The sequence below is a fragment of the Stutzerimonas frequens genome (genome assembly GCF_024448335.1).
Classification (GTDB): Bacteria; Pseudomonadota; Gammaproteobacteria; order Pseudomonadales; family Pseudomonadaceae; genus Stutzerimonas; species Stutzerimonas frequens.
In genome coordinates this window covers 1-57671 of record NZ_JAMOHM010000003.1, presented here as the reverse complement: position 1 = coordinate 57671, position 57671 = coordinate 1, and the positions used below count along the sequence as shown (strand labels likewise).

48 protein-coding genes and 1 tRNA gene (1 of these 49 running past the window's edge) are annotated in these 57671 nt (G+C 65.1%); 30 read left to right on the top strand and 19 right to left on the bottom strand.

Features of this window, described 5'->3' with window-relative positions; genetic code table 11:
• Both NAO55_RS05260 and NAO55_RS05255 read right to left on the bottom strand, forming a co-directional pair.
• Positions 1-265, bottom strand: the 5' portion of a protein-coding gene (locus NAO55_RS05260; RefSeq protein ID WP_017245025.1) for a DUF1652 domain-containing protein. 8 nt of this gene lie to the left of the window's left edge; only the first 265 of its 273 coding nucleotides appear in the window; it begins with the start codon at positions 263-265; its stop codon lies beyond the left edge, outside the window.
• A gap of 261 nt (positions 266-526) precedes the next feature.
• Positions 527-616: transfer RNA gene (locus tag NAO55_RS05255), tRNA-Ser, on the bottom strand.
• A 128-nt stretch (positions 617-744) separates the two neighbouring features.
• Between NAO55_RS05255 and NAO55_RS05250 the strand changes: the two genes are divergently transcribed.
• The gene (locus NAO55_RS05250; protein ID WP_011913132.1) at positions 745-1413 is read left to right on the top strand and encodes a Bax inhibitor-1/YccA family protein; all 669 of its coding nucleotides are present in this window, start codon (positions 745-747) and stop codon (positions 1411-1413) included.
• 99 nt (positions 1414-1512) lie between these two features.
• Here NAO55_RS05250 and NAO55_RS05245 read toward each other — a convergent pair whose 3' ends face one another.
• Positions 1513-2781 (bottom strand): MFS transporter, encoded by a 1269-nt coding sequence (locus NAO55_RS05245; RefSeq protein ID WP_102841192.1) that lies wholly within the window; start codon positions 2779-2781, stop codon positions 1513-1515.
• A 222-nt stretch (positions 2782-3003) separates the two neighbouring features.
• On the opposite strand from NAO55_RS05245, the gene tusD reads away from it, so the two are divergent.
• From tusD to NAO55_RS05215, 6 genes are all read left to right on the top strand, one after another.
• Positions 3004-3396 carry a sulfurtransferase complex subunit TusD gene (gene tusD / locus NAO55_RS05240; protein WP_053527085.1) on the top strand — a complete coding sequence of 131 codons (393 nt, stop codon included), beginning with the start codon at positions 3004-3006 and terminating at the stop codon, positions 3394-3396.
• Complete coding sequence (tusC, locus tag NAO55_RS05235) at positions 3396-3755, top strand: sulfurtransferase complex subunit TusC (protein WP_102841193.1); 360 nt, start codon at positions 3396-3398, stop codon at positions 3753-3755. The genes tusD and tusC overlap by 1 nt, the downstream gene beginning before the upstream one ends.
• Entirely contained in the window at positions 3755-4057 is a 303-nt protein-coding gene (gene tusB / locus NAO55_RS05230) for a sulfurtransferase complex subunit TusB (RefSeq protein ID WP_102841194.1), read from the top strand. The genes tusC and tusB overlap by 1 nt, the downstream gene beginning before the upstream one ends.
• Positions 4054-4386, top strand: coding sequence for a TusE/DsrC/DsvC family sulfur relay protein (locus NAO55_RS05225; RefSeq protein ID WP_102841195.1), 333 nt, complete (start codon positions 4054-4056; stop codon positions 4384-4386). Before tusB ends, NAO55_RS05225 begins: the two co-directional genes overlap by 4 nt.
• On the top strand, positions 4383-5366 hold the full coding sequence (locus NAO55_RS05220; protein ID WP_102841196.1) for a glycosyl transferase family protein: 984 nt from the start codon (positions 4383-4385) through the stop codon (positions 5364-5366). The genes NAO55_RS05225 and NAO55_RS05220 overlap by 4 nt, the downstream gene beginning before the upstream one ends.
• Positions 5367-5450: 84 nt before the next feature.
• Entirely contained in the window at positions 5451-6446 is a 996-nt protein-coding gene (locus NAO55_RS05215) for a glutathione S-transferase family protein (RefSeq protein ID WP_102841197.1), read from the top strand.
• 54 nt (positions 6447-6500) lie between these two features.
• On the opposite strand, the gene nahK is transcribed toward NAO55_RS05215, so the two are convergent.
• The 5 genes from nahK to NAO55_RS05190 form a co-directional block, all read right to left on the bottom strand.
• Positions 6501-9140: a hybrid sensor histidine kinase/response regulator NahK/ErcS' gene (nahK, locus tag NAO55_RS05210; RefSeq protein WP_102841198.1), complete on the bottom strand. Its 2640-nt coding sequence runs from the start codon at positions 9138-9140 to the stop codon at positions 6501-6503.
• Positions 9070-10233 carry a nitric oxide-sensing protein NosP gene (gene nosP / locus NAO55_RS05205; protein WP_102841199.1) on the bottom strand — a complete coding sequence of 388 codons (1164 nt, stop codon included), beginning with the start codon at positions 10231-10233 and terminating at the stop codon, positions 9070-9072. The genes nahK and nosP overlap by 71 nt, the downstream gene beginning before the upstream one ends.
• Before the next feature lie 326 nt (positions 10234-10559).
• Positions 10560-11747, bottom strand: a complete 1188-nt coding sequence (locus NAO55_RS05200; protein ID WP_063543182.1) for a porin — start codon at positions 11745-11747, stop codon at positions 10560-10562.
• 250 nt (positions 11748-11997) lie between these two features.
• Entirely contained in the window at positions 11998-14532 is a 2535-nt protein-coding gene (pqqF, locus tag NAO55_RS05195; RefSeq protein ID WP_102841200.1) for a pyrroloquinoline quinone biosynthesis protein PqqF, read from the bottom strand.
• A gap of 38 nt (positions 14533-14570) precedes the next feature.
• Positions 14571-15518, bottom strand: a complete 948-nt coding sequence (locus NAO55_RS05190) for a MerR family transcriptional regulator (RefSeq protein ID WP_102841201.1) — start codon at positions 15516-15518, stop codon at positions 14571-14573.
• Positions 15519-15612: 94 nt separating this feature from the next.
• Here NAO55_RS05190 and NAO55_RS05185 point away from each other — a divergent pair, with 94 nt between their 5' ends.
• Positions 15613-16059, top strand: a complete 447-nt coding sequence (locus tag NAO55_RS05185) for a thiol-disulfide oxidoreductase DCC family protein (RefSeq protein WP_102841202.1) — start codon at positions 15613-15615, stop codon at positions 16057-16059.
• Here NAO55_RS05185 and NAO55_RS05180 read toward each other — a convergent pair.
• Positions 16056-16265, bottom strand: a complete 210-nt coding sequence (locus tag NAO55_RS05180; protein ID WP_063543673.1) for a hypothetical protein — start codon at positions 16263-16265, stop codon at positions 16056-16058. The genes NAO55_RS05185 and NAO55_RS05180 overlap by 4 nt on opposite strands.
• Positions 16266-16580: 315 nt before the next feature.
• Between NAO55_RS05180 and folE the strand changes: the two genes are divergently transcribed.
• The 7 genes from folE to NAO55_RS05145 all read left to right on the top strand — a co-directional run bounded on the left by folE (position 16581) and on the right by NAO55_RS05145 (position 23100).
• Positions 16581-17138: a GTP cyclohydrolase I FolE gene (gene folE, locus NAO55_RS05175; RefSeq protein ID WP_063543190.1), complete on the top strand. Its 558-nt coding sequence runs from the start codon at positions 16581-16583 to the stop codon at positions 17136-17138.
• Positions 17138-17509, top strand: coding sequence for a dihydroneopterin triphosphate 2'-epimerase (gene folX, locus NAO55_RS05170; protein WP_102841203.1), 372 nt, complete (start codon positions 17138-17140; stop codon positions 17507-17509). The genes folE and folX overlap by 1 nt, the downstream gene beginning before the upstream one ends.
• Before the next feature lie 9 nt (positions 17510-17518).
• A complete protein-coding gene (locus NAO55_RS05165; protein WP_102841204.1) occupies positions 17519-18040 on the top strand; it encodes a chalcone isomerase family protein in 522 nt (173 codons plus the stop codon).
• Positions 18037-19275 carry an MFS transporter gene (locus tag NAO55_RS05160; RefSeq protein WP_102841205.1) on the top strand — a complete coding sequence of 413 codons (1239 nt, stop codon included), beginning with the start codon at positions 18037-18039 and terminating at the stop codon, positions 19273-19275. Before NAO55_RS05165 ends, NAO55_RS05160 begins: the two co-directional genes overlap by 4 nt.
• The gene (locus tag NAO55_RS05155; RefSeq protein ID WP_063543198.1) at positions 19272-19799 is read left to right on the top strand and encodes a DUF3833 domain-containing protein; all 528 of its coding nucleotides are present in this window, start codon (positions 19272-19274) and stop codon (positions 19797-19799) included. The genes NAO55_RS05160 and NAO55_RS05155 overlap by 4 nt, the downstream gene beginning before the upstream one ends.
• Before the next feature lie 76 nt (positions 19800-19875).
• Entirely contained in the window at positions 19876-20316 is a 441-nt protein-coding gene (locus NAO55_RS05150) for a PAS domain-containing protein (protein WP_102841206.1), read from the top strand.
• Positions 20317-20493: 177 nt separating this feature from the next.
• Entirely contained in the window at positions 20494-23100 is a 2607-nt protein-coding gene (locus tag NAO55_RS05145; RefSeq protein WP_102841207.1) for an EAL domain-containing protein, read from the top strand.
• Positions 23101-23154: 54 nt separating this feature from the next.
• On the opposite strand, the gene hemH is transcribed toward NAO55_RS05145, so the two are convergent.
• Complete coding sequence (gene hemH, locus NAO55_RS05140; RefSeq protein WP_102841208.1) at positions 23155-24180, bottom strand: ferrochelatase; 1026 nt, start codon at positions 24178-24180, stop codon at positions 23155-23157.
• Between the two features lie 82 nt (positions 24181-24262).
• Positions 24263-25165, bottom strand: coding sequence for a TIGR01777 family oxidoreductase (locus tag NAO55_RS05135; protein ID WP_102841209.1), 903 nt, complete (start codon positions 25163-25165; stop codon positions 24263-24265).
• 315 nt (positions 25166-25480) lie between these two features.
• Here NAO55_RS05135 and NAO55_RS05130 point away from each other — a divergent pair, with 315 nt between their 5' ends.
• From NAO55_RS05130 to NAO55_RS05090, 9 genes are read left to right on the top strand one after another with little or no spacing between them, the layout of a single operon-like run.
• Complete coding sequence (locus NAO55_RS05130) at positions 25481-26440, top strand: YbgA family protein (RefSeq protein ID WP_102841210.1); 960 nt, start codon at positions 25481-25483, stop codon at positions 26438-26440.
• 2 nt (positions 26441-26442) lie between these two features.
• A complete protein-coding gene (locus NAO55_RS05125) occupies positions 26443-27378 on the top strand; it encodes a MerR family transcriptional regulator (protein ID WP_102841211.1) in 936 nt (311 codons plus the stop codon).
• The gene (gene phrB, locus NAO55_RS05120) at positions 27375-28805 is read left to right on the top strand and encodes a deoxyribodipyrimidine photo-lyase (protein WP_102841212.1); all 1431 of its coding nucleotides are present in this window, start codon (positions 27375-27377) and stop codon (positions 28803-28805) included. Before NAO55_RS05125 ends, phrB begins: the two co-directional genes overlap by 4 nt.
• On the top strand, positions 28802-29230 hold the full coding sequence (locus NAO55_RS05115; protein WP_102841213.1) for a nuclear transport factor 2 family protein: 429 nt from the start codon (positions 28802-28804) through the stop codon (positions 29228-29230). The genes phrB and NAO55_RS05115 overlap by 4 nt, the downstream gene beginning before the upstream one ends.
• Complete coding sequence (locus tag NAO55_RS05110) at positions 29227-29994, top strand: SDR family NAD(P)-dependent oxidoreductase (RefSeq protein ID WP_102841214.1); 768 nt, start codon at positions 29227-29229, stop codon at positions 29992-29994. Before NAO55_RS05115 ends, NAO55_RS05110 begins: the two co-directional genes overlap by 4 nt.
• A gap of 2 nt (positions 29995-29996) precedes the next feature.
• Positions 29997-31244, top strand: coding sequence for an NAD(P)/FAD-dependent oxidoreductase (locus NAO55_RS05105; protein ID WP_102841215.1), 1248 nt, complete (start codon positions 29997-29999; stop codon positions 31242-31244).
• Positions 31241-32056, top strand: a complete 816-nt coding sequence (locus NAO55_RS05100; RefSeq protein ID WP_102841216.1) for a DUF1365 domain-containing protein — start codon at positions 31241-31243, stop codon at positions 32054-32056. Before NAO55_RS05105 ends, NAO55_RS05100 begins: the two co-directional genes overlap by 4 nt.
• Positions 32043-33332 (top strand): SAM-dependent methyltransferase, encoded by a 1290-nt coding sequence (locus NAO55_RS05095; protein WP_102841217.1) that lies wholly within the window; start codon positions 32043-32045, stop codon positions 33330-33332. The genes NAO55_RS05100 and NAO55_RS05095 overlap by 14 nt, the downstream gene beginning before the upstream one ends.
• Positions 33333-33360: 28 nt before the next feature.
• Positions 33361-34857 (top strand): methyl-accepting chemotaxis protein, encoded by a 1497-nt coding sequence (locus NAO55_RS05090; RefSeq protein WP_102841218.1) that lies wholly within the window; start codon positions 33361-33363, stop codon positions 34855-34857.
• 14 nt (positions 34858-34871) lie between these two features.
• Here the strand turns inward: NAO55_RS05090 and NAO55_RS05085 are convergent, their stop codons facing one another.
• Positions 34872-36200 (bottom strand): oxygen-independent coproporphyrinogen III oxidase, encoded by a 1329-nt coding sequence (locus NAO55_RS05085; protein WP_102841219.1) that lies wholly within the window; start codon positions 36198-36200, stop codon positions 34872-34874.
• Positions 36201-36514: 314 nt separating this feature from the next.
• Between NAO55_RS05085 and NAO55_RS05080 the strand changes: the two genes are divergently transcribed.
• The 5 genes from NAO55_RS05080 (at position 36515) to NAO55_RS05060 (ending at position 43269) form a co-directional block, all read left to right on the top strand.
• Complete coding sequence (locus NAO55_RS05080; protein ID WP_102841220.1) at positions 36515-37273, top strand: SIR2 family NAD-dependent protein deacylase; 759 nt, start codon at positions 36515-36517, stop codon at positions 37271-37273.
• A 390-nt stretch (positions 37274-37663) separates the two neighbouring features.
• Complete coding sequence (nirB, locus tag NAO55_RS05075; RefSeq protein WP_102841221.1) at positions 37664-40222, top strand: nitrite reductase large subunit NirB; 2559 nt, start codon at positions 37664-37666, stop codon at positions 40220-40222.
• Positions 40222-40605 carry a nitrite reductase small subunit NirD gene (gene nirD, locus NAO55_RS05070; protein ID WP_102841222.1) on the top strand — a complete coding sequence of 128 codons (384 nt, stop codon included), beginning with the start codon at positions 40222-40224 and terminating at the stop codon, positions 40603-40605. Before nirB ends, nirD begins: the two co-directional genes overlap by 1 nt.
• 69 nt (positions 40606-40674) lie before the next feature.
• Complete coding sequence (locus NAO55_RS05065) at positions 40675-41487, top strand: formate/nitrite transporter family protein (protein ID WP_102841223.1); 813 nt, start codon at positions 40675-40677, stop codon at positions 41485-41487.
• A gap of 60 nt (positions 41488-41547) precedes the next feature.
• Entirely contained in the window at positions 41548-43269 is a 1722-nt protein-coding gene (locus NAO55_RS05060) for a bifunctional protein-serine/threonine kinase/phosphatase (RefSeq protein ID WP_102841224.1), read from the top strand.
• Here the strand turns inward: NAO55_RS05060 and NAO55_RS05055 are convergent.
• The gene (locus NAO55_RS05055) at positions 43266-45230 is read right to left on the bottom strand and encodes a DEAD/DEAH box helicase (protein ID WP_102841225.1); all 1965 of its coding nucleotides are present in this window, start codon (positions 45228-45230) and stop codon (positions 43266-43268) included. The two genes, NAO55_RS05060 and NAO55_RS05055, sit on opposite strands and share 4 nt — an antisense overlap.
• A gap of 207 nt (positions 45231-45437) precedes the next feature.
• Here NAO55_RS05055 and NAO55_RS05050 point away from each other — a divergent pair, with 207 nt between their 5' ends.
• A complete protein-coding gene (locus NAO55_RS05050) occupies positions 45438-48428 on the top strand; it encodes a PAS domain-containing protein (protein ID WP_102841226.1) in 2991 nt (996 codons plus the stop codon).
• Between the two features lie 22 nt (positions 48429-48450).
• Here NAO55_RS05050 and NAO55_RS05045 read toward each other — a convergent pair whose 3' ends face one another.
• From NAO55_RS05045 to NAO55_RS05020, 6 genes are all read right to left on the bottom strand, one after another.
• Positions 48451-50412, bottom strand: a complete 1962-nt coding sequence (locus NAO55_RS05045) for a PhoX family protein (RefSeq protein ID WP_102841227.1) — start codon at positions 50410-50412, stop codon at positions 48451-48453.
• Between the two features lie 28 nt (positions 50413-50440).
• Entirely contained in the window at positions 50441-51271 is an 831-nt protein-coding gene (locus tag NAO55_RS05040; RefSeq protein ID WP_102841228.1) for an energy transducer TonB, read from the bottom strand.
• On the bottom strand, positions 51271-51732 hold the full coding sequence (gene tolR, locus NAO55_RS05035; protein WP_102841229.1) for a protein TolR: 462 nt from the start codon (positions 51730-51732) through the stop codon (positions 51271-51273). The genes NAO55_RS05040 and tolR overlap by 1 nt, the downstream gene beginning before the upstream one ends.
• A gap of 11 nt (positions 51733-51743) precedes the next feature.
• Positions 51744-52457, bottom strand: coding sequence for a protein TolQ (gene tolQ, locus NAO55_RS05030; RefSeq protein ID WP_102841230.1), 714 nt, complete (start codon positions 52455-52457; stop codon positions 51744-51746).
• Between the two features lie 68 nt (positions 52458-52525).
• Positions 52526-54442: a phytase gene (locus NAO55_RS05025; RefSeq protein ID WP_102841231.1), complete on the bottom strand. Its 1917-nt coding sequence runs from the start codon at positions 54440-54442 to the stop codon at positions 52526-52528.
• Positions 54443-54518: 76 nt separating this feature from the next.
• Complete coding sequence (locus NAO55_RS05020; RefSeq protein WP_102841232.1) at positions 54519-57002, bottom strand: TonB-dependent receptor; 2484 nt, start codon at positions 57000-57002, stop codon at positions 54519-54521.
• Between the last annotated feature and the right edge of the window lie 669 nt (positions 57003-57671).

The window sequence follows — 57671 nt, the reverse complement described above, 5'->3', positions numbered from 1 at the left end:
GTCGTTGCGAACGCTTGAGCTTGTTCAGCAACCCGGGGCGGAGCGCGGCAGCATCGGCGTCGATGGCGGCGATCAGACCGGCGATTTCAGCGCGCGATAGCGAGATGCGGCACGGCAGGCCAGTCAGCAACAGGGATTCGCCAGTAGCCTCATCGAGCAACATCACGCGCACCGTGGTTGGCGAGTCCATCCGTGCGTTGAACACCAGCGGTTCGTAATGTTGCTGGACCAGAGCAAAGGCCTCCGGCTGTCTGAATCGTTTCATGGCGACAACTCCTTTTGTCGGGGCGCGGATTCTAGCAGCACCGGCCGCCTCGCAGGCGGCCCGATTGCCAACAGCGCCACAAGCCGGATGTAGATATCACGGGCACGCGGTGGGACAGGCACCAAACGGAACGTCGGGCTCGACGCTGGGGGCCAGGAAAAGTCAGATGCGGATGGGAACAATATGGGAACACTCTCACCCAATTTTCCGCACCTCAGAAACGCTGAAGGCCCCGGAATACGGGGCCTTCAGGATCACAGATGGCGGAAGCGCAGAGATTCGAACTCTGGGAAGGGTCTCCCCTTCGGCGGTTTTCAAGACCGCTGCCTTCAACCACTCGGCCACACTTCCGGATAAAGCGGGCGCAATAGTACCGGATAGAAATACACTGTCAAACACTGATGCTAGGCATCCAACTTGCCTCTGTTATGATCCGGGACAAATCGTCTCAGGCTTGAATTCATCCAAGGAGTGTCGCCATGCACGAACACGAATACGCGCTTAGCCACACGCAGGTCGAACAGCGTGAGGTCAGCAAGGTCCTGCGCAACACCTACGGGCTGCTGGCCATGACGCTCGCGTTCAGCGGCCTGGTGGCATACCTGTCCATGCAGGCCAACGCCGCCTACCCGAATATCTTCGTGGTGCTGATCGGCTTCTACGGCCTGTTCTTCCTTACCGCCAAACTGCGCAACTCGGTATGGGGCCTGGTGTCCACCTTCGCCCTGACCGGCTTCATGGGCTATACGCTCGGCCCGATCCTCAACATGTACCTGGGGTTGGCCAACGGTGGTGAGCTGATCAGCTCGGCGCTGTCGATGACCGCACTGGTGTTCTTCGGGCTGTCGGCCTACGTGCTGATCACCCGCAAGGACATGAGCTTTCTCAGCGGCTTCATCACTGCGGGTTTCTTCGTGCTGATCGGTGCGATGCTGGCGGGCTTCTTCTTCCAGATCACCGGGCTGCAGCTGGCGATCAGCGCAGGTTTCGTGCTGTTCTCCTCGGCCTGCATCCTGTTCCAGACCAGCGCGATCATCCATGGTGGCGAGCGCAACTACATCATGGCCACCATCGGCCTGTTCGTTTCGCTGTACAACCTGTTCATCAGCCTCCTGCAGCTGCTGGGCATCTTCGGCGGCGACGACTGATTCAGCGCTGAACCTGCCCGCCTCGGCGAGCAATCCGACACCCTGCGAAGGCAACGCTTTCGCAGGGTGTTTTCGTTTGGGCGGTCAATCCGTCGCGTTTCAGCCGGCGCGCGAGGCCTGAGCCTCGGGCGAGGCATCCTCGAAGCGGTCTACCTGTCGCAGGCTTCTGAATCCGAGCATCCAGCCGCCGGTCACCGCCAGCGTGCAGAAGCTGCCCAGCAGTGCCGCCGGTACCGCACCGAGCCAGGCGGCACTGGTGCCGGCGCGGAACTCACCGAGCTCGTTGGACGAACCGATGAACAGCATGTTCACGGCATTGACGCGTCCACGCATGGCGTCAGGCGTGGAGAACTGGATCAGCGACGAGCGGATGTACATGCTCACCATGTCCGCACCTCCGGCGACGAACAGCGCGGCGAACGACAGCCAGAACAGGCTGGATAGCGCGAAGACCATGTTGGCGAGGCCGAACACCGCCACGGCAATGAACATGGTCATGCCGACATGGCGGTTGAACGGCCGCGTGCTCAGGTAGAAGCCCACCATCACCTCACCCAGCGCCATGGCGCTGCGCAGTGCACCGAGGCCGGTCGGGCCGACGTCCAGCACCTCCTGGGCGTAGATTGGCAACAGCGCGACCACACCGCCGAGCAGCACGGCGAACAGGTCCAGCGAGATGGTGCCGAGGATGATCGGCCGCGAGCGAATGAAGCGGACGCCTGCGGTGAAGCGCTGCCATGCGGTAGCCTCCAGCGCCCGCATGGCCTCACCGTAGCGCACCGGTACCCGTTGCAACAGCACGATTGCCGCGAGGAAGAACAGGAGGCAGGCCGCATAGGTCAGCCCACCGCCGCCCAGTGCGTACAGGCCTCCGCCGAACACCGGGCCGGCGATAGTGGAGCCGCGCACGATCATGCTGTTGGCGGCGATGGCTGCAGCCAGGCGCTCGCGCGGCACGATCTGCGGCAACAGGCTGGACAACGCCGGGGCGGTGAAGGCGCGGGCGCAACCGTAGAACACCAGCACGATATAGAAGCTCGGCACCGCTCCGCCGCTGAGCGAGAGCCACAACAGAGCCGCCGCGCAGATCGCCTCGAGCGCCCAGCTCAGGGCGAGGATGCGCTTGCGATCGTAGCGATCGATCAGGTCGCCGGCAGGCATCAGCAGCAGGAACATCGGGACGAACTGCGCCAGGCCGACATAGGCCAGCGACAGCGGATCGCGACTCATGTCGTACACCTGCCAGGCCACCACGACGGCGAGGATCTGCACGGCGAACATGGCCAGCACGCGACTGATCAGAAACGGCAGAAAGCCTGGCTGGCGGTAGACGGAATCAGGCAAAGCGGAAGTGTCGGCTACAGACATGGGATATCCAGACAGCCAGGCCCGGTACGGGCAGAAAGCCGGCCAATCTACCGGAGTGGCGAAGACCCGAGCAATGCTGGCCCGGCCGGCCGCTCTCGGACCAACAACGTTGCTCGGCAATCTGGCGTGCCTTTTCCCCCGACGAGCGCCGGAATGGGCGCCGACGGATTCTTCATCCGCTTGGCTGGCGTATCATGTCGGCTGTTTCGCAATGGTGCCCCGATGAAATTCGTAATCGCCCTGTTCGCCCCGCCCCACTCGCCGGCCGCGCGTCGCGCGCTGCGCTTCGCCGAAGCCGCGCTGTCTGGCGGCCACGAGATCAGCCGCCTGTTCTTCTATCAGGACGGCGTGCACAGCGCCTCGGCGAACATCGTCGCGGCCCAGGATGAGCTGGACGTGGCGGCCGAATGGAGTCGTTTCGTCAGCGCTAACCAGCTGGACGGCGTGGTCTGCATCGCCGCGGGTTTGCGGCGCGGCGTGCTGGATGCCGGCGAGGCGCAGCGTTATCAGCGACCCGCGGCAAACCTTGCAGCCGGCTGGGAGCTGTCCGGACTGGGCCAACTGCACGAGGCGGCGCAGCAAGCCGATCGTCTCATCTGCTTCGGAGGTCACTGATGACGCGCTCCCTGCTCATCATCAGCCGCCAGGCGCCCTGGTCCGGCCCATCCGCCCGCGAGGCGCTGGACATCGTGCTGGCCGGCGGCGCCTTCGAGCTGCCGCTGGGAATGCTGTTCCTCGACGACGGCGTATTCCAGCTCGCCCCCGCGCAGCTGGCGGCATCCGTCGAGCAGAAGGATCTGACTGCGAATCTGCAGGCACTGCCACTGTTCGGTATCGATGCCCTGTTCGCCGCACGACGCAGCCTCAGCGAGCGCAACCTCGCCGAATCGGCGCTGGCACTGCCGGTCGATATCCTCGACGATGCCGGCCTGCGCACCCTGATCAACCGCTACGACCATGTGATCACGATCTGATGGCTACTCTGCACCTGCTTTCTCATTCGCCGTTCAGCGACAGCCGCTTCGCCAGCTGCCTGCCGCTGCTGGACGATGCCGACGCCCTGCTGCTGACCGGTGACGCCACCTATGCGCTACAGCCTGGCAGCCAACCGTGCCAGGCGCTGGAGCAGCTGCCCGAGCAGGTCGCGCTGTTCGCTCTGGAAGAGGACGTTCAGGCCCGCGCGATCGCCGTCCTGCCGCAGCGCGTCCAGCTGCTGGACTATCCCGGCTTCGTCGAACTGACCTGTCGCTATCCGCGGGTCAACAGCTGGTTATGAGCCTGATCGTCGAAGGGCGCGAGATCGCGCTGGACAAGGATGGTTTTCTGGTCGATCTGAGCGACTGGAACGAAGCCGTGGCCGAGGCCCTGGCGGCCCGGGAGGAACTGGCCCTCGAAGCCGAGCATTGGGAAATCATTCACCTGCTGCGCGCCTTCTATGCCGAGTTCCAGCTCTCCCCGGCCACACGACCGCTTATCAAGTACGCCGCGCTGAAACTCGGTGCGGAGAAAGGCAACAGCCTGCACCTCAACCGTCTGTTCAAGGGTACCCCCGCCAAGCTGGCCGCCAAGCTGGCGGGACTGCCGAAACCGAGCAATTGCCTATGAACCTCGAAACTCCAGCCGAACACCCATTCGCCGTATATGTGCGCATCCTTGGCAAAGGCAAGCGTGGCGCCCGCGACCTGACGCGTGAAGAAGCCCGCGAAGCCATGGGCATGCTGCTCGACGGCAAGGTCGAGGAGGCCCAGCTCGGTGCTTTCCTCATGTTGCTGCGGCACAAGGAAGAAAGCGCCGACGAGCTGGCCGGCTTCACCGAAGCGGTACGCGAACGGGTGCAGGCACCGACGATGGCCGTCGACCTCGACTGGCCAAGCTACGCCGGCAAGAAGCGCCACCTGCCCTGGTATCTCTTGGCAGCCAAGTGCCTGGCAGCCAACGGCGTGCGCATCCTCATGCACGGCGGTGGCGCCCACACCGCCGGGCGCATCTATAGCGAACAGCAGCTTGAGCTGCTGGGCATCCGTGGCTGCGAGAACTGGCAACAGGTCAGCGCTGCACTGGACCAGAGCAATCTCGCGTTCATTCCGCTGGGTGCCTGGATGCCGGTGCTGCAGCGCATGATCGACATGCGCAACCTGCTCGGCCTGCGCTCGCCAATCCACTCGCTGGCGCGCCTGCTCAACCCGCTCGGCGCACGCTGCGGCCTGCAGAGCATCTTCCACCCCGGCTATCAGGACACACACCGCCAGGCCAGCACATTGCTCGGCGACCACGCCATCGTCATCAAGGGCGAAGGCGGTGAGGTCGAGATGAATCCGGACAATATCTCCCACCTCTACGGCACCACTGGCGGGCTGCCCTGGGATGAAGAATGGCCGGCATTGTCCGAGCGCCGCCATGTGAAACCGGACCAGCTGGACGCTCGGCATCTGCTGGCCGTGTGGGAAGGTCGCGAAGAAGATGCCTATGGCGAACTCGCCGTGATCGCCACCATGGCCCTGGCTCTGCGAGGCCTTGGCGCGACACGGGACGCAGCTTTCGAGCAGGCGCGTGGTTACTGGCACAGCCGCCATTCATCGATTTAAGCGATAGGATTAACCCGCCATTCGGTCACATCGATCGAACGATGCTTCCTAGACTGGCCTCCTATTCCGTAACAGGAGGGCACCATGGGACTACTGATCGATGGCCAGTGGCACGACCGCTGGTACGCAAGCCGCGACGGCAAATTCGAACGCGAACAGGCCAAGCGCCGGCACTGGGTCACCCCCGACGGCGCGCCCGGGCCCGACGGCCAGGGTGGCTTCAAGGCCGAGGCAGGTCGCTACCATCTCTATGTTTCACTCGCCTGTCCGTGGGCGCACCGCACGCTGATCTACCGCAAGCTCAAGGGTCTCGAGCCGCTGATCGATGTCTCGGTGGTCAGCTGGCTGATGGCCGAGCACGGCTGGACCTTCGACAAGTCCACCGGCTCCAGCGGCGACGCGTTGGACGACCTCGACTACCTGCATCAGCGCTACAGCCGTGACGATCCGAAGTATTCGGGTCGAGTCACCGTTCCCGTTCTGTGGGATCGTGAGCGCCAGTGCATCGTCAACAACGAGTCGGCCGAGATCATCCGCATCTTCAATGACGCGTTCGACGAGCTGACCGGCTCTACGCTGGATTTCTACCCGGAGGCACTGCATGGCGAAATCGATGCACTGAATGCGCGGATCTATCCGGCGATCAACAACGGTGTCTACCGCGCTGGTTTCGCCACCACTCAGGACGCCTACGAGGAAGCCTTCGACGACCTGTTCCGCGAGCTCGACTGGCTGGAGCGACGCCTGGACAAGCAGCGCTATTTGACCGGGGAGTACTTGGCCGAAGCCGACTGGCGCCTGTTCACCACCATCATCCGCTTCGATGCGGTGTATCACGGCCACTTCAAGTGCAATCTGCGCCGTATCGAGGATTATCCGAACCTGTCGAACTGGCTACGCGAGCTGTACCAGTGGCCGGGGATTGCCGAGACCGTGGATTTCACCCACATCAAGAACCACTACTACGCCAGCCACCGGCAGATCAACGCCAACGGCATCGTCCCGCAAGGGCCACTGCTCGGCCTGGATCGCCCACACGATCGCGAGCGGCTACCGGGACGCGGGATATGGTCGCGCTAAGGCCAATCCTTTGCCGCTGATCAGGGGCGCAACACTGCGCTGATCACCCCTGTCCTAGCTTGCCGTACCGTGCTCGAGCATATGGCACATGGCGGTCTTCAGTTTCATCGGCCGCACCGGCTTGTGCATCAGCATATGGCCGAGCTCGCGGACCTGCTGCTTGAGCTCGTTGCTGTAGTTGGCGGTAATCATCAAGGCCGGGAGCGGGCTGGCGCGCCGCGCATTGACGGTGGCCACCACGTCAATGCCGGTGTGGCCGTTGTCCAGGTGGTAATCGGCGATCATCAGATCGGCCTCGGCATGGAAGTTATCCACCTGCCGCGCCAGGTCTTCCTCGGACAGCGCCGTGATCACCTTGCAGCCCCAGCCTTCCAGCAGCGTGCGCATACCCGCACAGATCGCCGTGTCGTTGTCCAGCACCCACACCCGAGCGCCCTGCAGCCGCTGCAGCACCAGTTCTGTGGTGCTCGGCTCCGGCCTCGCCTTGGGTGCGCGCTTGGCCAGCGGTACGTCGATGGCGAAGCACGAGCCTCGCCCCGGATGCGAACTGACCCGGATGCGATGGCCGAGCATGCGGGCGATCTTGTCGACGATGGCCAGACCCAGACCGAGGCCGCGATCCTGATTCGGTCGCACACCCTCGCCGCGCTTGAACTCCTGAAAGATTTCCTCGAGCTTGTCCGAGGCGATGCCGACGCCGGTATCCCAGACCTCGATGGACAGGCTCTGCCGGTGCCGGCGACAGCCCAGTAGCACGCGTCCATTGGGCGTGTAGCGAATCGCGTTGGTCAGCAGATTACGCAGGATGCGCGCCAACAGCTGGATATCGCTGCGTACCAGCGCCGAACAAGGAATGAAGTCCAGCTGCAGCTGCTCGGCCCCGGCGATCTGGCGAAACTCCATGGCCAGGTTTTCCAGCAGCTCACTGACAGCGAACGGGGCGATATCCGGTTTGATTACCCCGGCATCCAGCTTGGAAATATCGACCAATGTGCCGAGCAGGTTCTCCACGTCCTCCAGTGAATTGCTGATGTTGCGGATCAGCCCGCCGCTGGACGTGCCCGGCTGTTCCAGCAAGGCGCTGGTGAACAGCCGCGCAGCATTGAGCGGCTGCAGCAGGTCGTGGCTGACCGCGGCAAGGAATTTGGTCTTGGACAGGTTGGCCACTTCCGCCTCGCGCTTGGCTTCGCGCAACCGCGCCTCGACGTGGCTGCGCTCGTCGATCTCGCGCAGCAGCTGGTCGTTGAGGCTGGTGAGCTCGGCGGTGCGCTCACGCACTCGCTGTTCGAGATTCTGATAGGCCTGGTGCAACGCCTCGGCGGTGCGCCGGCGATCGGTAATGTCCTGAATCAGCACGAAGATGCCGGCCACCTCGCCATTGGCCTGCCGGTTCGGTACATAGGAGCGCAGCATGTAGCGCTGCTGGCCGGCATGGTTGCGCTCGGCCATCTCGAAGCTGACGCTCTCGCCCGACAATGCGCGATCGATGTAGGGCTCCAGTTGCCGCCAGTGCTCGCCGCTGTGCACCTCGCGCAGCGACTGGCCGAGCATGCCGTCGCTGGGCCAGCGGTACCATTCCTCATAGACCTTGTTGGTGAACTCGTAGGTGAGGTCGGCCGACACATAGGCGATCAACGCCGGCACATGGTCGGTGATCAGGCGAATCCAGCGCTCGCTCTCGCGCAGAGCCTCGGCATGGCGGTAGCGCTCGGTGATGTCGGTGAAGGTATTGACGAAGCCGCCGGTGGGCAGCGCGTGGGTACGAATTTCCAGCACGCGGCCGTCGAACAGGCGCTGTTCCAGCTCGCGAATCGGCCGGCCGCGGGCGTCACGGCTGTTGGGTGTGAGCAGGGTCAGCTCGCTGTCGGCCATGACCTCTTCGAACGGCCTATGTGCCTCGATCGGCGCCAGCCCGCAGAGCTCGAGGAAGCGCCGGTTCCACAGCTCCAGTGCACCCTCGGCGCTGACCATCGCCACGCCCTGGGACAGGTTGTCCACCGCACGCTGCAGCAGACGCGACTTCTGCGCCAGCGCCTGCTCGCGGCGCATGGTTTCGCTGACCTTCACCTCGGTGATGTCGGTGTAGAGAATCACCAGGCCGCCTTCGCGGGTCGGGCGCTCGCTGACCTGCACCCAGCGCCCGTTGTTCAGGCGGTACACCGTGGGCTCATCGCCCTTGCCGCGATGCTCCTCGACGATCAGCCCGGTGCTTTCCGCCAGCCGCCGCACCTCTGCCAGCCGCGTACCGGCGTTGATGCGCGCGCGCGTGCGCGTCCATAGCGACTTGAAGCGGCGGTTGAACAGGACGATGCGCTGGTCGCGGTCGAACAACACGAACGCATCGGAAATGCTCTCGATGGCATCGACCAGGTGCTGGTGCGCGGTTTCCGCGCGCAACCGCGCATCGCTGAGCAGCTGGTTGCTGCCCTTGAGTTCGGCCATCGCCTGATTCAAGGCATCGGTGCGCTCGCGCACCTGCTCGGCCAGTTCCACCGAGTGCTGGAAGGCCGCGTAGGAGGCATCGCGGCCGGCACCGCTGGATTCGACGCGCTCGATCAGCGCAGCGTTGATGCGTTTGAGCTTGAGGTTCTCGCGCTCGAGTTCGGCCTGGCGCGCCAGCAGCTCAGCGACCTGCCCGGCCTCCCGGTCGGCCAATGGCGACGCCGGTGAAGGTCTGGTTGATATGCATGCCATTGAACTGCTCTCCGTAGGTGTTGAAGCCGATCACCTGCTGGCGTCGGAGAAAAGCCGAGGTCTGTTCGCTGGTATCGTTGGCCTCGATTTCCAGGCGGCGAAGGAAGCAATCACAGCCGATCGTGAGCAGCGGTGGGCCGAGGCGCTGTTCCAGTCGCTCGAATAACGCTTCCAGGTTCGGCATCAGCGGCCCCGGCTCCATGGCGGTCAGCACGATGCCGTTCTCCACGGCGCAATAGAAGGTCAGGCTCATGTCCTCGTTGACCTTCTGAATCGAGCGCACGTAGTAGTGCTCGTTGATCCTCACCGCCAGGGGATGGGCGGCGAACAGACGGTGATCGAGATCGCTGACCGGCACACCGATCAGCCGGGCGTATTCCTCGGCGGCCGGCTCGGCGTTCAGCTCGTAGACCCGCCTGCTGTTGCTGTCGGCGCGGGTCACGACCAGTTTGTCTTCGAGTGGCAGGATGTGATGGGTGGTGAACACCTCGAAATCCAGCCAGGTGTTGATCAGCACTACGATCGCCGCACCGCTGTAGAACCGGCCGTCGTAATAGACATAGGTATCGCTGAGGTGATTGTCGTCGCCAGCCGAACCGCCGAAATGCGGAATGCTGCCGAACGCGGCGCTGAGCGCAGACAACACGATCTCCTCACGGCTGGACAGCCCGTCGAGCAGCGTCAGCGCAAAGCTGTGGTCCTTGATCGGCGCCAGCGAGTTGCTGCGGCAGTCGCTACCCAGGCGTTCGACCAATTGCTGTGCCTCGATCAGGCTGAAGCGATCCATCTCGTCGATCAGCTCGCAGGCGATGGAAAAGCTTCGATGGTCGAAGCCGACCGCGGTCACGCAGCTGCGACCGTAGCCTTGCGAGGTGATCTCCCCCGCCGAGGTGCAACCGACCAGACGCACACCGCCGAAGTACTGGCGCAGCGCATCGCCCAGCGCCGGAAGATCGTATTCTGCCGAACAAAAGAACAGCACGAAGCCCAGATGCGGATGCATCAGCTGGCGCGCCAGGTCCTGGGCCACCGTCTCGGGCAGCCGGGCCTCGGACATCGCGGTGCGGATAACTTCGCCTTGTTGTTCGGTCACGCACGATACCCCGCACCACCTGAATCGGATGACCCCATTCTTGGCCAGGGCATATGGCCCGAAAATGCTACTTGAGTACCGGTAAAGGCCTGCCTAGGTAGCATCGCGACGAAACAACGCGGGCTAGCAACAGTTCCGCTGTCGACAGTGCTCATCTGAGCCCTTTCAGATAGCGAAAAAGGCTGACCCCCTCGCGGGGGCCAGCCTTTCAGGATGCAGCGGTTATCTCTGCATCGAGGGCGTGGGGACGATCAACGTACCTACCACTGCATCGCAACGGATGACGCGACCTACGGTTCGGCTGCCATCCGCGCCCTGTACTCGGCTTAGAAGCTCAGCGCCGCACCCACTGCGAAGGTGCGAGTTTCCTCGTCCAGCGTCGGGGTGTCCTTGCCTTCGATCTCGAACTGGTTCAGCTCGGCGACCAGGGTCAGGTTGTCGTTGATGCTGTGGAACAGCGCGATGCCGCGGGTTTCGTAATCTGCTTCACTGCCCAGACCGTTGCCATCGTCCTTGGTCTGACCGTAGGACAATGCCAGGCGGTTCTTGCCGAAGCGGTAGGAGCCTTGCAGCAGGTAGCCGTCGCTATCCACTTCACGCAGCAGCGCCTCGCCAGCATTGTTGGTGAAGAACGGGTTGATGCCCTCAGCCTGGAAGCCGGAGGCGGTCAGCGACAGGTTGCCCATCTTCGCCTGTACGCCATAGCCCAAGCCTTTGGAGTCAACTTTCTCGATGCTGCTGTCGGTATTGTCCGAACTCTGCTGCATGCCGTTGATCCAGGTGTAGAACTGGGTACCACCCAGTTCGAACTCGTAAGTCACCTCGGTTTCAAAGCGCGGGGCTTCCTGGTAGGCCTTATCCAACGCGGTGCTGGTGTCGTCGGTGGTATCTACCGGATCCATGATGCCCGCAGCGATGCGCAGACCGTTCATCTTTGGCGAGCGGTAGGTGATCTGCGAGGTCGGGAACGGGTACGGGTAGCCGGTACCGATGTTGCCGAAGGAGACGCCACCGCCATCGACCAGGCCCAGCGTGTCACTGACCTGACCATAGCCGCTGAGCATCTCGTCGAGCAGGATATTGGAGCGCCCGAACAGACCGAAGTCCTTACCGAACAGCACTTCACCCCACTGCTCGTTGCCGGCGGTAGCGTAGAACTGACGAACGTCGATACCGGTTTCGGTGCCGTTGCTTTCGCTGTCGTTGATGGTCACCCAGAACGAAGAGCGACCACCCAGCTTGAGGTCGCCGACCTGCTTGCCGAAGTTGAAGCCGATCCAGTTGGGCAGGAAGCCCATCTTCACCCGCGACTGCTTGCGATCGAACTGCTCGCCGTCCCGTTCCACGTCGCTGTGGACGTAGAAGGTGTTGAAGTAACCATCGGTGGAGAAGGTAGTGTCGTTCTCGTCATAGAGCACGATCTCAGCCATGGCCGACTGGCTCACGGTCATGGCAACAGCACTGGCCAGGGCCAGTGGCAGCAGGGTTGATACGGCTTTCTTGTTGTTGTGCATGGCGCTCTCCGCTGTATTGACGACTCGCAGTCGTGTCGGGAGCGATTATCGAAAGGCCTCATGGGTGGACATACGCTGCGATAGCGGCGAAAGGCTAGTACTTTCGCCGCGGTCCTGGTCTTGCGCGCAAAGCATGCCCTCCCCCACACCCACCGAACGAACCATGGGTCTTACACCCAAAGCAGTGCCGGATACCGACTGCCATGCAGTGGCGATGAACTGGATCGACGAAAAGAGAGACGAGCTGATATCAGCGCTGTAGCCAGCGCGCATCCGGCGCATCGGTGTTGGCGATGACTCGCCAACCGCCTGCGGCACTGCGCAGCGCCTGCAGCTGTGCGGCGATATCCCGGAGCTCCTGCGTCTTCATCGCGGCGGCGACAGCAGCCGGATGCTCCGGCCCCAACCCGGTCAGTTGGGCTTGCCAGTTATCCTCGGCGCGGCGACGCAAATTCTGGGTCGAACCGCCTGCCGAGTCACCGCCTGCCGCGAGCGCGTCTGCCTCCGCAGAGCCCAGGGCGTAATCGAAGGAGCAGAGAAACTCCTCGATGTGCCGCAGAATTTCCGCAGCCGAAGCCGTCGGCGATTGCACGGCGAAAACGATACCGGCGTGCTCACCGAACTGACGGAAGCCGGAGAACACCGCGTAGCCCAGCTGCAATTCACTGCGCAGGCGGCGAAAGAACGCCCCTTCCATCAGCAGGGCCAGCTGCCGCCAGCCGGCCTCGATGGCGATTGAGCGTGTCGGCAACGGACAGAACAGCACCAGCGCGGTTTCCTCGCCAGGGTCGCCGAAGCGAGACCAGAGGTAGCGCGCGGAAGTGTCTCCTAGCGCACCCACAACAGCGACCTCGGGCACGCCTGGCAGCGCTTGCAGAACATCCTGCAGCGGCCCACTCAGTGTTGCGGGAAGCCCCATGACCAACGCATCCCAGTGCGCATGCCGCCAGGCGTCAGCAAGATCGGCCTCGCCTTCGGCTACCCCACTTTCGTCTGCAGTCCGCTCCAGCAGCAGTGGCAGACGCCGCATCAGTTGGCGAATCAGGAGCTCGTCGGCGGAAGGCGACCGGGCCTCATCGAACAGGCGTAGACCTTCGCGCACGGCATCCGGCGAAGGCGCCCGCAGTAGCGGAAGCAGGTCTTGCAGCACGAGTGGCAGCGCTTCGGCATAGCCGAACAGCGCCAGACACCAGCTGCCGCCAAAGTCTTCGAAGCGCACCTCCACCCCCGCCTGCGTCGCAGCCGCAAGGTAGGGCCGCAACGCCGACCGCACTATGTGCCAAAGACACTCGCCAGGAGCGTGCGGGGCAAAGCGCCAGCGAAGGTAAAGCGCAGCCTGCCCCCCTGAATCAGCGGCAGGTTCCAGCCAGCACAAGCTCGGCGGCAATACCGATGCCACGCGTGGCGTCGGTCGCTCCGTCAGCCAGCGATTGGCCGCGGGGAGGCGCCAGGGCCAGGTGCGCGGCTCCATCTCCGGCAGCGGCTCGTGCCCCAACGCCAGGGTGAAGCCGCCATGTGCAGCGGAACAGTCAATCTGTTGCCCATCGGCCCCGTCGGTAACTGTCAGCACGATTGGCGGCTGGCTCTGCAACCGTGAGCCCAGAGCCACGAATGCGCGCTGCACGCCAGCGCTCTCGATCGATGGTCGCCAGGCAGCGGGATCGATCCAGTAGCGCAGGCGCGCCAAGGGCTCCTTGCCCAGCAGGCCTCGTTCGCGGATACGCACGAAGTCATCCCAGAGCCTGCCCCAGTCAGCCTGCTCGGTCATGAAGCACAGCCATTCGCGGACCGCCGCGACGATCTGCGCACGGGCGGCCATGCCTTGGCCGGTCAGCTGCAACTCCAGGCTGATCACGCCCTGATTTTCATGCCAGTAAGGCACGCGCAACGTCGCCGTTTCGCACCAGCCTGTCTCGCGCAGCGTGGCCAGCAGGCTATCGGGCGCCTGTGATGTCAGCCAGGTGCCAAGGAGATCCAGCGCGACGCAGGTTGCATCCGGCATCTGGTCCAGCGAGAACGCCAGAATCAGGCAAGGACGAGCGTTGGTGACCATCAGCCTCAGCGAGGCACCGCAACCGGCGGGCAGTGGAGGGACCGTTCGCCGGACCGGCGGCGCAGCGGGCAGCCGGCATTCGCTGCAGTCGAGATAGGCCTGCAAGACCTCGATGCTGCACGGCGCCGCGACCAGCAGCTCCATCTGCCCCGCATGATAGAAGCGTCGATGGTAGTCGCGCAGTGCCTGCTGGAAAGCCGGCTCTTCCACGGGCAGGGTTTCGCGATTGCCGGCGTGAAAAGCGCTGAACGGGTGCGATTCCAGCGCGGTACCGATTGCGGCATCGCTGAGGGTTTCCCGGTCGCGGCCGCGCGCGAGGAACTCCGCCTGCAGGACTTCCCGCTCACGTAATTGCGCCGCCGGGTCGAGCAGCGGACGGGCCAGCATTTCGAGCAATCGCTTGAGCGCCTCGCCAAACGCATCAGCCGGGACCTGGAAGAAATAATCCGTGTGCCGCTCGCGCGTCGACGCATTCAGCTGCCCGCCACAGCCCTGCACGAAAGGCATCAGGCTCCGATCCTGCGGGTAGGCTTCACTGCCGAGAAATAGCAGGTGCTCGAGAAAGTGCGCCAGTCCCGGGTACTGTTCGGGCGCGTCATGCGAGCCGGCGTGCACACGCACCAGCGCGGCGGCCTGGCTGCCGGTTGGTAGTGCGATGAATCCCAGCTGCAACCCGCCGGGCAGCGTCACTCGCTCGGGAGGTGAGGAGGTCGGCAGGCCGCTCGCAGTCATGGTTCGCCTCCGGCGAGCGCGGAATGCGCTCGTATCGATCAGGTATCCAGCTGGCCGGCAAGGAACTGCCGTAGCCGCCGTTGCATCAGCTTGCCGGAGTTGCCCAGGCAGGCTATCGGTGATCCGGTCAGGGCTTCACGGGCCAGCTCCGCCGCCTCGCCAGCCAACGCCAGCGGACAATCGATGCCGAGCGACAGCTTGTTGAGCTGACGCAACTGCGCTTCGCGATGGGGAACGTTGGAAAACAGCACCAGTGCCTGCGGTTTCATCTTGTCGCAGACCAGCGCCAGTTCCTCGAGGGGCTGGCCGATGGGCAACACGCTGACAGCCAGGCTGTCGCCACTCAGCATCAACCCGGTGACCAGCAGCTCCAGCTCGCGGCCCTGCCCCGGCATGGCTGCGAGCAGGACGCGCTCGGCAGAGTGAATACGTGAGAGTTGCAAGCGTTGCAGTACGCGGGCCCGCAGGAACGCATCGAGAAACAGCCACTCGCTGGTGCGGCCGAACTCGTCCTGTCGCAAAAGCAGCTCCTGCCAGATAGGCAGCAGCACATCCTGAAACACCACCGTCGGCGGATAGGTGGAGAAAATCTGACCGTAGAGCTGCTCCAGACGAGTCTCATCGAAGCTGCTTACCGCCTCGCGCAGCTGCTCCTGCCACTCGCCCCACTCGTTGTTCGCCGCGACGACCGGCTCGTCGGCATCACGCCCAGCCGCACTGCGGGCGAGGATGCTACCGACCTTGCTGACCGCCACGCCTCGCTCGGTCCAGGCGAGGATGCTGCGCACCGCCTCCACGTCGGCCATCGAGTAGAGACGATGGCCACTATCGGTGCGGGTAGGCCGGATCAGGCCATAGCGACGTTCCCAAGCACGCAACGTGACCGGATTGACACCGGTCAGCCGCGAAACCTCGCGTATGGGGAACAGGTCCTGCTGATTGAAGGCATTGCCAGCGAGGGTCGAAGCGCCGGAAGAATCGGTCATGAGGGCGGCTCGTTCGAAAAGAGTGCAGCGATTGTAACTCAGCGTTTCCCGACATACCCTCTACAAACGTTGTACAAACGTGAGATGCGATGAAATGTCGCCCGATTTGCCGCTGACGCTCTTCGTTGATCGCAGCTGCCCGCTCTGCGCGCGCGAGGTGCGCTGGCTGGAGCGTCAGGCAGACCCCGCGAAGCTCCTGCTGGTGGATATCAGTGCACCGGACTTCAACCCGGACGACCTCGGGCGCGAGCTGAGCGAGCTACAGCGGCGCCTGCATGCATGCAGCGCCAGCGGCCAGTGGCTGACCGGCGTCGACGCGACCTACTGGAGCTGGCGGCTGGCCGGGCATGGCGTCTGGGCCGCCCCGCTCGGTTGGCGGCCACTGCGCCCATTGCTACTGCTGGCCTACTGGCTGTTCAGCCTGGCGAGACCGCACCTGGACTGGCTGCCGCACCCCGACGGTGCCAGCCGCTGCGGCACGCAATGCGATCTTGCCGACAAACCGCATGAGATGCCGGGGCGAGCCGACAAGCCGGACTAGCCTTCTGCACGCAACGGCACCGGCAGACCTGCCTCGGGCTCACTGCAACCGGGGCGGCCGATCATCTCGTCATGGCTGACCACCTGACGCCAATAGACTTCACGCACACCCACGCCGCGCAAAACCCGCTTCAGGCTGCCCTGATCAGGCCAGACGCTACGTTCACCTTCGGCAAACTGCCGTCGCTGGCCCTGTCGGTCGATCACCCAGGCGCTGTATCCGCATCAGCGCAAGCCATGCAGCTCGACTCGTGCGACTTTTCCCCTGAGCAGCGCCAAACGCAATCCGAATCTGGATAGCTTCTTCACCGTCGATTCCTTTACAGATTTCCCGCTTTGCACAACGCAGGTCGGTGCAGGCAGCGCTGGGATGCCCGCCCATAGGCTTATGCTCGTTGAAGCGCAACGTATTCCTATACATTTAGTTGTACAAGAATATATCTTCGTATAGCTTTATCGGCACCAGCGCTTCGCTTCCAAGCGTGCCCACCAAGGCAAGCGCATTTCACAAAGGAATTCGTCATGAACGATCTATCTGGTCACTACCGCGAAATACTGTCCGGCCTCGGCGAGAACCCTGAGCGTGAAGGCCTGCGCGATACCCCGCTGCGCGCGGCCAAGGCTATGCAATACCTGTGTGGTGGTTACCAGCGCAGCCTTGAGGAAATCGTCAACGGCGCGCTGTTCGCCTCGGACAATGACGAGATGGTGATCGTCAAGGACATCGAGCTCTACTCGCTGTGTGAACACCACATCCTGCCTTTCATCGGCAAGGCGCACGTGGCCTACATCCCTACCGGCCGCGTACTCGGGTTGTCGAAAGTCGCGCGGATCGTCGACATGTTCGCCCGCCGCCTGCAGATCCAGGAAAACCTGACCCGCCAGATCGCCGAGGCCATCCAGGAAGTCACCGGCGCGGCTGGCGTCGCGGTGGTCATCGAGGCCAAGCACATGTGCATGATGATGCGCGGCGTCGAGAAGCAGAACTCGGTGATGAACACCTCGGTGATGCTCGGCGCCTTCCGCAGCTCCTGCAACACACGCATGGAATTCCTCCAGCTGATCGGGCGGGGCCAGTGATGCCGCGCCTGGAACCCGGTATGGCGCGCATTCGCGTAAAGGACCTGCGCCTGCGTACATACATCGGCATCAACGAGGACGAGATCCTCAACCGACAGGATGTGCTGATCAATCTGACGATTCTCTACGGCGCCGTGGAGGCGGTGCGTGAAAACGACATCGAGCAGGCGCTCAACTACCGCACCATCACCAAATCGATCATTCGTCATGTCGAGCAGAACCGTTTCGCCCTGCTTGAGCGCATGACCCAGGAAATCCTCGACCTGGTGATGGCGCACCCAGCGGTGTGCTATGCCGAGGTGGAAGTCGACAAGCCCCATGCGCTGCGCTTCGCCGACTCGGTATCGATAACCCTGGCGGGAAGCCGCTGAGTCCGTGCCATGAGCCGCCGACCGCTGATCGCCCTGCTCTGCACGCTGTGGCTGCTGCCCGCCGTCGCGTCAGCCAGCTGGCGCGAGGTGCTGCCCGACGCCCGGCTGGTGGGCGAAGGCCAGCTGCGCTTCTTCGGTTTTCGCATCTACGATGCACGACTGTGGAGCGCCACGAGCCCGCTGCGACCGCAAACGCCCTTCGCCCTGGAACTGACCTATCACCGCGCCATCAGCCGTGACGACTTCGTCCGTACCAGTCTGGAAGAAATCCAGAGGCTGGCCGGCACAATGCTCGACTCCACGCAGCTTCGCCAGTGGCGTGTCGAGATGCAGCAGGCCTTCGTCGACGTCACGCCGGGCGAACGCATCACCGGGGTTTACCTGCCCGGCCAGGGCTGTCGGTTCTACGTCAACGACCGCCTACATCACGAGGTGGCGGATCCGCTGTTCGCCGATGCCTTCTTCGCCATCTGGCTCGATCCACGCAGCCGCGACCAGAAACTGCGGCGCAACCTGCTGGGTGAGCCGTGAAGAACAGGGCGCTGGTAGCGTACGGCGTACTCGGCCTGCCGCTGGCAATGGCCATGCTGCCGATCTACGTGCTGGTGCCGAATTTCTATGCAGCGGACCTCGGGCTTGGGCTCACGTTGACCGGTGCCGTGCTGTTCCTAGCGCGGCTGCTGGACACCGTGCAGGACCCCTGGCTCGGTCGCCTGATCGATCGCCGCTCGCCGCGCGGCTGGACCGCCCTGCTCGCCGCTGCCGCCGTGCTGCTGAGCCTGGCTATGGCGGCCCTGCTGATTCCACCGGGCGGCCTTGGCACCTTCGCGCTTGCCGCATGGCTGGGTGGTTTGCTGGCACTCACCTACACCTTGCACAGCCTGGTCAACATCACCTATCTGGCCTGGGGCGCGCGGCTATCCGATCACCCCAACACTCGGACCCGCGTCGCCGCCTGGCGCGAAGGCGCCGGGCTTTTCGGCGTGGTGCTGGCCAGCGTGCTGCCGAGCGCGATAGCGAATCGATACGGCATGGCGACCGGACTCGCTGCGTTCGCGGTGACCTTCGCCGTACTGCTTTACATCGGCACCGGGGCGCTGCTGTTCGCCGCGCCTCGACCGCAGCGAGCCTTACGCGCCGATACTGGCAACTGGCGACAGCCATTGCGCAACCCGGCCTTTCGACGGCTGGCGGGCGTGTATTTCATCAATGCGGTCGCCGTGGCAATTCCCGCCACGCTGGCGCTTTTCTTCATTGCTGATCGCCTGCAACTGGCTCGCTTGACCGGACTCTTCCTGGCGCTCTACTTCGTCAGTGGCGCCCTTGGCCTTCCACTCTGGACCCGCCTGGCCGATCGCATCGGCAAACGACGCAGCTGGCGGATCGGCATGCTCACCGCCTGCGCCGCGTTTATCTGGGCGGTGCTGCTGGAACCCGGTTCCGCGTGGGCCTACGGGGCGGTATGCATCCTTTCCGGCCTCGCCCTCGGGGCGGACCTGGCGCTGCCACCGGCACTGCTGGCCGACATCATCCCGGTCGATGAGCGCGACTCGACCGCTGCCTACTTCGGCCTGTGGAGCTTTCTCGCCAAGCTGGCGCTGGCACTCGCCGGTCTCGCTCTGCCATTGCTGGCGCTAAGCGACTACCAACCGGGCACTGCGGCCGGCTGGAACCTTGCGCTGGTCTACGCCGGCCTGCCCTGCCTGCTGAAGCTGCTGGCGGCGCGGCTGCTCACATCCCTGCCCTGCGGAGAAACGCAACCATGAAAAAGCTATTGATCCTGGCTTGCTGCCTGATGTTGCTCAGCTGCACCGCCGTCGACGTCGAACACTACCGCAACGAGGAACCGCAGCTGGATCTGCGCCGGTACTTCGTCGGCACGGTGGATGCCTGGGGCATGTTCCAGAAGCGCTCCGGCGAGGTGGTCAAGCGCTTTCATGTCGAGATCGATGGCAGCCTCGATGGCGACAAGCTGATCCTCGACGAACACTTTCGCTACAGCGACGGCACCACCCAGCAACGCGTCTGGACCCTGACCGAGGAACGCCCCGGACACTGGCGCGGCACGGCCGCAGACGTCGTCGGCGAAGCCGTTGGTGAAGTGGCCGGCAATACCCTGCGCTGGCGCTACATACTCAGCCTGCCGGTGGATGGCAAGGTTTACGACGTACACCTGGACGACTGGATGTACCTGATCGACGAAAACACGCTGGCCAACCGTTCGTTCATGAGCAAGTTCGGCGTTGAGGTGGGCCAGGTCACGCTGTTTTTCCGCAAGCGCGGTGATTGAACGAGCCGCATGGCAGGGCACTGATTGGGTCAAGTTGTTCTAGAATGCGCCGCATGACCCTTCAGGATGTCGCCACATGATCAACGCCAAGCTGCTGCAACTGGTTATCGAAGCCTCCAACGATGGAATCGTGGTCGCCGAGCAGGAGGGCGACGACAACATCCTGATCTACGCCAACCCGGCGTTCGAGCGGCTGACCGGCTACGCGGTGGACGATATCCTCTACCGCGACTGCCGCTTCCTGCAGGGCGACGACCGCGACCAGCCGGGCCTGCAGGCCATCCGCGAGGCGGTGAAGAACAACCAGCCGTGCCGTCAGATCATCCGCAACTACCGCAAGGACGGCACACCGTTCTGGAATGAGCTTTCCATCACGCCAGTGTTCAACGAGGCCGATCAGCTGACGTACTTCATCGGCATCCAGAAGGACGTCACCGCCGAGGTGGACGCACTGCAGCGGGTCGAAGCACTCGAGGCCGAGATCCGCGAACTCAAGGCGCAGCTCGCGCAAGCCTGACCCCACCGCACGCCCCGTCGCGCCGAGCCTCGGCGGCGCGACTTCCTTCTTTAGTAGTGATCGTCCGGTCGCTTGACTGTGGAATAATGGCAGATAGCCATTTCACCAATCCTGATGTGGGTATGCATACCCTAGGATGATGTCTTAACCCTAAATTCCGTTGTACAAAACGCGGTCATGCTGCTCGCTCTCTGCTGGCTGCTCGCGTTCACCACCCGCAGCTGGAACCGGAGCGGTCAGCTCTCTGCACAATTGCTTGCCGGGCTCTGGTTCGGCAGTGCCTGCATCATCGGCATGCTGATGACCAGCGTCAGCGAGACCGGCATCATTCTCGACGCGCGCACCGTGGTGCTGAGCATGGCCGGCCTGTTTGGCGGGCCATTGGTGGCTGCCATCGCCGGCACGCTGGCGGCCGCCTACCGCCTGTGGCTCGGCGGGCCCGGCGTAGTCCCGGGAATCGCCAATATTCTGCTGCCGATCGCGCTCGGGCTGGCCTACTGCTGCGCGTATCGCAAGCGCCTGTTCGGCATCGGCTTCTGGCAGCTGCTCGCCTTCGGCGTGCTGCTGCATCTGGGTGTGCTGGCGCTGGTAGCGTTGATGGCACCCGGCGACCTCGGGCCCGCTGCGGTGCGAGAAATCGCCGTGCCGGTACTGCTGGCTCTGCCCCTCGCGACCGCAATCCTCGGCGTACTGCTCAAGGACCTGCTCGAACGCAGCCAGATCGAACAGGCACTCAGGCTGAGCGAAGCGCGGCTGCGCGCCATCGGCCAGGCAATCCCCGATCCGCTGCTGGTGGTCGACGAGGACGGCCATTGCCTGGAGGTCATCTGCTCCGAACGCAACCTGCTGTATGGCGACGCCATCCGGCTGCGCGGCAAGAAGGTGCAAGAAGTGATGCCAGAGGCAGAGCAGCAGCGCTTTCTTGACTTCATCCAGCAGACGCTCGAAAGCGACACGCCTCAACTAATGGAATACAGCCTGCCGACACGGGTCGGTCAGCGCGTGTTCGAAGGTCGCGCGCTGCCTCTGGAGCAACCGCCAGGATACAAGCGCGCAGTCGTCTGGCTGAGCCGCGACATCACCGAGCGGTTCAACACCGAACTGGAGCGGCGGATTGCGGCGATTGCCTTCGAGTCCCAGCAAGGCATGCTCATCACCGACGCGCAGAACCGGATTTTGCGTGTCAACGGCGCTTTCACGCGTATCAGCGGCTTCACGCCCGAAGAAGCCATTGGCAACACCACCGCCCTGCTCGCTTCCGGCAAGCACGGCCGCGAGTTCTACCGGGCGATGTGGTCCAGCATCGAGACGACCGGCGCCTGGGAAGGCGAGGTCTGGAATCGGCGCAAGAGCGGCGAGATCTATCCCGAGTGGCTGACGATCAGCGCTGTGCGCAATTCCCTTGGCGAGGTGACGCACTATGTGGCCGCCTTCACCGACATCACCGATCGCAAGGCGGCCGAAGAGCGCATTCACAACCTTGCCTTCTATGACCCACTCACCGGCCTGCCCAATCGTCGGCTGCTGCTGGATCGGCTGCACCAGGCAATGGCCGCCAGCCGGCGAAACGGCGAACTCGGCGCCCTGATGTTCATCGATCTGGACAACTTCAAGAACATCAATGATCTGCATGGCCATCAGACCGGTGACCAGGTGCTGCGCCTGGCTGCCGAGCGCCTGCACAAAGAGGTCCGCGGCAGCGATACCGTGGCTCGACTGGGCGGCGACGAGTTCGTGGTAATGCTCGAGAATCTCGGCCCCGACCCGTTACAGGCGGCCTCACAGGCCGAACACATCGGCATGAAGCTGCTCAGTTCGCTGGATCGACCGTACCGTATCGACAACCTCGGTCTCTACAGCAGCGCAAGCATCGGCGTGGTGCTGTTCGGCACGGAGAGCAGCACCAGCGACGAGCTGATGAAACGTGCCGACATGTCGATGTATGAAGCCAAGATATCCGGCAAGAACGCCTTGCGCTTCTTCGACCCGCGCATGCAACTGGCCGTGCAGGAGCGTCTGCGCCTGGAGGATGAGATCCGCCAGGGCTTGAAGAACGGCGAGTTCATCCTGCACTTGCAGCCCCAGCTGGAACAGCACGCGGGCATCGTCGGCGCCGAGGCACTGGTGCGCTGGCAGCATCCGCAGCGCGGGCTGCTCGCGCCCGGTGCATTCATCGCCCAGGCCGAACACGCCGGGTTGATCCATGCGCTGGACCAACAGGTGCTCGGCAAGGCCTGCGAACAATTGGCACTCTGGGAGAAACAACCGGCGTTCGCCGGGCTTACCCTTTCAGTGAACCTGAGCGCCCATCTGCTCTATCAGGACAGCTTCGTCGCCAACCTGCTCGAACTGTTGCGAAGCAGTGGTGCCAATCCGTCCAGGCTCAAGCTCGAACTGACCGAAACCCTGCTGCTGGACAACATGCCCGAGGCGATCGCCCGCATGACGCAGCTCAAGCAGCACGGCATCCGCTTCGCCATCGACGACTTCGGTACCGGCTATTCGTCGATGAGCTATCTGCAGCAACTGCCGCTGGATCAATTGAAGATCGACCAGACCTTCATTCGCGGCCTGCCCGAAGATGCCAGCAGCCTGACCATCGTGCGCGCCATCTGCGCCCTGGCAGCCGGGCTTGGGCTGGAAGTCGTCGCCGAAGGGGTCGAAAGCGAGGCCCAGCGGACAGTGCTGCTCGGCAACGGTTGTCACCGTTTTCAGGGTTATCTGTTCGGAAGACCGATGGCGCTGGACGAGTTCGAGCGAATGTTCATCGATCACGTGGCCTGAGCGGCACCGCCGGGCAATAAAAAGGCGCCCGGGCGGGCGCCTTCTGGCACGGGCTCAAAGCGCGAGTGGCGCACGGCCGCAGAGCTTGACCAGTGCCTGCACCCAGTCTTCATGGGTATTCAGGCAGGGCACCAGCACCAGTTCCTCGCCGCCGGCCTCGGTGAACTGCTCACGCCCGCGGTCGCCGATCTCCTCCAGGGTCTCGATGCAGTCGGACACGAATGCCGGGCACATCACCAGCAGCTTCTTGACGCCCTGCTCGGCCAGTTCGTCCAGTCGCGTCTCGGTGTACGGCTCGATCCACTTAGCGCGGCCCAGACGCGACTGGAAGGACACCGACCACTGATCGTCGCGCAGACCGGCGCGAGCGGCGAAGCCCGCCGCGGTACGCATGCACTGTGCGCGGTAACAGCTGGCCAGCACTTCACCTTCGGCGCGCTGACAGCAATCGTCGCCCTTCAGGCAGTGCGCGCCGGTGGGATCGCTCTTGTGCAAGTGCCGCTCCGGCAACCCGTGGAAACTCAGCAGCAGGTGATCGAACGGCTGCTCAAGGTACGAACGGGCGCTGGCCACCAGCGCTTCGAGGTACTCGGGCTCTTCATAGAACGGCTGCAGGATCGACAGCTGCACGCCCAGATCATGTGTGCGGACGACCCGTCGCGCCTCCTGAATGACCGTGGTGGTGGTGCTGTCGGCGAACTGCGGATACAGCGGGGCCAGGGTGACCTGAGTGATGCCCTGGGCCGCCAGGCGCTTCAGTGCGCTTTCGATGGAAGGTTCGCCGTAACGCATCGCCAGCTCCACCGGCCCCTGCGTCCAGTGCGGACGGACCGCCTCCTGCAGGCGTCGGCTGAGCACCACCAGTGGCGACCCCTCCGGCCACCAGATGGAGGCGTAAGCATGCGCCGATTGTTCGGGGCGCTTGATCAGAATGAGTGAAACCAGCAGGCGCCGCAGCGGCCAGGGCAGATCGACCACATAGGGGTCCATCAGGAACTGGTTGAGGTAGCGGCGTACATCGGCGACTTCCGTGGAGGCCGGCGAACCCAGATTGACCAACAACAACGCCTGCTTTGTCATGCAACTTTTCCAACGACTGATGATTAGGATTGACGCCCGGCTCCAAGCGGCAGGCGCGCTATTTTCACACAGGGACCCGCGTTCAGCGATGCGTCAAGAGATCGGCAAGCGCCTGATCCAGCTCGGCGAAGCGAAAGCGGTAGCCTTCGTCCTGCAGCTTTTTCGGCAACGCGTGCTGGCCACCGAGCAACAAACCCGCCAGCTCCCCGAGGGTCGCCTTCAGCACAACCGCCGGCACCGGCAAGCACGTCGGCCGATGCAGGCACCGCCCAAGGCTGCGGGTGAAGTCGGCGTTGCGCACCGGCGCCGGAGCGCAGGCATTGTAGGGGCCTTCAGCGGTCGGCTGCCGCAGAACAAAATCAATCAGACCGATTTGATCTTCGATATGGATCCAGGGCATCCACTGCCGGCCGCTGCCCAGACGCCCGCCCAACCCCAGCCTGAAAGCCGGTAGCAGCCGTTTCAGGAAGCCACCGTCGCGAGCGAGGACCAGCCCGGTACGCACCAGCGCCACGCGGATGCCCAGCACCGACGCTTCCATCGCCCGCTCCTCCCAGGCGCTGCACAGCTGGCTGGCGAAATCCGCGGTGACCGGCTGATCGGCTTCCGTCAGGCGATGCTCGCCGCCGTCACCGTACCAACCGACTGCAGAGCCGGAGATCAGCACGGCCGGCTTCTGCTCACGCTTGCCCAGCCAGTCGACCAATTGCTCGGTCAACTTCACTCGGCTATCCCAAAGCAGCGCCTTGCGTGACTTGGTCCAGGGCCGATCAGCGATCGGTGCCCCGGCCAGATTGATCACTGCGTCCAGCGGCACCCTGTCGAGCTGTTCAAGACTGCCAACGCCCTGGACCTCGGCGCCGCACAGCCGGGCGACGCGATCCGGCGTACGGCTCCAGACCCACAGTCGATGCCCCTCCGCCAACCAGCGCCGGCAAAGTGCTCGGCCAATCAGTCCGGTACCGCCAGTCAACAAGATATTCATGGTGAGCTCCTGTGCGATGCAGCCGCGCCCAACGGACAGCTACATTCAGCATACACCTATACAGACGAAGGCAAACGTACAGCACTTTAGCCCTCACACCCCTGCCTTTCGCCGCCTCAAGACCCGTCTTCCGATCAAGATCGGCCCTCGCCAAATCGTTCCAGCGAAGAAGGGACGGCGGTTACAGACGTGTTCGATGGTTACTTTGTACAGGAAATACAGGTTACTTGTACATCTGATATTGACTTGTACAACACCTGCAATATGATGACCTCAAGTTGTACATCAATCCTGTTTGTACAAGTGAGGTACGTCATGCACACCACACTCCCCACGCCCAAGATCGGAATCAGCGCCTGCCTGCTGGGCAATCCGGTGCGCTTCAACGGCGGCCACAAGGAATCGCGTCTGTGCAGCGAAACCCTCGCACAGCACTTCGAATTCGTGCCGGTGTGCCCTGAAGTGGCTATCGGTCTCGGTACGCCGCGCGAGCCTATTCGGCTGGTAGGTGACACCGAAATGCCGCGGGCTGTAGGCACCGTTCGACCCGAGCTGGACGTGACCGATGCACTGGCCGCCTATGGCCGGCAGATCGCCGAACAGCTGCACGACATCAGTGGCTACATCCTGATGCAGAAGTCGCCGTCCTGCGGCATGGAGCGAGTGAAGGTCTACGCCGCCAACGGCCATACCCTGCCCGGTGGCGGCACCGGCGTGTTCGCCCAGGCGCTGATGCAAGCGCGGCCGGACCTGCCAATAGAGGAAGACGGCCGGCTGAACGATGCCGTGCTGCGCGAGAACTTCCTGACCCGCGTCTACGCCTACGCCGACTGGCAGCGACTGCTGCACGGCGGTCTGACGCGCCGCGCCATCGTCGACTTTCACTCCCGGTACAAGTACCAGCTGATGGCCAGCAATCCGTTGCAGTACAAGGCCCTTGGCCGGCTGGTGGCGAACCTGGCCGAGCACGATCTGGACGAATTCGCCGCGCGCTACTTCAGCCAGATGATGCAGGCGCTGAAGAAGCCTGCCACCCGCGGCACGCACTGCAACGTGCTGTTGCATCTGAGCGGCTACCTGAAGGATGCCCTGGGCTCCGAGGATCGCCGCGAGATGCGCCACCTCATCGATCAATACCGCGCCGGGGTGATTCCGCTGGTGGTGCCGCTGACGCTGCTCAAGCACCACTTCCGCCGCCATCCCGATCACTACATCGCACGCCAGGCCTACCTGCAACCGCACCCGGAAAGCCTCAGCCTGCGCAACGGAATCTGACCATGCCCGAACCACTGGACCAGAGCCAGATGACTGCGGACGGCCTGCTGCCGATCCGCGAAGTCGCCCGCATCACCGGTGTCAACGCCGTGACCCTGCGCGCCTGGGAGCGGCGTTACGGACTGATCGTGCCGCTGCGCACCGCCAAGGGCCATCGGCTGTACGAAGAGGCGCATATCCAGCGCATCCGCGACATCCTCACCTGGCTCAACCGCGGCGTGGCAGTCAGCCAGATCAAGCCGCTGCTGGACACCAGCACGCCCCCGGAACTGCCTCAGGCGAACCAGTGGTCGGAGCTACTGGAGGAACTGCTGCAGGCCATCGAACGCCTCAGCGAACGGCGGCTGGACGATGCCTTCAATCGCGCCATGGCGCTGTATCCGCCACGCACGCTATGCCAGCACCTGCTGCATCCGTTGCTGGATCGGCTCGACCTGCGCTGGCAGGGGCAGTACGGCGCCGCGCTGGAGCGGGCAATGTTCAGCTCCTGGCTGCGCAGCAAGCTGGGCACGCGCATCTACTTCAACAACCGCCAGCAGGCCGGCCGGCCGCTACTGATCGTCAACCTCGACGAAGAAGCCTTCAGCCCCGATCTCTGGATAGCCGCCTGGCTGGTTTCCAGCACCGACTGCCCGGTGGATGTCGTGGAATGGCCGGTTCCGCTGACCGAATTGTCCCTGGCGCTGGAGCGCATGCGGCCACGCGGCGTCCTCCTGCATGCCAGCAAGGCGCTGCCTGGCGACTGCCTGCAGCGCCAACTGCCACGCCTGCTCGAACATAGTGCCGCGCCGCTGTTGCTGACCGGGCCGGCTGCCCACATCCACGCGCTTGAACTGCGCCGCCACCGCGAGCTGCTACTGGCCGATCACCCGCTCGGCGCACTGCAGCAGTTGCATGAAGCCGGCCTGCTGCCCGGTAGTGAAGGACGTTCATCATGACCCAGCTGCTCTGGCTGCGCAGCGATCTGCGCGTCAGCGACAACACCGCGCTGGCCGCTGCGATGGCAGCCGGCCCGACCGTCGCCCTATACCTGATCACACCGTGCCAGTGGCTCGCCCACGACGACGCCCCGTGCAAGGTGAATTTCTGGCTGCGCAACCTCGTCGCGCTATCCGAGCAGCTACACGCACTCAACGTGCCGTTGCTGATTCGTGAAGTGGACGACTGGACGGCGGCTCCCGACGCCCTGCTCAGGGTCTGTCAGCAGCTGGACGTGCAGGGCGTGCATTGTAACGACGAGTACGGCGTCAACGAGCAGCGCCGCGACCAGGCAGTGGCCGAGCGCCTGCAGGGCGTCGGCGTCAGCCTGCGCCGGCATCTGGATCAGCTGCTGTTCGCGCCAGGCACGCTGCGCACTCAGTCCGGCGGCTACTTCAAGGTGTTCAGCCAGTTCCGCAAGGCCTGCCTGGCGCGGCTGAGCGTTTCGCCACCACTCTGTATCCCGCGACCGGCGGCTCAGCCACCCTTGCCCATCGTCAGCGATCCGCTACCCGCGGCAGTGGCCGGCTTCCCGTCGCCGACCGATTATCTACGCGCGCTCTGGCCGGCCGGCGAGGCCTTCGCCCAGCGCCGCCTGGCCTCGTTCATCGAAGACGACCTGGAGCAATACCACCAGCGCCGCGACTTGCCGGCCGAACCGGGCACCAGCCAGCTTTCGCCCTATCTGGCGGCGGGCGTGATTTCCATCCGCCAGTGTCTGCATGCCGCGCTCTGCTACAACCAGGGCGAACTGGACAGCGGCGCCAGCGGTGCCACGACCTGGATCAACGAGCTGCTCTGGCGCGAGTTCTACAAGCACATCCTGGTGGGCTACCCACGGGTGTCGATGCACCGCGCCTTCCGCCCGGAAACCGAGGCGCTGCCCTGGCGGCGCGCCCCGTACGAGCTGGAAGCCTGGCAGCAGGGCCGCACCGGCTTTCCCATCATCGATGCCGCCATGCGCCAGCTGCGTGAAACCGGCTGGATGCACAATCGTCTGCGCATGATCACCGCCATGTTCCTCAGCAAGAACCTGCTGATCGACTGGCGTGAGGGTGAGCGCTGGTTCATGCGCCACCTGATCGATGGCGACCTGGCCGCCAACAATGGCGGCTGGCAGTGGAGCGCGTCCACCGGCACGGATTCAGTGCCCTACTTCCGCCTGTTCAACCCCACCAGCCAGTCGCAGCGCTTCGATCCGGACGGGCAGTTCCTGCGTCGCTGGCTGCCTGAGCTGCAACACCTGAGCAGCCGGGACATTCACAGCCCGGCCACGCATCACAACCTGTTCGGCGTCATCGAGTACCCCACGCCGATCGTCGATCTGGGGAAAAGCCGCGCGCGCGCCCTGGATGCCTTCCGCAATCTGCCGGAGGGTCGGGCATGAGCGTCTTCCTGCAACGTTTCGCAGAAGAATTCGCCCGCCTGAACGCGCGCAATCTCGAGCGCCTGGCGGACCTGTACAGCGCTGATGTGCATTTCACCGACCCGCTGCACGAGGTGTGCGGCCTGGATGAACTGCAGCGCTATTTCAGCGAGCTGTACGCCAACGTCGAGCAGCTGCATTTCGAGTTCATCGGCCACGATCTGGTCGCAGACGGCCAAGGTTATCTGCGCTGGGTCATGAGTTACCGCCATCCGCGGCTCAATCGGGGCCGGCTGATCAGCCTGGAAGGCTGCTCGCTGTTGCGCTGGAACGCCGAAGGCAAGGTCGAGCGGCACCGCGACTACTTCGATGCCGGCGCGCTCATCTATCAGCATGTGCCGCTGCTCGGCAGCGCCATACGCTGGTTGCAGCGGAGACTCGCATGAACCTGTCACGCCGTATCTGGCTGACCGGTGCCAGCAGTGGCATCGGCCAGGAGCTTGCGCGCCAGCTGTTGGCCGCTGGTCACTGCCTGGCCCTCTCGGCGCGGCGCGCGGAACCACTCGAGGCCTTCGCCCGGCGCTATCCGGGGCAGGTCCTGGCGCTCCCCGGCGACCTCACCGATCTCGAGCAGGTACGTGTCATCGGCGCGGCCATCGAGTCGCATTGGGGCGCGCTGGACAGCGTGATCCTCAATGCCGGCACCTGCGAGTACATCGAGGTGCAGCATTTCGAAGCGGCACTGCTCGAGCGCGTGATTCAGACCAACCTGATCTCGGCCGGGTACTGCATCGAAGCCGCGCTGCCCCTGTTGCGCCGGGGCGTGCGGCCACAACTGGTCGGCATCGGCAGTTCGGTCACCTGGCTACCGTTGCCGCGGGCTGGCGCCTATGGCGCCTCGAAAGCCGCGCTGCGCTATCTGCTCGAATCCCTGCGCCTGGACCTGGCCGGCGAAGGGATCGATGTCACCCTGGTCAGCCCGGGCTTCGTCGACACCCCGCTGACCCGCCGCAACGATTTCCCGATGCCCCTGCGCTGGCCGGTCGAAAAGGCCGCGCGGCATATCGCCAGGCGCCTGGAGCGTCGCCCGCTGAACATCAGCTTCCCCGCTGTATTCATCGGCGGCCTGCGCCTGCTCTCACTGCTGCCCGCGCGCCTGCAACTCGCCCTGGGCCGGCGAATGGCCCGCTCGCAGCTCAAGGAAGGATAAGCATGAAGATCGCCATCATCGGCAGCGGCATTGCCGGCCTCACCTGTGCACACCTGTTGCGCCGCCAGCATCAGGTCACTGTGTTCGAATCGGCCAGCTGGATTGGCGGGCATACCCATACCGTCGACGTCCGCGTGCACGGGCAGGACTATGCCGTGGACACCGGATTCATCGTCTTCAACGACTGGACCTACCCTAATTTCATCAAGCTGCTGAGCCAGCTGGGCGTGAGCTACAAACCGACCGAGATGAGCTTCTCGGTAAGCGACCCGATCAGTGGCCTGGAATACAACGGGCACGACCTGAACACCCTGTTTGCCCAGCGCAGCAACCTGTTTTCACCGGCGTTCTGGGGCATGATCCGCGACATCCTGCGCTTCAATCGCGAAGCTCTAGATGACTATCGCAACGGTCGCATCGCCCCGCACCTGACGTTGGGCGCCTACCTGCAACTGGGCCGTTACGGTCAGCGTTTCATCGACCACTACATCGTGCCGATGGGCGCGGCAATCTGGTCGATGTCGCTGGCGGACATGCTCGCGTTTCCGCTGGAGTTCTTCATCCGCTTCTTCAAGAACCACGGGCTGCTATCGGTCAGCGCGCGGCCACAGTGGTACGTGATCGAGGGCGGTTCGAGGGCCTATGTATCGCCCCTGACCAAGAGTTTCAGCGAGCATATCCGCCTCAACTGCCCGGTCTTCGAGGTGCTGCGCGATGCCCATGGCGTGACGCTGCACAGCCCCGCGGGTGCCGAGCGCTTCGACAAGGTGGTCTTCGCCTGCCACAGCGATCAGGCGCTACGCCTGCTGGCCGAGCCGAGCCGCGCCGAACGGGAGATCCTCGGCGCGCTCGAGTACGCCAGTAACGACGTGGTGCTGCACACCGACACCCGCCTGCTGCCCGAACGCCGCCGCGCCTGGGCGAGCTGGAACTATCGACTCGGCGGGCCGAGCGAGCAGCCCGCCGCCGTGACCTACAACATGAACACTCTGCAGGGTATCGAGGCGCCGGAAACCTTCTGCGTCAGCCTCAACCAGACCCAGGCCATCGATCCCGAGCTGATCCTCGCGCGCTTTACCTACGATCACCCGCAGTTCAGCCTGGCTGGCGTCGCAGCGCAGGCCCGCGCCAATGAGCTGCTCGGGGCCAACCACAGCTATTTCTGCGGCGCCTACTGGGGCAATGGATTCCACGAGGATGGCGTGGTCAGCGCCCTGCATGTGGCCGGCGCCTTCGGAGAATCGCTGTGAGCGGCGTCATCGTACACAGCGCGCTGTACCGCGGCTGGGTGCAGCATCGTCGCTTCGCGCCCCGTGTGCATGCGTTCAGCTACCGCATGGGATTGCTGTACCTGGACCTCGCCGAGCAGGACGCCGTGCTCGGCCTGTCCGCCCTGAGCGGCCGCGGCCGGTTCGCGCCGTTGTCCTTCCGCGAGCAGGACTATCTGCCCGAATACACCCGCCAGGGCATCGCCCTGGCCGATGCCGTGCGTCAACGTGTCAGCGAGGCGCTGGGTCGACCGGTCAGCGGAGCCGTGCGCCTGCTGACCCAGCCGCGCAGCTGGGGCCTGTGCTTCAACCCGGTGAGCTTCTTCTACTGCTTCGACGAGCAGGAGCAGCTGACTGCCGTGCTCTGCGAAGTCAGCAATACGCCCTGGCGCGAACGTTATCACTACGTGCTGCCGGCCAGCGGCAATCGCAACCTGCGTTGCTCGGTAGCCAAGACCTTTCATGTGTCGCCGTTCCTGCCCGGCGATCTGGAATACCGCATGCGCTTCAACCCGCCCGGCCAGCGCATCGGCGTGCACATGGAGGACTGGCAGGGCGACCGCAAGCTGTTCGACGCCACCCTTGGCCTGCAGCGCGAGGCGCTGACCCGCGGCGCCGTATACCGCTACCTGCTGGGCTTCCCCTGGATGACCGGCAAGACGTTGCTGGCCATCTATTGGCAGGCCCTGCGCCTGTTGCTCAAGCGCACGCCGATCTTCACCCACCAGCCCGCCGCGACTTCTTACGGGCTGGCCGTCACGCAACCCTCCGGAGACCGTCATGAAAAGCCCTAGCCTGACCGTCAAAGCCCGCCCGCTGGCCGGCGTGGGCCTGGCCAGCAGCCTGCTGCGCCGTACCGTGCTGAATCACCTCGAGCACCTGCGTCACGGGTTGCTGCGCGTGCAAGATGGCGATGTCTGCCGGTTGTTCGGTGATCTGGCGAGCCCGCTCAAGGCGGACATCCATGTGACCGACAGTGCCGCCTGGGGCCTGATCGCCGCGCGCGGCTCGATCGGCGCCGGCGAAGCGTACATCCATGGCTACTGGCACAGCCCGGACCTCACCGCGGTGATCCGCCTGTTCGTTGCCAACCTGGATGTGCTCGACAACATCGAGCGCGGCAGCCTGGCGCTGTTCGGCCAGCCGGTGATCAAGGCCCTGCACTGGCTCAACCGCAACACCCGCAGCGGCTCGCAACGCAACATCGCCGCCCACTACGACCTCGGCAACGAGCTGTTCGAGCAGTTTCTCGACCCGACCATGATGTACTCGGCGGCGATGTTCACCAGCGCCGAACAGGATCTGGAGCAGGCCCAGCTGCACAAGCTCGAGCGCATCTGCGAAAAGCTCGACCTGCAGCCCGACGACCACTTGCTGGAGATCGGCACCGGCTGGGGCAGCATGGCGCTGTACGCAGCGACCCACTATGGCTGCCGCGTGACCACTACCACCCTGTCGCGCGAGCAGTTCGCCTACACCCAGCGACGCATCGAAGAGCAGGGCCTGCAGGACCGCATCACCCTGCTGCTGAAGGACTATCGCGATCTCGACGGCCAGTTCGACAAGCTGGTGTCCATCGAGATGATCGAGGCCGTCGGCCACGACTTCCTGCCGACCTACTTCCGCCAGTGCGCGCGGCTGCTCAAGGACGACGGCCTGATGCTGTTGCAGGCCATCACCATCCGTGACCAGCGCTATGAGCAGGCACGGCGCAACGTCGACTTCATCCAGCGCTACATCTTCCCCGGCGGCGCCCTGCCCTCGCTGCAGCGCATGCTCAACGTGGTGTCGCAGGACACCGACATGAACCTGCTGCACATGGAGGACTTCGGCGAGCACTACGCACGCACCCTGCGCCTCTGGCACGAAAACTTCCGCCGCGCCCGCGGCGAGCTGGAGCGCCACGGCTACGACGACTACTTCTACCGGCTGTGGGAGTTCTACCTGTGCTACTGCGAAGGCGGCTTCCTCGAGCGCGCCATCGGTACTGCGCAGCTGCTGCTGGCCAAACCGGGCGCTCGTCGGAAACCGCTCTATGTAGCGTCAAGCAGCAGCGCCGAGACCCGATAACACCTGCGCCTACCTACCGGAGTCTTTCATGAGCAGCGAGAGCGTCACGTTGCAAGCGTATTACCTCAAGGCCGACCGCATCATGCTCGGCGTCATCTGGTTTCTGGTGGCGTACGGCCTGGCGATCGCGGTGTTCTATGAAAACTGGGCCCAGGCCCTGGTGATCGGAGGCCTTACCGGGATCGCGCTCACCGCGCTGTACCTGCTCATTCCCGGCACACGCCTGCTGCGCTGCCTGATCGGCGCCGCGTTCATGGTGCTCGCCGCGCTGCACATCAACCAAGCCCACGGCATGCTGGAAATGCACTTCGGCATCTTCGCCCTGCTGGCGTTCCTGGTGTACTACCGCGACTGGCTGCCGATCGTGGTCGCGGCAGCGACCATTGCCGTGCATCACCTCGGTTTCTTCGCCCTGCAACAACACGGTGCCGGTGTGTACCTGATGCCCGAAGGCAGCTGGGCTGCGGTATTCCTGCATGCCTTCTATGTCGTGCTGGAGAGCGCGATCCTGATCTACCTGGCCATTCGTGCCAACGCAGAAGCCCGTGAGGGCGATGCGCTGCTGAGCACCGCCGGAGCCATCAGCGCAAACCCGGAGCACATCGACCTGCGTCACCGCAGCGAAGTCAGCGGGCCGGTAGCGCGCCGTTTCAACTTGCTGCTCGACCAGCTCGGTGCCCTGGTGGGTGCGGTGGTACGCGACACCGGCGGCCTCGGCGGCACCGCCACCAGCCTGAGCCAGGCGACACGCCAGCTTCGCGACGGTGCCAGCCGACAGCTCGACGAAACCGCCTACATCGTCGAAGCCATGCGGCAGATGGCGGTAGCCATCGATGACGTCGCCGCCCATGCCGACCGCGCCGCACAGGCCGCGCAGGGCGCCAGTCAGCAGGCCGGTCAGGGGCGCAGTGCAGTGAGCGGCGTGCGCAGCGAGATCGGCACCCTCGCCGAACACATCGAAGGCACCGAACTCGTGGTGCAGGAGCTGGCCACGCAATCGGCACAGATCGACCGGGTGCTGGAAGTGATCCGTACGATTGCCGAGCAGACCAACCTGCTGGCGCTCAACGCTGCCATCGAAGCCGCACGGGCCGGCGACCAGGGTCGCGGCTTCGCCGTGGTCGCCGACGAAGTGCGCAACCTGGCGCAGAAGACCGCTGCCTCCACCACCGAGATCCAGGAAATCATCAGCCGCCTGCAGCACGGCAGTCGCAAGGCCACCGAGGCCATGCAGAACAGCCGCGCTAGCGTCGCCCGCTGTGTCAGCAGCAGCCAGCAGACCACCGCGCTACTGGATGCTATCGCCAGCGAGGTAGAAGCGATCAGTCGGATGAACGAGATGATCGCCGCGGCCACCCACGAACAGACTGCAGTATCGGCCGATGTCGGTCGGCACCTGCATAGCGTGCAGCAGGTCGCCGAACGCAATGCCGACGGTGCCAGTCAGCTGGACAACGATGGCCGTCAGCTGCATGAACTGGCCGCCCGTCTCGGAAGCCTGGGCGCCCGCTTCATCGTGCAGTGACGGCCACGCCGCGCTCAGCTGTGCCAGCCGCGCCCAGCCGAGCTGCCGATGGCTTCGGCATCGAACTGCTCGAAGGCCGCACATACCGCGGCCACCAGCAGGCGCGCATGGGACGGTATGCGTAGCCCGTAGTCGTTCAGCTCGATCACGCCATCGGCATGCAGTCGCCGCAGCGCCGGCCAGTGCCGCGCGTAGCGCTGGCGGACATCGACGCCGTGCTGTGCGGCGAGCGCCGCGAAATCCAGTTCGAAGGTGCAGACCAGGCGCTCGAACAGCGCGCGGTGCAGACGGTCCAGATGAAGCGGGTGCAGCCCACTGGTGCTGGGCAGCTGGCCCTGCTCGATGGCTCGTTGATAGGCGGGCAGCGTATCGGCGTTCTGGCAGTACAGTTCGCCGATGCGGCTGATGGCACCGATGCCAATGCCGAGATGATCGCAGTCGCCATGCAGCGTGTAGCCGGCGACATCGTGGTGCAGCACGCCGATCTCCTGCCCCATGGCCAGGTCATCGTGCGGCAGAACGAACTTGCCCAGGCCGATGTAGCGATAGCCGGCCGCGCTGAGCTGCTCGACACCATGCCGGTACATCGCCAGGGTATCGGCAATCGAGGCCAACCCCAGACGGCTGCCACCCACCGGCGCGGCATCACGGTAATCGAACATCGTCACCTGATCGGGTGCGAGTTCGATGATCGAGGCCAGCTTGCGGGCGAAGCTCGCCGGTGTCTGCCAGGACCGGCCGTAGCCAAGATCCAGGTTCACCGAGCGATAGTGCAGCGCGTGTGCCGCCTCGATCACCGCACGAATACGCGCGGAGCTGCGGAAGTAGGCCACCGTGCCACCGTCGTCGGCGCGCAGGTCCGGAACGCTGACGCTGAGTTGGTTGAAGCCCAGCTCATGCAGCGCACCGATCAATGGCCAGTCGGCGTGCGCCAACTCGATTTCGGCGGTGAAACTGGCCGCGCCACTCTCGGCCAGCTGGAAGCGCGACTTGAGCACGCCGACCAGCCGGCGCAGCGCCGCGATACCCAGCGTGCCGACAGACAGGTGCAACTGCTCGACCTGCTGGGACGGCCCGACATGGCAGGCAAGCTGTTCGATCTCATGCTGCAGGCTCAGCTGATACGCAGCCGCATCGTCGGCCGGCAGGGCTGGCCCGACGGGTTGCCGGACCGACAGCGACAACGGCCGACCGGCGCGCCGGCTTTCTCGTAGCGCACGTAGCAGGTCCAGCGGCGCGATGCGGTCGGTGAAATCGAATACGGCCGGATAGCCGCATTGCAGCTGACCGATCTGACCGTAACGTTGCACCAGGCCGTCGTCCCAGTTCACTGAGCCAAGCATAAGAGCCTCCCGGCATCGAATAGCGCTTTTGCAGTCGTAGAAGTTTCATCGCCAGCCGCATTGCCACAGCTGTGCCTACGCCGGTGGTGGCGTTTCAGGCCAGCGCAACAACGCTCACGGCCGCCTTGGACGCATCATCCGTGAGCCGCCACGGGCGGCGTTGACCCCCGTCAAGTAGGTGACAAATGGCGCCAACCATCAGCCGGACGGTCAGAAAGCCGGCGACACCCCACGCATTCGGCGCTGGCCGGCGGGCTTTGGGAAACGCGCGGCAGGTGGTATTGGTAGCCCTACTCTGCTGACAGGAGCCGAACATGCAAGCAACCGAGCTGCCCGCGGCGCTGGCTGCGGCGACCCGTGTCGTCGTCTTTACCGGGGCCGGCGTCTCTGCCGAAAGTGGCATCCCGACCTTTCGCGACGCGCTCAGTGGGCTGTGGGAGCGCTTCGACCCCGCCGCGCTGGCCACGGCGGAGGCCTTCCGTCGCGATCCCGCGCTGGTCTGGGGCTGGTACGAATGGCGGCGCATGCAGGTGGCCAAGGCACAACCAAACCCGGCGCACCAGGCTATTGCCGAGCTGGCCGGCCATGTGCCGCAGCTCACGCTCATCACGCAGAACGTCGACGACCTGCACGAGCGCGCCGGCAGCCGCGAGGTGATCCACCTGCACGGCAGCCTGCACCGGCCGCGCTGCTTCGACTGCGCCCGCGAGCCGGCCGAGCCGCTGCCCGTGCCCGACGAGCCGGAAGGCGGGCGTCGTCTCGAGCCGCCACGCTGCACTCATTGCGGCGGATCGCTGCGGCCGGGCGTGGTCTGGTTCGGCGAGAGCCTGCCGGATGATGCACTGCACGCCGCCTTCGCCGCCGCACAAGACTGCGACCTGTTGCTCTCGGTCGGCACCTCCGGAATGGTCTACCCGGCCGCCGAGGTGCCACATCGGGCACGCGACGCCGGCGCCACGGTGGTGCATATCAACCCGCAGGGTGACGCGCCGCAGGGCCGCCGCGAACACCTGCTCGCGCTGCCCGCCGGCCAGGCATTGCCGCAGCTGCTCCGCGAGGCCTTCGGTAGCTAACGGCAGCATGCAGATCGCCCCAAATCAGTGAGCGCACCGCGCCTGTCGCACCGAAGTGGTTCAGCCGCCTCGTGCGGCAGGCTGCGAATCAACCCCCCAGACAAACCCGCGCGGGCCCGCCAACTGTGGCCTGCAGCGGTGCATCAACGCAGCTGGCACGCAACCTGCTAAATCCCTTGCAACAGCTGCCACCACGGCAGCACGTCCCAGGCGGTCACCGACGACCGCCTGCCAGCAGGCACGGGACCGGGTGACGCAGGCAACGACGCCAGGCCAATCGCCCCCACACATATTTGAAACCAGGCAAAGGCGCCTGGAGCTGACCCCCAGCTCCAGGCGCCTTTTTGCGTTTTGCCGGCCGCGTGCCGCAGCCGCTCGAGAGGAAAGGCTATGAGTTCAACCGTCACCCCGCTCAAGCACGAGACATTGGTCATTGTCGGCAACGGCATGGTCGGGCATCACTGCATCGAACAGCTGATCGAACAGGACGCCCTCGCCCGCTACGACGTGCACGTCTTCGGCGAGGAACACCAGCGCGCTTACGACCGCGTGCACCTGTCCGAGTACTTCGGCGGCCGCGATGCCGAATCGTTGGCGATGTGCAATGCCGATTACTACAGCAGCCACGGCGTAAAGGTCCACCTGGGCGAGCAAGTGCTGGAGATCGACCGCGAGCGCAAGGAAGTGGTCACCGGCAGCGGTCGCCAGCCCTACGACAAGCTGATCCTCGCCACCGGCTCCTACCCCTTCGTACCTCCGATTCCAGGTGCCGAGGGCAACTCGCGACTGGTCTACCGCACCCTCGAGGATCTCGATGGCATTCGCGCTGCCGCCAGCGGCGCACGCCGCGGGGTGGTGGTCGGCGGCGGCTTGCTCGGCCTGGAGGCGGCCAACGCGCTGAAGTCGCTCGGCCTGGAAGCCCACGTGGTCGAGTTCGCCCCGCGCCTGATGCCGGTGCAGCTGGACGATGCCGGCGGCGCGGCGCTGAAGGCGCGCATCGAGGCGCTGGGCGTCGGTGTGCACCTGTCGCGCGCCACCCAGGAAATCGTCGCCGGCGAGCAACACGCCTACCGCATGGTTTTCCAGGATGGTGAGTTTCTCGAAACCGACCTGATCGTGTTCTCCGCCGGCATCCGCCCGCAGGATGCCCTCGGCCGAGTCGCGGACCTAGAGATCGCCGCGCGCGGCGGCATCGTCATTGACAGCGAATGCCGCACCTCGGACCCGGCGATCTTCGCCATCGGCGAATGCGCCAGCTGGAACGGCAGCGTATTCGGCCTCGTCGCGCCGGGCTACAGCATGGCGCGCAGTGTCGCCGCGCAGCTGGCCGAGAAACCGCACGAGCCGTTCTACGGCGCCGACATGTCGACCAAGCTCAAGCTGCTCGGCGTCGATGTAGGCTCCATCGGCGATGCCCATGGCGCGACCCCGGGCTCGCGCAGCTACCGCTTCATCGACGAGGCGACCGCCAGCTATCGCCGTCTGGTGGTATCCGCCAATGGCAAGACCGTGCTCGGCGCGGTGCTGGTCGGCGACAACAGCTACTACGACACCCTGCTGCAGTACGCGCAGAACGGCATCAAGCTGCCGGCCGATCCGTCCGCGCTGATCCTGCCGCAGACCGAGGGCGCTCCGACCCTTGGCCCGGACGCCCTGCCGGCCAGCGCGACCATCTGTTCCTGCCACAACGTCAGCAAGGGCGCGGTGTGCTGCCAGGTCGACGCTGGCGTCACCGACCTCGGCGAGCTCAAGGCCGTGACCAAGGCGGCCACCGGCTGCGGCGGCTGCAATGCCCTGCTCAAGCTGGTGTTCGACGCCGAACTGGCAGCGCGCGGCGTGGCGGTGGACAAGAGCCTGTGCGAGCACTTCGCCTACACCCGCCAGGAGCTGTACGGCATCGTCCGCGTCGAGGGCATCCAGAGCTTCGCCGAACTGCTGGCCAAGCATGGTCGCGGGCATGTCGGTTGCGACATCTGCAAGCCGACGGTGGGTTCGATCCTCGCCTCCTGCTGGAACCAGCCGATCACCGATCCGGCGCTGATTCCGCTGCAGGACACCAACGACACCTTCATGGCCAACATGCAGAAGAACGGCACCTACTCGGTGGTGCCGCGCATCCCGGGTGGTGAGATCACGCCCGAGGGGCTGATTGCCATCGGCCAGGTGGCGAAGAAATACGACCTCTACACCAAGATCACCGGCGGCCAGCGCATCGACCTGTTCGGCGCTCAGCTGCACGAACTGCCGGACATCTGGGGCGAGCTGATCGCCGCCGGCTTCGAGACCGGCCACGCCTACGGCAAGAGCCTGCGCACGGTGAAATCCTGCGTCGGCAGCACCTGGTGCCGCTACGGCGTGCAGGACAGCGTCGGCATGGCGCTGCGCCTGGAGGACCGCTACAAGGGCCTGCGTGCGCCGCACAAGATCAAGTTCGCCGTATCGGGCTGTACCCGCGAATGCGCCGAGGCGCAGAGCAAGGACATCGGCGTGATCGCCACCGACAAGGGCTGGAACCTCTACATCTGCGGCAACGGCGGCATGCGCCCGCGGCATGCCGAACTGTTCGCCACCGACCTCGACGACGAAACGCTGATCCGCATCATCGACCGCGTCTTGATGTTCTACGTGCGCACCGCCGACAAGCTGCAGCGTACCTCGGTCTGGCGCGAAAGCCTGGAAGGCGGCCTGGACTACCTGAAGGACGTCATCCTCGACGACAGCCTGAACCTCGCCGCCGAGCTGGAGAGCCAGATGCAGCACGTGGTCGACAGCTACCAGTGCGAATGGGCCAACGCCATCTCCGATCCGGAGAAGCTCAAGCGCTTCCGCACCTTCGTCAACGACGGGCGCGCCGACCCGGACATCCACTTCGTCAAGGAGCGTGGCCAGCGTCGGCCGGTGCGCGCCAGCGAACTTCACCTGATCCCACTTACCCAGGAGGTGCTCTGATGAGCCAGTCCAACGTCGTTCGTCTCGACTCCCGTTCCAACGCGCCGGCGGCCTGGCAGACGCTGTGCAGCCGTGCCGATCTGGTCGCCAATTCCGGTGTGGTGGCCTGGCACGATGGCGCCCAGGTGGCGCTGTTCCACCTGCCTGACAACGCCGACGGCGAGCAGCTGTTCGCCATCGAGAACCGCGACCCCAAGTCGGGCGCCAACGTCATCGGCCGCGGCATCGTCGGCAGTCTCAAGGGCGAACTGGTGATCGCCTCGCCGCTGTACAAGCAGCACTTCCGCCTGGCCGATGGCAGCTGCCTGGAGTACCCCGAACAAAGCCTGCGGGTCTGGCCGGTGCGCCTCAATGGCGATGCCGTGGAAATCGCCGTCGCCTGAATCCGCCGCCGGCGACGCGGCACAACCCACAACTTGCAAGTTTCTGCCCACTACTCGAGAGCATCCGCCATGTCCTACATAATCCCTTCGGAGTTCGCCACCAAGATGGTGGACGCCGGCGAATCGAAGATATTCATGTCCACCCGCGACACCCTGATCCGCGCCTTCATGGCCGGAGCGATCCTCGCCCTCGCCGCGGTGTTCGCCGTCACCATCACCGTGCAGACCGGTTCACCGCTGATCGGCGCCATGCTCTTTCCCGTCGGCTTCGTCATGCTTTACCTGATGGGGTTCGACCTGCTGACCGGGGTGTTCATGCTCACCCCGCTGGCATTGCTCGACCGTCGCCCCGGGGTAACCGTCGGCGGTGTACTGCGCAACTGGGGCTGGGTATTTCTGGGCAACTTCGGCGGTGCGCTGGCCGTGGCCTTCATGATGGCCTTCGTCTTCACCATGGGCTTTTCCACGGAGCCGGGGCCGATCGGCGAGAAGATCTCGCACATCGGCGAGGCGCGCACACTGGGCTACGCGGAGTTCGGCGCGGCGGGCTGGGCGACCATTTTCCTGCGCGGCATGCTGTGCAACTGGATGGTCTCGATGGGCGTGGTCGGCGCGATGATCTCCACCTCGGTCAGCGGCAAAGTGATCGCCATGTGGATGCCGATCATGCTGTTCTTCTTCATGGGCTTCGAGCATTCGGTGGTGAACATGTTTCTGTTCCCCTCGGCGATGATCATGGGCGGCGACTTCTCGGTGATGGACTACATGCTCTGGAACGAAATCCCCACCGCGCTGGGCAACCTGGTCGGCGGCCTGGCCTTCACCGGCCTGACGCTCTACACCACCCACGTGCGCACCGCACCCAAGCGCACCGTCTACTGACCCTGGAGTGAACGAAGGCCCCGGCTCGCATGCGCGCCGGGGCTTTTGCGCAGATTGAAGATGCCCAGCCAACTCGCCATTTCCCTCGGCCAGCATTCGGACCGCGGACGCAAACCGGCCAACCAGGACTTTCACGGCGCCTGCGTGCCCGCTGACGCCCAGCTCGCCAGCAAGGGCATCGCCATCGCGCTGGCCGATGGCATCAGCAGCAGCGAGGTCAGCCATGTCGCCAGCGAAACCGCGGTGGCGAGCTTTCTTTCCGACTACTTCTGCACCTCCGACGCCTGGTCGGTGAAGCAGTCGGCGCAGCGGGTGCTGGTGGCGATCAATTCCTGGCTGCATGCGCAGACCCGCCACAGCCCGCACCGCTATGACCGCGACCGCGGCTATGTCTGCACCTTCAGCGCGCTGGTGCTCAAGTCCGCCAGCGCGCACCTGTTCCACATCGGCGATGCGCGCATCTATCGACTGCGCGACGGCGGCCTCGAACAGCTGACCGAAGATCACCGCGTGCGCGTGTCGGCCGATACCAGCTACCTCGGCCGCGCGCTGGGCATCGACCGGCACCTGGAGATCGACTACCGCACCCTGCCGCTGGCGGTCGGCGATCTGTTCCTGCTCGCCACCGATGGCGTCTACGAGCACATCGGCGCGCGGGATGCGGCGCAGCTCGTCGCCGAGCATGGCGACGACCTCGACCTGGCGGCGCGCCGGATCGTCGAGCGGGCATTGGCCAACGGCAGCGACGACAACCTCACCGCACAGCTGGTGCGCATCGACAGCCTGCCGGAGCAGGCCGTCGACGACGTGCAGCGGCAACTCGGCGAACTGGCGCTGCCGCCACTGCTGGAGCCGCGCATGCAGTTCGACGGCTACCGCATCGTCCGTGATCTACACATCAGCAGCCGCAGCCATGTGCATCTGGCCGTCGACGAAGCCAGCGGCGCGACCGTGGTGCTGAAGACACCGTCGATGGATCTGCGAGGCGACGCGGCCTATCTGGAGCGCTTCCTGCTGGAGGAGTGGATCGCCCGCCGCCTGGACAATCCTCATGTGGTCAAGGCCTGTCCGCCACCGCGGCAGCGCCGCTACCTGTACACGGTGAGCGAATTCATCGATGGCCAGACGCTGGCGCAGTGGATGCTCGACCATCCACTGCCGGACCTGGAAACGGTGCGCGGCATCGTCGAGCAGATCGCCCGCGGCCTGCGCGCCTTCCACCGCCTGGAGATGCTGCATCAGGACTTGCGCCCGCAGAACCTGATGATCGACGCCACCGGCACCCTGAAGATCATCGATTTCGGCTCGACCCGCGTCGCCGGGCTGACCGAGCGCAACGCGCCGGGTACGCAGGACAACCTGCTCGGCACCGCCGCCTATACCGCCCCGGAGTACTTCCTCGGCGAGGCCGGCACGCCGCGCTCGGATCAGTATTCGCTGGCGGTGATTGCCTATCAGCTGCTCAGCGGTCGCCTGCCCTACGGCGCCGACGTCGCCAGGGCACGCACCACTGCAGCGCAGAAACGCCTGTGCTATCAGCCGCTGCGCCATGCGCAGCGCGATATCCCCGCGTGGATCGACGAAGTGCTGGGCAAGGCGCTGCATCCCGACCCGGCGCGGCGCTATGCCGAACTGTCGGAGTTCGTCTTCGAGCTGCGCCAGCCCAACCCGGCGTTTCTCAACCGGGCCCGCCCGCCGCTGCTGGAACGCAATCCGCTGCTGTTCTGGAAGGGCCTGTCGCTGCTGCTGGCCGGTACAGTAGTTGCGCTGCTGTTGCGCTAGCTGCGCTGGCGCAACAGTGCCGTGGCACCCTGAGGCTTGCGCGTGTACCAGAACACCCGGCTGACGCCGCGGGTGATCGCCACATAGCCCAGGCGCAGGCTTTCATCGGCCATGGCCTGGTCATAGCTGTTGCGGAAGAAACCCGAGTAGGCATACAGCGCATTGCGCAGCGGGTGCGGCTGCACCGGGGCGCAGTCATCGATGATGATCGCCACCTCGGCCTGCAGTCCCTTGGCGCGGTGGATGGTGTAAGCCTTGACCGGCAGCTTGCGGTCCAGCTGCGCCTGAATGGTCCGCAGCGGCTCGTTGCGCCGGCTGAGCAGCAGCACCGCGGTGCGTTCGCGGCTTTGCCGTTCGGCCACATGGGCGCACTGCGCAGTGATCGCCTCGATCAGCTTCGGCAGGCCCTTGTTCAGCTCGAAACCGGTGACCAGCTTTACCCCGTGGTCGCCGGGCTGCGTCGGCTTGCATGGCCGGCTGGTCTTGATCTGCTTGAACTGCACGCCGGCCAGCACCGCCTCGCCATCGCGAATCACCGGCTCGATGGAGCGGTAGTTGGTCTCCAGCAGCAGCGTCTCGCTGCCCTTGGCGCCACGCCGCGGGAAGTACTTGTCGAAGTCCATGAACAACTCCGGCGAACTGCCGCGCCAGCCGTAGATCGACTGCCAGTCGTCACCAATGGCCATCAGACTCGGGCCGACCTTCTGTCGCGCCAGCTGGCGATGCAGCGCTTGCAGCCACTGGACGATCTGCGGGGAAATGTCCTGAAATTCGTCGATCAGCAGGTGCTCGAACGGGGCAAGGCTGGCCTGTGGCATATCCGAGCCTGAGGCCAGGCGCTCGGTGAGCTGTTGAAAGGCCTCGTTGAAGGTCAGCAGCCCCTGCTCACGCAGCGCGGCCCTGAAGTAGCCATGGAAGCTCACCAGCGCCTCGATGAAATCCTTTTCGCGCGACGCGCACTGCAATCTGGCCGCTTGCAGCTGGTCGATGCGAATGCCGATGCTCTCGATAAACCCAGCCTGGGCGTAGAAGGCCTCGTAAAGCGGCAGTGGCGTGAACTCGCCGGCTAGGGTGAAGGCATCCCCTGGCGCTTTTGGTGCGGCGCGTTTGCTCTGCTCGGCTTCGGCCGCAGGCTCAGGCAGATCGAGCAGGCGGTGCACCCGTTCGCGGAATGTCGCCTGCTCGGCGTAGCACTGCTGATAGGCCTGCTTGAGCAGGCGAACTTGCGCCGGACGCAGGCGTCCGGTGGCCAGCGGGTTGTCCGGATCGTCCGCCGCGGCGGCCTTGTCGTCCAACTGCTCGAACCACACCGGCCGGGCCAGCACCTCACGCGCCAGCTGCGCCATGGCCGAATGGAAGGTGCGCACGCACTGGCGCGCCTGCTGCGCATCGAACGGCACCTGCCAGAAGCCGAGCACCCGCACCAGCTGTTCGCGCAGCTGCGCGCAGGAGGCATTGGTAAAGGAAATGACTGTCAGTCGCCCAGGCTCGACGCCTATGTGGCAGAGCATGAACACCACCCGCAGCAGCAAGGTGGTGGATTTGCCGGAGCCGGCGCCGGCGAAGATTCGCGTCACCGGGCTGCGGCTGAGGATCATCGCCCATTGCTCCTGCGATGGTGCGCTGATGATCCCGGCAGCCACCGCCTGCTCGACGCGGTCGCGCATCGCGCGGACCTGCGCATCTTCGACCTTCAGTTGCGCAGCCGCATAGATGCCCTGAACGACCGCCTTGCGCGGCTTGGCGGCGGCACGCGGCGGTCCTTCCGAGGTGCTCTTTGACTTGGCTGCAGGTTTGCCCTTGCGTTTGCTGGCCGCGGCCTTGTTCGCCTTGCCAGGCGCACCGCCCCAGCGGCGAAACAACAGCTCGTCCTCTTCTCGCAGATGGGCCGAGGTACGTGGAAAACAGCGCTGCAGCACCCCGGCGACCAGGGCCCTGTAACGCTTGACGGCAGAAAGCATCCGAAATCACCGTGGGCATTGCATATCGTTGATATGGTACGGGTTTTTCCCTGTACTCTGGCCGCTGCAAGGACGAACTGCAGCGAATCGCACCATCAATCGCTTGCCTTGCCGGCACGACTTCCCGGGCAATCGGCTGTCCGAGCTGAACCAGCTCTCGTCTGGTCCACCCTGCCCTGCCTACACACCGGATACGGATCGCTACTGATGGACCCAGCAGCACACCTCTCGCCTGACGACTCGAACCACGCATTTCTCCCCGCTGGCAGCGAGCTCGGCGCGCTGATTCGCCGCTTCGACTGGTCGCAAACCACGCTGGGGCCTCTGGCTGACTGGCCGTCGAGCCTGAAGACCGTCACGGCCATGCTGCTGCTCTCGCCAACACCCATCGTCCTGCTCTGGGGCGAGCGCGGCATCATGATCTACAACGACGCCTACTCCCTGTTTGCCGGCAGCCGGCACCCGCAACTGCTGGGCTCGGAGGTACGCGAGGGTTGGCCTGAAGTCGCCGATTTCAACGACAACGTGATGAAGGTCGGCCTGGCTGGCGGCACGCTGTCGTACAAGGATCAGGAGCTGGTGCTGTACCGCAACGGCCGCCCCGAGCGCGCCTGGTTGAACCTGGACTATTCGCCGGTGTTCGATGATCAGGCGCAGCCGGCCGGCGTGATCGCGCTGGTCGTGGAGACCACGGAACGGGTAATGGCCGAGCGTGAGCTGCAGGGCCAGCAAGCACGCCTGCAAGAGATGTTCGAACAGGCACCCGGGCTGATGGCGATGCTGCGCGGCCCGGAACATGTCTTCGAGATGGCCAACCCGGCCTATCTGCGGGTGGTGGGCGAACGCGAGGTCATCGGCAAGCCGGTGCGCGAGGCGCTACCCGAAGTCGAGCGGCAGGGCTTCATCGACATTCTCGACCGGGTCTATCGCAGCGGCACCGCCTTCGTCGGCTCCGGTATCCGCGTTGGCCTGCAGCGCATCCAGGGAGAGGCGGAGGAAGAGCGCCTGCTGGATTTCGTCTTCCAGCCGGTGACCGATGCGAATGGCGATGTCTGCGGCATTTTCGTCGAGGGTCATGACGTCACCGAGCGCGCCGAGGCCGAACAGGCCCTGCGCGAAAACGAACAACGCTTGCGTTTCCTCGACGCACTGGCCAAGGAAACCGCCCGCAGCGTCGACGCAGACGCCATCCTGAATATCACCACACGCATGCTCGGCGAGCATCTGGGCCTGTCCAGCTGCGCCTACGCCGACATGGAGCCCGACCAGGACAGCTTCACCATCCGCGGCGACTGGTCGGCGCCGGGCTGCATGAGCATCGTCGGCCACTACCGGCTCGCCGCGTTCGGCGGCCTCGCGGTCCAGAAGCTGCGCGCTGGCGAAGCCTTCATCGTCGACGATCACCTCGCCCGCCTGCCCGCCGCCGACGCGGCGACCTTCCAGCAACTGGATATCGCCGCCACCATCTGCCTGCCGCTGGTCAAGGAGGGCCGACTGACCGCACTGATGGCCATTCATGACCGCGTGCCTCGAGTATGGAGCGCCTGCGAGCTCGCCCTGCTCAGAGAAGTCACCGATCGCTCCTGGGCGCACATCGAGCGTGTGCGCTCTGCTGCGGCAGTCAGGCAACGCGAGCAGTGCTTTCTGGAACAGCTGGAAGCCAAGGTCGCCGAGCGCACCGCGGCGTTGGCCCGCAGCGAGGCGAACATTCGTGCGGTGCTGGAAACCTCGCACCTGTACATGGCGATGCTCGCGCCGGACGGCGCGATTCTCTATGTGAACGCCACGGCGCTGGCGGGCATCGGCGCCCGCTTCAACGAACTGGCCTACCTGCCATTCTGGGAATCGCCCTGGTTCGCCGCGACACCCGGCATGCCAGAGAGGGTCCGCGAGATGACGCGGCGGGTGGCGGCCGGTGCCACCGAGCGCGAGACCATGACCCTGAACATGCCGCAGGGCGTGCGCGTCTTCGATTTCTCCGTGCGCCCGGTCACGGGCGAGGACGGCAGCATCTTCGCCCTGGTACCCGAAGCGCTGGACATCAGCGAACGGGTGAATGCCGAACAGGCACTGCAGCAGCTGCACAAGATGGAGGCGCTGGGCAACCTCACCGGCGGTATCGCCCACGACTTCAACAACCTGCTGATGGCCGTCCTCGGCAGCCTCGACCTGCTGCGTCGGCGCATGCCCGCCGACCCCGCGCTGCTGCGCCTGGTGGACAATGCCAGGGCCGGTGCCGAGCGCGGCGCTTCGCTCACCGCGCGCATGCTCACCTTCGCCCGCAAGCAGGAACTGCACAAGATGCCGATCGACCTGGCGCAACTGATCGCAGGCATGAAGGAACTGCTGCACAGCTCACTCGGCCCGACCATCCAGCTTCAGGTCGAGCTGCCGACCCGGCTGGCGCGGGTGAAGACCGATCCCAACCAGCTGGAAACCGCCCTGCTCAACCTCGCCGCCAATGCGCGCGACGCCATGGCCGGCGTCGGCCATATCCGCATCACCGCCGAAGAACTGAGCCTGGCCGAGGAGCAGAACGGCTTGCCCGCCGCACGCTACGTGCGCCTGGAGCTCAGCGACAGCGGCGCTGGTATGGATGACGCGACCCTCAAGCGCGCGGTCGAGCCCTTCTTCACCACCAAGGGTGTCGGCAAGGGCACCGGGCTCGGGCTGTCCATGGTCCATGGGCTGGCCGAGCAATCCGGCGGCCGCCTGGTGCTGCGCAGTTCGCCCGGCGCGGGCACCACCGCCGAGATCTGGCTACCGGCCTTGAAAGCGGAAAACGGTCCGGCGTCGGCGCCTGCCACACCGGCGCACGAGGAGATCCCGCGGCGCACGACGAAGCCGCTGACGCTGCTGGCGGTGGACGACGACGAGCTGGTGTTGTTCAGCACCGCCGGCATCCTGGAAGCAGCCGGACATCGAGTGTTCACCGCACGATCGGCCGGCGAAGCGCTGGACCTGCTACGGGTCAACCAGGTCGACATCCTGGTCACCGACCACGCCATGCCGCTGATGAGCGGCGCGCAGCTGGCGGCCGTGGTGCGGGAAACGCGCCCGCAGCTGCCGGTTCTGCTGGTGTCCGGTTACGCCGAACTGCCCTCCACCACACCTGCGCTAGCGTTGCACCGGCTGGCCAAGCCCTTCACCCCGGAGCAGCTGCTCGACGCCATCGAGCTGCTGCGTGGCGGCTCCTGAACAGATGGCGCCGGCGTAATCGTCAGCTGCCGATCACGCTGCCGTCATCCTTGGTGATCAGCACCGTGGACGAGCGCGGGCGTGACTGGCCGTCGCTGGCCGGAAAGCTCAGCCCCGGGTGCTGCACGTTGATCCACATGGCGCGGTAGTCCGGGCTCCAGGTGATGCCGGTGATCTCGCAACCCCGCGGCCCGACCAGGAAACGCCGCACCTCGCGCGTTTTCGGATCGGCGCAGAGCAGCTGATTGGTGCCCATGGCCTGCATCACCGATTCGTCATCGTCGAAATCGGTTTCGATCCACAAGCGCCCGTCACGATCGAAGGCCAGCCCGTCCGGCGAGGAAAAGCAGTCGCCGTCGATGGTGCCGATCAGGTTGGCGGCAACCGGCCGGCCCTGGGCATCTCGCGCACCACGACGCTCGCCAGCGAGCAGGAAGACCTCCCACTGGAAACGCGTCGCCGCCGGGTCGCCGCCCTCCTCCTGCCAGCGCAGGATCTGTCCGTGCAGGTTGTTCGGTCGCGGGTTGGCCTTGTCCAGCGGCTGCTTGGTGCCGCGCCCGTCATTGTTGGTCAGGGTGACGTAGACCTCGCGGGTATCGGGATGCACCGCGACCCACTCCGGCCGGTCCATCGGCGTCGCGCCGGCGCGGTCGGCAGCGGCGCGGGCATTGAGCAGCACCTCGGCCTGGCCGGGGAAGCCGTTTTCCGCGGTCAGGCCATGCTCACCGTGCACCAGCGCCAGCCACTGGCCACTGCCGTCAGCATCGAAACGCGCGACATACAAGGTGCCCTCATCCAGCAAGCGGCGGTTGGCCGCGTCCGCACCGGGCACGTAACGGCCGCTGGGAACGAACTTGTAGACGTACTCGCCCTTGGTATCGTCGCCCGAGTAGAACGCCATGCGCCCGTCCTCGCCCAGCGACAGCACCGAACACTCGCGGCAGTAGCGGCCAAAGGCGGTGCGCTTGACCGGCGTGCTCTGCGGATCGAACGGATCGACCTCCACCACCCAGCCGAACCGGTGCGGCTCGTTGACGAAGCCGCCATGGGGTTGGCCTGCCTGCGGCGTGGCATCGAAACGCGGATCGACCGTGCCCCAGCCGTAGAGCTTGCTCATGCCGCTGCCGGCGATGCCGTAGCGGTTGTGCGAGACGCGCGCGGCAAGATCGTCGGCGTCGTGGTTGACGAAGTAGTTGTGCCAGTTCTCCTCGCAGACCAGATAGGTGCCCCAGGGCGTGAAGCCGCTGGAGCAGTTGTTCAGCGTACCGAGCACCGTCGTTCCTTCCGGATCGTCCATGGTCTGCATCGCTGCATGGCCAGCCAGCGGCCCGGCAATGGCCATCGGCGTCATGCCGGAAATGCGGCGGTTGTAGGGCGAATCCATCACCCGCTGCCATTCGCCCCGCGCGTCCTTGCGCACCTCGATCACGCTCAGGCCGTGGGCCGCCTGCTCCTTGCGCACCTGCTCCAGCGGGCGCCGGCCGGCCACTACGGCAATGCCGTCGGGATGCAGCGTCGGGTTGACGTATTCGTGATTGATGGCCAAGAGGCCACGGCTGTCGGGCGCGTCGGGGAACGGGAAGAAATGCATGCCGTCGTGGTTGTCGCCGGCCTGCTTGAGCTGGGCGTGCCAATCGTCGCTGGCATCCGGCTGCCACTCGGGTGCGTCGGCATGCACCGGATCGCCCCAGGAGAAGAACACCCGGGCGCTGTAACCCGGCGCCACCTCGACCCGGTCGAAGTGCGGGTCGAGCCGGGTCGGAATGCCTTCGAAGCCGAGCAGCGAATCGCTCCGGGTTGCAGCTCGCGCGCCGGCCATCCCACCGCCGAGAAAGGCGATGCCGGCCAGGCCCAGGCCACCCTTGAGCAGCCCGCGCCGGCGTTGATCGATCGCCTGCTGCAACGGCACGTTGCCGCTCGGATTGACCGGTTGGTCGTCATGAGCGCCCACGCTCGCGTGAAAATCGGTGAAATCCTGTTTCATCGAAAACGGTTCCTGAGTCGTAACGGCATCATTCGATGCGGTAATGGAAGGTGTTCTTTACGTCGGGCACGGCAACCGCGCGGCCGTCGACGATGCGCGGCTGGTAGCGAAAGCTCTTGGCGGCGGTGAGTGATGGGCGGATGAACAGCGGATGGCAGTCGCCGACCACTTCGGGCGAGCGCACGCGCCCGTCGACGCCCACCGTGTAGCTGACCGTGCAGGAACCCTGCAGCCCGGCGTCCAGCGCCCGTTGCGGGTAGACCGGCGGCTTCTTGGCGATCGGCAGGTACTGCCGGCTGGCAGCCTCGGCCGCTGCAGCCTGTCGTGCGCGCTCAGCCGCTTCGGCGCGTGCCGATGCCTCGGCTTCGCGCGCCGCCTGCAACCGTGCCTCTTCCTGAGCCATCCGTTCCCGCTCCTGTGCCTGTTCCTGGCGGCGTTGCTCGTCGCGCTGACGCTGCTGTTCGCGCTGGCGTTCCAACTGCTCGCGCTGCTGCTTCAGCTGCTCGGCCTTGCGCTCCTCTTCGGCGCGCTTGAAGGCCAGCTCGGCCTGCTCGAGTCGCTGCTGCTGGGCGTGGGTATCGACCTGCGGCTCGCGCGGCGGCGGTTCGACCGCGGGCTCGACGGGCGGTTCGACCGACACTGCGCTCTCGGTTGGCGCCGGCGGCGGCAGGCTGATCAACTGGGTCTGCATCACCTGGGTGGCGACCGGCATTTCCAGCGCTGGCGACCAGCTGCCGAGCAACAGCGCGAACAGTCCGGCGTGCATCCCGAGGGTCAGCAATGCAGCCCCGGCCGGACCGATCCACTGTCGCGGGACAACTTCGCTGCCATGCGCGGCGGGCGTGCTGAAGGTCATCATCACGGCTGCCCGGCTCCGGCCGGCGCCTCGGTGATCAGCCCCAGGTTGACCACCCCGCCGCGCTGCAGCTCGGCGATACCGGCGACCACGCGACCGTAGTCCGCCGCCTCGTCGGCACGGACATAGACCTGGGTGTCGCCGCGCTCGGCGATGATCGCGCCGACCTTGGCCTGCAGCTCGGCCAGGTCGACGGCGCTGTCGGTCTGGTTGTCGATGTCCAGCTCGCTGCCCAGATTCCAGTAGAAGCCGCCATCGGCCTTCACCGAGAGCGTGAGGATCTGCCGCTCGTTCTCCACCGGCAGCGCTTCGGCTGCGACCTTGGGCAGCTCGATCTTGACGCCCTGCACCAGCATCGGCGCGGTGACCATGAAGATCACCAGCAGCACCAGCATCACGTCGATGTAGGGCACCACGTTCATTTCCGCCTTGGGCCCGTGTTTGTGCTGTGGCCTGACTAGCATGGCTGTCCTCCTCAGGCGGCTGCGGCGACGTTGGGTGAAGCGGCGTGCAGGCGCCGATGCAGGCGCGCCTGCAGCTCGTTGCCGAATGCGTAGTAACGGCCGACCAGCGTCTGCCCACGGGCAGCGAAGCGGTTGTAGGCCATCACCGCGGGAATCGCCGCGAACAGGCCGATGGCCGTTGCGATCAGCGCTTCGGCGATGCCCGGCGCGACGGTCGAGAGCGTCGCCTGCTGCACCTGCGACAGGCCGAGGAAGGAGTTCATGATTCCCCACACGGTGCCGAACAGGCCGATATAGGGGCTCACCGAACCCACGGTCGCGAGAAACTGCAGGCCCTTTTCCAGACGCTCCTCCTCCTCGGCGACGGCCACGTAGAGGCTGCGCTCGACACCCTGCACCACTACATCCGGCGCGATCCCCGGCTGGCGTTGCAGCTGGGCGAATTCGCCGTAACCGGCGAGGAAGATGCGCTGCAGCGCGGCCTCGTCCGGCAACGGCTGCGCCTGACCTTCGCGATAGAGCTGGGCGAGATCGCCGCCCTGTCGGAAGCGCTGCAGGAAGCCGCGCTGCAGCCGTTCGGCGCTGCGCAACGCCACGCTGCGACGGATGATCAGGTACCAGCTCGAAACCGAGGCCAGGACCAGAATCATCATCACCGCCTGCACCACCAGGCTGGCTTCGCTGATCAGGCCCCAGACGGACATGTGCTCGAGAGTCGTTTGCATGAATCGTTTCCTCCTGCCCGACTGGGGCAGCTGCTATTGGATGGCGGGCCGGTTACCGGGCGATGACGTCAGTCCAGCCCCAGCGCATCGGCAACCGCCGACCAGGGCAGGTACTTGTAGTTCTGCGTGCCTTCAGGCATGCGCTTGCGGCCGTCCTGCACCACCAGCATGCCGCGGTTCCAGATGCCGCCGAGGTCTGCCGAGGTGACTTCCAGCCCATCGGTCTCGGACGCGCCGTCGATGCCGCGCTCGGCGTTCAGGCCGACACGGAAGGCGCCGCGTACGGCATAGGGCGCCTGGGCATCGAGCACCACATAGCTGTCGTTGCCCTGGCTGGAAATCACCAGGTAGTCGCCGCGCTCGCCGTGGTAGATGGCCAGACCTTCGATGTCGTCGTAGACCGGCCCGCCGACACCGATGACCTGTTCCGGCACCGCCGGCACCTCGGCGCGGGCATCGACCACCCACACCGCGACGTCTTCCTCGCCGACGAACAGCCGCTCGCTGCGGTCGTCGGCCACGCAACCCTCGGGCTGGCTGTCCAGCTTGAAGCGCCGCACCAGCTCGCCACGCGGCTGGCCGGAGCGACCATCGAGGCGGTACTGCAGGAAGGTGCCGTCCTTGTCGTTGGCGATGGCGTAGGTAGTGCCCTGGCGATCCTGGAACATGCACAGGCCATAGATTTCGCTCAGCGGCGTGGCGATCTCGCCGACATCGCGGAGCACCCCGCTCGCCCGGTCGATGGCGAACAGGTGCAGGCTGTTGTGATCGCGATTGCTGGCCACGGCCAGGTCCACGCGCTTGCTGCCAAGGCGGAAGCCGCTGCGCACATCGACGTTGTTCAGCCGGCCGACGCGCAGGTCCTGCACCTGACGGCCGTCGAGGTCGTACACCACCAGGCCGCCCTTCTTGTCGGTGCCGAGCACGCGACTCTGCGCCGGATCGCGCGGATGGACCCAGATCGCCGGATCATCGGCGGCATCACCCAGGCTCGGCACCGGGCCGGTCTCCACCGCGGCCGGCAGGCTTACGATCGGCTCGGCTTGCGACAGCGCGGTCGGCTGCCAGTCCAGACGGGCCAACTGCAAGCCGCGTTCGTCCGCCAGCAGCAGCTCGACGCCCTCGGCACCGCGGCGCGCGCTGATGCGTTCCGGTTCGTCGAAGCCGTCCAGTGCGATGACTTCATCGGCTTGCCAGCCGGCTTCGTTCTGCCGGTACAGATGCAGCACCGAGGCTTCGGGATCGAGCGCCAGCAGTCCGCCCGGCACCAGGCTCATGCCCGCTGCGGCATGGGTCAGGCTGCCGAACGGCTGGCGCAGATCGACCGGCTCGCGCTGCAACGGCGCCTCGGCGTCGGCAGGGTAGCGCCAGAAGCCGATGGCCTCCTCGTTGACATAGAGCTGCCCAGCCCTGTCATCGGTCTGGCAGAAGGCGCTCTGCGGCGGCAGGCTGAGCCCGCGCACGCGCCGTGCCTCACCGAGCAGGCGACCCTGGCTGCCGACCAGCCATTGCTCGCCGACACCCTCCTCGCCGAGCAGGAACAGGAAGTCGTTGCGCGCGCTGTCGCGGTACAGGCACAGCCCCTCGATGGCGAATGCAGTGCGCGGCAGGTACAGCGGCTGGCTCCAGGCACGCGCGGGATTCAGGCCGATCAGCATCGCCTGCTGGCGCTTGCGCTCGACGGTGGCGAGCAACAGGCCTTTATCGTCGACGCGATGGTCCAGCCCTTCGAAGCGCCCGGCGTGCTGGGCCAGCGTATTGCCGGTCTTGTCCAGCAGGCGCAGGCCCTGGTCATCGACCTGCACACGGTCGGCGCCAGCCCAGGGGGCGTCGCCGTTTAGCAGCTGGGCGTACTCGAGGCCGGCCAGCAGCGGTTCGCTGATGTTCAACCGGGCCGACTTCGCCGGCGTATCTGGTTGCGTGGACTGGCAGGCCGCCAATGCGATGCACAGGCCGAGCAACAGGGTTTTGGGTAGTGCGTTCATGGTGTATCCATTCAGGCTGCCGCGGGCCGGCGCCCGGCCGTAAAGGGGAACGGCGGGCACCGGAGCGGCATAGGGGTCAGAAGTGGGTCAGCGTCAGGCCGAGCTTGTAGGTCGGGCCGTACTCTTCGTACTGGGCGTTGTAGGCGTGGCGACCGCTGTAGACGTAGTAGGTCTCGTCCGTCAGGTTCAGCGCCTCGAAGGTCAGCTGCAGGCTCGGCGTGATGAAGTAGCCGGCCTTGAAGTCAACGAACAGCTGATCGTCGACATAGAGGTCGTGCGCCTCGTCGTCGATACCGGCCACCTCGTAGAGGTAGTCCGACTTGTAGTTGGCAGCCAGGCGCAGGTTGAGCCGGTCGTTCTCCCAGCCGAGCATCAGGTTGCCGACCGTGTCGGAGTGGTTCGGCAGGTCGATGCTGCGCTGCATACCCTGCCCCTCGATGTCCGCGTCGGACTGGCTGAAGGTGGCGTTGGCGCCCAGCAGCAGGCCATTCCACGGCGCCGGCAGCCAGTCGAGCTTCTGCGAGTAGGCCAGCTCCAGGCCGTAGAGCTTCGCGCTGCTGCCGTTCTGGAAGCTCAGCGCTTCGTCGAACGCGGCCCACTGGCCGGTGCCGGCCAGGTCGGTGTTGTAGATGAAGTTGTCGATGTCCTTGTAGAACAGGTAGGCCGAGACCACGCCGGCGCGGCCCATGTAGTGCTCGATGCCGAGGTCGTAGTTGATCGATTCCAGCGGTTTGAGATCGGGGTTGCCGAACTCGGCTGCGTCGTCTTCGATGACGAAACCGGGCGCCAGCTGGCCGAAGGTCGGGCGCACCACGCTGTTGGTCCAGGCGGCGCGGATCATGGTGTCGTCGGTGAGCTGGTAGCGTACGTGCAGCCCGGGCAGCCAATGGTGGTAGTCATTGCTGCTGGGGATGGACTCGAACTGACCGTCGCGCAGGCCGGTGCCCTTGGCGCTGAAGCGCGTGCCTTCGTAGCGCAGGCCAGCGATGACGCGCCAGCGGTCGATGTCCACGGTGTTCATCAGGTAGGCGGCGTTGATGTCCTCGTGCATGTCGAAGTCATTGATGCGCGACTCCTCCTCATCGTAGAACTCGCTGGCATCGAGACCGCCAATCGCGCCCTCGATGGCCGAGGCGCTGATGCCTGGGCCGAAGCGGCCGAGCGCGTAGTCGACGTTGCCGCCCTGGAAATCGGCCAGGGTCAGGTCGTCGAAATCGTCGTACTTCCAGACTTCGTTATCGTTGTCCTTGTGCCGGCGGCTGAGCTTGCCGCCGAACTTGGCCTGCGCGGCGTAACCCTGGATGTCGTACTCACGCGCAAGGTCCAGGCGGATGTTCTTCTCGCGGTCACGGGTGTCGCTTTTCTCCCACTCCACTTCATCCAGCTCGAAGGACGCCGGGTCGTAGAAGGACGAATCGATCATCAGGCGCGGCTTGCGGCTGCTGGAGAAACCGGCATCGGCGAAATCGCCCTCGAAGGTCGCGCTGGCGATGCCGCCCGGATTGCGCTCGCGCGACTGGCTGTAACCGGCCTGCCCGCTCAGGGTCCACAGGCCCATCATGCGTTCACCGCCGAACACGTAGGACTGCACGGTCTGGGTGTCCTCGCGGGACTTCAGCTCGCGCCAGCCCTCGGCGTCACCGGTCTCGCCCGGCAGCTGCGAATCCTCGAAGGCGACACCGGCGGCGTTACGCGTTTCGGTGTCCTTGAAGCGGCTGTACAGCGTGCGCAGGTAGTAGCTGCTGACATCGTCCGGCTTGTAGTCGAAGTTCAGCCCGAAGCCGGTGCGCTCGCGGGTGATCGCGTAGTCGCGCTGCTCGAGTTCCTCCAGCCGCGCGCCGTCGTCGGCAAAGTCCCACTTGCCGCCGGTCTCGACGTTGTCCGAGCCGAAATCGCGCTCCTGCCAGCTGACGGCCGCGGCGACGCCGAAATTGTCGACGCCATCGCCCAGGCTGAAGCGGTTGCTGATGGCGCCGGAGAATTTCGGGCTGGTCTTGTCGACGTTGTCGTCATAGCTGCCCTCACCGCTGAGGCTGTAGAACAACCCGTCATGGTCGAAGGCCGACAGGCTCTGTACCTCGATGGTGCCCCCCAGAGAGTTGGCATCCATGTCCGGCGTCAGGGTCTTGACCACCGACAGCGACTGCACCAGCTCCGATGGCAGCACGTCGAGCGCCACGGCACGGCGATCGCTCTCCGGCGATGGGACCAGGGTGCCATTGATGGTGACGCTGTTCAGGTCCGGCGCGATGCCGCGCACGCTGACGAAACGCCCTTCGCCCTGGTCGCGCTCGACCGAGATGCCCGGAATGCGCTGCAGCGCCTCGGCGGCGTTGTCGTCCGGCAGCTGGCCAATGCCATCGGCGTGAACGACGCTTTCGACACTGTCGGAATTGCGCTGGTCCTTCAGTGCCTCGTCGATGCTGACGGCCTGGCCGATGACCTCGACGTGCTCCATGACCAGCGGCTCCTCAGCCCAGGCCGAACCGGCGCTGACAGCCAGGGCCAGCAGGCTGATGCGGAATCCTGCATGGCGGATGCCGCTGCGGTATGTGTTCATGAACGATTCCCCCGAATGGTGTTTGCCGGGTCCATCCCGGAACTGCAGCGGACGGTAGGTGGGGGATATGGCGGTTCTGTGACAGGGGATTTGGGGAGGGGTTGGAAAGGTGGGTTTTGGGGGATTTTGGAGGTGGGGTTGAGCTGATATGACCTGTTTTCAAAGCGAGCTGCGCGCCAGAGCCGTTTTTTGAAGGGGGCGAAAGATCCTGTTTCGCCCTGCTGGGCGAGTCACTTTTTCCAGACGCGGAAAAAGTAACCAAAAACGCTTTGCCCCTGCATACGGCCCCGCGCTACGCGCGGGGTTCGTTCGCTACATCGCTGCTCCAGGGGTCGGCTTACAAGGGCCATCCATGGCCCTTTAAGCCTTTCGCCGCATCCATGCGGCTCACCCCCTTACACAGCGATTCCGCTCACCCTCCTGAAGGGGCGTCGGGTGTCGCCTGATGGTCACTGCAAGTAAAAGCCGGGGAGCACTCCTTGCAATCCGATCCAAGCTCCTACGAGGAGAACCTGCGCCAATCATGGCGCTGGAAAGCCAAAGTTTGACCTCCAGCACCGGAGCGTGGGATCCACAAACCAGTTGATACCGCGCCGCTTCGGGACATTGCACTGACTAAACAGCAACGCCAATCGCCCCTTTCAGGAGGCTGAGTGCAATCGTTGCGTA

Coding starts and splice junctions, on each gene's coding strand:
- NAO55_RS05085 (WP_102841219.1), bottom strand. CDS start 36,200: ATGCTTGGCTCAGTGAACTGGGACGACGGCCTGGTGCAACGTTACGGT.
- NAO55_RS05080 (WP_102841220.1), top strand. CDS start 36,515: ATGCAAGCAACCGAGCTGCCCGCGGCGCTGGCTGCGGCGACCCGTGTC.
- NAO55_RS05225 (WP_102841195.1), top strand. CDS start 4,054: ATGAGCCTGATCGTCGAAGGGCGCGAGATCGCGCTGGACAAGGATGGT.
- NAO55_RS05250 (WP_011913132.1), top strand. CDS start 745: ATGCACGAACACGAATACGCGCTTAGCCACACGCAGGTCGAACAGCGT.
- NAO55_RS05155 (WP_063543198.1), top strand. CDS start 19,272: ATGAAAAAGCTATTGATCCTGGCTTGCTGCCTGATGTTGCTCAGCTGC.
- NAO55_RS05025 (WP_102841231.1), bottom strand. CDS start 54,442: ATGAACGCACTACCCAAAACCCTGTTGCTCGGCCTGTGCATCGCATTG.
- tusC (WP_102841193.1), top strand. CDS start 3,396: ATGACGCGCTCCCTGCTCATCATCAGCCGCCAGGCGCCCTGGTCCGGC.
- NAO55_RS05095 (WP_102841217.1), top strand. CDS start 32,043: ATGAAAAGCCCTAGCCTGACCGTCAAAGCCCGCCCGCTGGCCGGCGTG.
- NAO55_RS05060 (WP_102841224.1), top strand. CDS start 41,548: ATGCCCAGCCAACTCGCCATTTCCCTCGGCCAGCATTCGGACCGCGGA.
- NAO55_RS05065 (WP_102841223.1), top strand. CDS start 40,675: ATGTCCTACATAATCCCTTCGGAGTTCGCCACCAAGATGGTGGACGCC.
- pqqF (WP_102841200.1), bottom strand. CDS start 14,532: ATGACTGCGAGCGGCCTGCCGACCTCCTCACCTCCCGAGCGAGTGACG.
- NAO55_RS05125 (WP_102841211.1), top strand. CDS start 26,443: ATGCCCGAACCACTGGACCAGAGCCAGATGACTGCGGACGGCCTGCTG.
- nirB (WP_102841221.1), top strand. CDS start 37,664: ATGAGTTCAACCGTCACCCCGCTCAAGCACGAGACATTGGTCATTGTC.
- NAO55_RS05150 (WP_102841206.1), top strand. CDS start 19,876: ATGATCAACGCCAAGCTGCTGCAACTGGTTATCGAAGCCTCCAACGAT.
- nahK (WP_102841198.1), bottom strand. CDS start 9,140: ATGGCATGCATATCAACCAGACCTTCACCGGCGTCGCCATTGGCCGAC.
- folX (WP_102841203.1), top strand. CDS start 17,138: ATGCCGCGCCTGGAACCCGGTATGGCGCGCATTCGCGTAAAGGACCTG.
- folE (WP_063543190.1), top strand. CDS start 16,581: ATGAACGATCTATCTGGTCACTACCGCGAAATACTGTCCGGCCTCGGC.
- NAO55_RS05130 (WP_102841210.1), top strand. CDS start 25,481: ATGCACACCACACTCCCCACGCCCAAGATCGGAATCAGCGCCTGCCTG.
- NAO55_RS05165 (WP_102841204.1), top strand. CDS start 17,519: ATGAGCCGCCGACCGCTGATCGCCCTGCTCTGCACGCTGTGGCTGCTG.
- hemH (WP_102841208.1), bottom strand. CDS start 24,180: ATGACAAAGCAGGCGTTGTTGTTGGTCAATCTGGGTTCGCCGGCCTCC.
- NAO55_RS05220 (WP_102841196.1), top strand. CDS start 4,383: ATGAACCTCGAAACTCCAGCCGAACACCCATTCGCCGTATATGTGCGC.
- NAO55_RS05245 (WP_102841192.1), bottom strand. CDS start 2,781: ATGTCTGTAGCCGACACTTCCGCTTTGCCTGATTCCGTCTACCGCCAG.
- NAO55_RS05145 (WP_102841207.1), top strand. CDS start 20,494: ATGCTGCTCGCTCTCTGCTGGCTGCTCGCGTTCACCACCCGCAGCTGG.
- NAO55_RS05050 (WP_102841226.1), top strand. CDS start 45,438: ATGGACCCAGCAGCACACCTCTCGCCTGACGACTCGAACCACGCATTT.
- NAO55_RS05215 (WP_102841197.1), top strand. CDS start 5,451: ATGGGACTACTGATCGATGGCCAGTGGCACGACCGCTGGTACGCAAGC.
- nirD (WP_102841222.1), top strand. CDS start 40,222: ATGAGCCAGTCCAACGTCGTTCGTCTCGACTCCCGTTCCAACGCGCCG.
- tolR (WP_102841229.1), bottom strand. CDS start 51,732: ATGCTAGTCAGGCCACAGCACAAACACGGGCCCAAGGCGGAAATGAAC.
- NAO55_RS05115 (WP_102841213.1), top strand. CDS start 28,802: ATGAGCGTCTTCCTGCAACGTTTCGCAGAAGAATTCGCCCGCCTGAAC.
- tusB (WP_102841194.1), top strand. CDS start 3,755: ATGGCTACTCTGCACCTGCTTTCTCATTCGCCGTTCAGCGACAGCCGC.
- NAO55_RS05200 (WP_063543182.1), bottom strand. CDS start 11,747: ATGCACAACAACAAGAAAGCCGTATCAACCCTGCTGCCACTGGCCCTG.
- NAO55_RS05110 (WP_102841214.1), top strand. CDS start 29,227: ATGAACCTGTCACGCCGTATCTGGCTGACCGGTGCCAGCAGTGGCATC.
- NAO55_RS05020 (WP_102841232.1), bottom strand. CDS start 57,002: ATGAACACATACCGCAGCGGCATCCGCCATGCAGGATTCCGCATCAGC.
- phrB (WP_102841212.1), top strand. CDS start 27,375: ATGACCCAGCTGCTCTGGCTGCGCAGCGATCTGCGCGTCAGCGACAAC.
- NAO55_RS05040 (WP_102841228.1), bottom strand. CDS start 51,271: ATGATGACCTTCAGCACGCCCGCCGCGCATGGCAGCGAAGTTGTCCCG.
- NAO55_RS05185 (WP_102841202.1), top strand. CDS start 15,613: ATGTCGCCCGATTTGCCGCTGACGCTCTTCGTTGATCGCAGCTGCCCG.
- NAO55_RS05055 (WP_102841225.1), bottom strand. CDS start 45,230: ATGCTTTCTGCCGTCAAGCGTTACAGGGCCCTGGTCGCCGGGGTGCTG.
- NAO55_RS05190 (WP_102841201.1), bottom strand. CDS start 15,518: ATGACCGATTCTTCCGGCGCTTCGACCCTCGCTGGCAATGCCTTCAAT.
- tolQ (WP_102841230.1), bottom strand. CDS start 52,457: ATGCAAACGACTCTCGAGCACATGTCCGTCTGGGGCCTGATCAGCGAA.
- NAO55_RS05090 (WP_102841218.1), top strand. CDS start 33,361: ATGAGCAGCGAGAGCGTCACGTTGCAAGCGTATTACCTCAAGGCCGAC.
- tusD (WP_053527085.1), top strand. CDS start 3,004: ATGAAATTCGTAATCGCCCTGTTCGCCCCGCCCCACTCGCCGGCCGCG.
- NAO55_RS05045 (WP_102841227.1), bottom strand. CDS start 50,412: ATGAAACAGGATTTCACCGATTTTCACGCGAGCGTGGGCGCTCATGAC.
- NAO55_RS05105 (WP_102841215.1), top strand. CDS start 29,997: ATGAAGATCGCCATCATCGGCAGCGGCATTGCCGGCCTCACCTGTGCA.
- NAO55_RS05135 (WP_102841209.1), bottom strand. CDS start 25,165: ATGAATATCTTGTTGACTGGCGGTACCGGACTGATTGGCCGAGCACTT.